This window comes from Azospirillum sp. OGB3, from assembly GCF_014192915.1.
Classification (GTDB): domain Bacteria; phylum Pseudomonadota; class Alphaproteobacteria; order Azospirillales; family Azospirillaceae; genus Azospirillum.
This window is the reverse complement of sequence record NZ_JACHYN010000007.1, coordinates 225,020-279,333: the sequence shown is the minus strand read 5'-3', so window position 1 is coordinate 279,333 and position 54,314 is coordinate 225,020. Positions and strand designations below refer to the sequence as shown.

Below are 54,314 nucleotides of genomic sequence, written 5' to 3'. Positions count from 1 at the left end.
TATCCTGGTCCCTCAAGCAACGTCCCGTTAGGGGCACCCCCGACTGCCTGGGAGCCCGACCGTGCTCATCACGGGCCAGCCCCCTGAGCAATTACAAAAAATGCAAACTCTCCAACGGTATTATTGTCGCCCGCGATGGTGAAGAGGCGCTACGGATGCTGTCTCTTCGCGATCCGGAAACCGGATGGCCAACCCAGCTACCCGCGGTCGTCCTGCTCGAACTCGATCTCCCGAAAATCGATGGGCTGGAGGTGCTGGAACGGGTAAAAAGTAACCCGGCCGTCCGGCACGTTCCGATCGTCATGTTTACGGCGTCATGCGAGGACAACGACATCATGCTCAGCTATGAGTTGGGCGCGAATGCGTTCGTTGTTAAGCCCATGGATTCCGAGGCTTTATCGGAGGCGATCCGTAGTTTGAGCGCGTTCTGGGCCAGCCTGAACCAGTCGCCAGCCAGTTGCTTCCAGGGGTCGGCTGCGCCTTTTCAATGAGTGCTTGCCGCCGGTCGCAGCGGCAATGTCCCATCGCCCGAGCCGGTGGGCGGACCGGTTTCGGGCTGAGGAGTTCGATCAGGGGGTCCTCGGAAAGGGGGGAAACCCGCCGCGGAGGTCCGGGCGGGCTGCGTCTTCGGCGCTGATCGCCGGTGCTGGACTGGTGACCCAAGCGTCCTTAGGTCATGAGCAGGAAGCGTCGAACGTCGTCGCAATCTCCAGCGCTGTGGAGGTTACAGCCACGCCTTTAGCTCCCTTACACGAAAGCAAAGCCTCGACGTAGTCACGGAACGCTGGTTCAGCCTTGCCGACGATCCCATGCCTCATGAAATGGCGTTGGTATTGGTACGTGCTGGTCCACAACGCGGCAATAACTCCCTGTGGATCGACGATGACGGTCAGCGGGAGGTCGGTGACGGATTTCGGCGCCGGAAGGTCGCGGGGTGATGGGGCGCGGCTGTCAAGCACGGCGATGTAGTCCATACGCAGCCCCTTTCGCCGCTGATAGTCCAGGTCGCGTCGGAACGCCCCTTCGAGGTCGGTCTCGCTGGGACGCGGGGAAACGAGCATTACGACAGGCACATCGGGGTGGGCCTTCATGAAACTCTCGACCGAAGGCCGCTCTCCAATGCACGGGATGCACCATTCGGCTCCCCGCTTGAAAAGGAACCACTTGCCACGAAACTCCGCCGTTGAGCGACGCACACCGTCCTCGCCGTGAAATGTGTAGATCGGCAGTGTGTCCCCTGCTGTGAAGCCGTAGGCCGGTTCCCCAGCAGCCGGCGCAGTCAGAGTTGCAATTGAGAGTAGTGCCAGCAGTCCACAAAAGACGTTACGGGAAGCTGTTAAGGTTGGAGGCGTTCTCATTCTCATCTCGCACGAGGTAGGCTCAATTTTCTATCACGCGCCGTGCCGCTGAGCACTATCGCTTGTCGAGCCACCGGGCTGCTGACATGCCGACCCCAGCGCAATAGCCTGCCGACGATCAGCCCGCCTCGAACAGCGCCTTCTCCGCCGCCCGGCGCTTCTTCAGCCCGTCGAGCTGGACCTTCTTGCCGTTGACCGTGGCGTAGACCCACTTCGAGAACTCGGCCGCCGCCCCGGCATAGTCGCCCTGGTTCAGCAGGCGCAGCAGGGTCGAGGACTGCAGCGCACCGGCCCCCAGGTTGAACACAAATGAGGCGAGCGCCCCGCGCTGCCGATCGGGCAGCGGCACCTTGACGAGCTTGTCCACCGCCGCGGCGGCATCGGCCATGTCAGCGCGCAGGAACACCTCGGCCTGGAGGCTGGTGATGGTCTGGCCCATCTTCACCCCGGCGGTGTGGCCGTAGCCGACGGTCGGCACGCCAGCGGGGCAGAGGTAGGCGTCGAGGTACAGGCCCTCGAAGCGCCGGACCAGATCGAGGGCGTCGGGGTGGATTTCGCGCGGGATCGCCGCGCCGGAGGGCGTGGTGGTCATTTCGACATATTCCCATTGTGGTTGTTTAGGGCGGCGGCGTCACATAGGATTCGCCGATCTGCCTTCCAGGGCAGATTTAGCTGAACCTTGGCGGCTCACTGTGGCCGCCATTCTTTTGGTTCCGTCAGCTTTCGCGCCGGCTTGATCATTGCGGCGGTGCTGCCGTAGAGGATCCCCTCCCTCTTGGAGGAGACTCATGCGCTGCCCGCACTGTCACTCGATGGCGACGACCGAGCGTTCGGACCGAACGGCGCATGGCTATCGGCGGCATTGTCACGAGGACGGTGGCAGGCCGTCGGCCACGCCGCTATCCTGATCGAATGTCGCCGCTCTCGTATGCCCGCCACCAGTTCCCGCCCCCGATCATCCAGCACGCGATCTGGCTCTATCTCCGGTTCACGCTGAGCTACCGGGATGTCGAGGATCTGCTGGCCGAACGCGGCGTGTAGGTCTCCTACGAGACGGTGCGCCGCTGGGTCCTGAGGTTCGGACCGGCGATCGCCGGCAACCTGCGGCGCCTGCGGCCGCGACCCAGCCCACGCTGGCATCTGGACGAGATGGTCGTAAAAATCGGCGGCCGGCTGTTGTACCTGTGGCGGGCGGTCGATGATGAAGGCGAGGTCCTGGAGGTGCTCGTCCAGCGCCGGCGCGACAAGGCTGCGGCCCTCAAGCTGATGCGCAAGCTGCTCAAGAAGCACGGCTTCGCACCCACCCAGGTCACCACCGATAAGCTCCGCTCCTACGGGGCCGCCTTCCGCGAGATCGGTCTGACGGCTCGCCATGAACAAGGCCGGCGACGCAACAATCGGGCCGAGGTCTCGCACCAGCCGGTCCGGCGACGCGAAAGGAAGATGCAGCGCTTCAAGTCCCCTGGCTCTGCATAGCGCTTCGTCGCCCTGCATTTCGCCATCTACAACACCTTCAACCTTCAGCGCCACCTGGTCTCCCGTGGCAGCCTGCGTGCTTTCCGGGCGCAGGCGATGGCCGAGTGGCACGCCGCCACCGCCGCGGCGTGAGCCAGTCGGAGATTTGGGCGATCTGCGCGTCGGTTCAGTTCGTGTGACAATGCCCAAGAGCTGCATAGAGCGCGGTCTTTCCGACCTTGATCCGCGCCGCGGCTTCACAAACCGTGAGACCTTGGGCAAGGAGCGCCTTTGCCCGGCGCAGCTTGTCCTCGGTCACCACCGGCGTGCGCCCGCCCTTCCGGCCACGAGCGACAGCAGCGACCAAACCGGCACGGGTCCGCTCCCGGATGAGGTCACGCTCGAATTGGCTGAGAGCACCGAAGATGTGGAACACCAATCGGCCGCCGGGTGTGGTCGTGTCGATCGCTTCGGTCAGCGACCGAAAGCCGACGCCACGGGCCTCCAGCATATTCACCGTTTCGATCAGGTGCGGAAGAGATCGGCCGAGACGGTCCAGCTTCCAGACCACCAGACTGTCGCCGGCCCGCGCGAAGGCGATGGCCGCCGCCAGACCAGGCCGATCAGCCTTGGCTCCGGATGCTTGATCCTGAAAGACCCGCTCGCAGTCTGCCTTAGCCAAGGCGTCGAGTTGCAGCGCCGGATCCTGATCAGCGGTCGAGACTCTGGCATAGCCGATGTTCGCCACCGCCCGATCCGTTTGTCCGGAAACCCGTCCGACAAACTATGTGTCCGGAAAGCCGTCGTCAACGCGGGTTCCCGGACAGTTTGGCGGCTGGCCGTCAAACGGCGGTATGAAGGACAGTCTGAATAGCAACCTTAAAGGCATCCTGCCCATCGATTGGCGGCGTGCCTTCGCCGCCCCCCAAAAGGCAGATGCGGATCGCACAGGCTGCCCTCTGTCACGTGATGCGCTACATCTGGAAGGTCGTTCCCTCTGGTCGTGCTCGATGTCTGCTGAATCCCCATTGTCCAATGATCCTCCACCTCATCCTGGTGCCGTGCTGCGCAACTGGGTTCTGCCCGAACTTCGGTTGACGGTGACCCAGACGGCTCAGGAGTTGGAAATCGCCCGCCAGACGCTCCATCGCGTGTTGGCTGGCAAGGCCGCAGTCACGCCGGAGATGGCGGCCCGACTGGCCCGGCTCTGCGGCATGCCCGCCCACTTCTGGCTCGACCTTCAGCTGGCGCATGATCTCTGGCATGCCCAGCATGCCCTTGCCGATACCCTGGAACGCATCCCAGTACATGCGCTGCCCGATACCCTCAAAACGGACATCCTGACCCGCCATGGCCGTACCTGATGAACTGCCGCGCAAGGCGCGAACCGGCGTCGCCGGGCTTGACGACATCCTCGCCGGCGGGCTCACCCGTGACCGGGTTTTCCTGCTCGAAGGCAGCCCGGGCACCGGCAAGACCACGGTGGCCCTGCAGTTCCTTTTGGAGGGTGCAGCAGCCGGAGAGACGGGGCTCTACATCACCCTGTCGGAAACCGAGGAGGAGCTACGCGACGCCGCGGCAACGCATAACTGGACGCTTGGCGAGGAGATTTCGGTCTTTGAACTGGTTCCGCCGGAAAGCCTGCTCGACGGGGCCCACCAGCAGAGCTTGCTCTATTCCGCGGACCTGGAGCTCGGTGAGACGACCAGGCACCTGTTCGAAGCGATCGAGCGGGTTAAACCGATGCGGATCGTTCTCGACAGCCTGTCGGAAATCCGCCTGCTGGCCCAGGACTCCCTGCGATACCGTCGCCAGATCCTCGCTCTCAAGCACTATTTCGCCCGGCATGGCGCCACCGTGCTGCTACTCGACGACCTCACCACCGATACCATGGACAAGACAGTCCACAGCATCGCGCACGGTGTGATCCGCTTGGAGATGGTATCGCCGGCTTACGGGGCGGAGCGGCGGCGGCTGCGCGTGCTCAAGTACCGCGGCCAAGCCTTCCGTGGCGGCTTTCACGACTTCGCCATCACCACAGGCGGCATCCGGGCGTTTCCCCGGCTCATCGCCGCGGAGCACCGCAAGGGATTCACCGGAGAGCGTTTGGCCAGCGGTATCGACGAACTCGATACGCTGCTCGGTGGCGGGATGGAACGTGGATCGAGTTCCCTGATCATAGGCCCCGCCGGCACCGGAAAGTCGCTGTTCGCCCTTCAGTTCACCGTTGCCGCCGTCGAGCGGGGGGAGCGGGCCGCGCTGTTCGTCTTCGATGAAGAACTCGGTCTGCTGTTCGCCCGGACGAGGGCGATGGGCCTTGATCTCGAAGGCTTGCGCGACCGCGGCAGCCTGCTGATCGAACAGGTGGACGCGGCGGAGATGGCGCCCGGCGAATTCACTCATCGGGTGCGCGCCTGCATCGACCACCATCAGATCCGCACCGTGGTGATCGACAGCCTCAACGGCTATCAGGCGGCGATGCCAGAGGAGCAGCTTCTGGTCCTGCACCTGCATGAATTGCTGCTTTACCTGAACCGGCAAGGCGTCACGACCTTCCTCACCATCGCACAGCACGGCCTGATCGGTGACATGCAGGCGCCAGTCGATGTTACCTACCTTGCCGATACCGTCGTGTTGCTACGCTATTTCGAAGCGCTGGGCCGGGTTCGCCGGGCGATTTCAGTGATCAAGAAACGGGCCGGACCGCATGAAGACACGATCCGCGAATACCGGATCACCGAGCGCGGCATCAGCCTCGGACCGCCGCTGGAGGAATTCCAGGGCGTGTTGCGCGGCGTGCCCGTCTACAGCGGCCAAGGCGGCCCGTTGCTCCAGGACGATCCGGTGTGAGCAGGACAGAGTCCATGGAGCGTGCGCTGATCCTGGCGCCGCGCGGACGGGATGCCGCCGTCGCATCCGCTCTGTTGGGTGAGGTTGGGATCGCCGCTCAATCCTGTCCCGACCTGACGGCATTGTGCCGTGCGCTGGACGACGGGGTGGGGTTGCTCATCCTGGTCGAGGAGGCCGTGCGCACCGCCGACCTCCAGGGACTCGTCGCCTGGATTGGCGCGCAGCCGCCTTGGTCGGACCTCCCGGTGGTGCTGCTCACCATGCGCGGTGACGGCGCAGAGCGCACGCCGGAGGCGGCCCGCCTGACCGAATTGCTTGGCAACGTCACCTTCATCGAGCGGCCCTTCCACCCGACCACGCTGGTCAGCGTGGTGCGCACCTGCTTGCGCGGACGCAGGCGCCAATATGAGGCTCAGGCACATCTGGTCGAGCGCGACCGCCTCCTGGCCGACTTGGCCAGCGAGCGGGCACGCTTTGCCACCCTGATCGAGCACCTGCCGGTCGGCGTTTCGCTGATGGACCGGGATGGCCGGATCATGCTGTGCAATCCGGCCTTCGAAGGGTTCGTGCCGGATGCCGTGATCCCATCCCGGCAACCGGACGAAGACAACGGCTGGATCGGGCAGGACGAAGATGGACGCCGCCTGACCCGGGATCGGTTTCCCGGAGCGCGGGCTTTACGCGGCGAAATGGTTCATGGCGTCGAGTTCACGTATCAGCTGCCCGACGGGTTGATGACCTGGGTTCGGGTCAGCGGCGTGCCGGTGCGCAATGGCATGGGCCAAGTGGTCGGGGCGCTCGCAGTCATCGTCGACATCGGCGCCCAGAAGGCCGCGCAGGAGGCCCTGCAACGTCTCACGACGACGCTTGAGGCCACGGTGCAGGAGCGCACCCGCGAATTGGAGGCGACGCTGGAGCGCTTGCGCGCCGAAATGCGCGACCGCGAACGCGCCGAAGAGCAGTTGCGCCAGACGCAGAAGCTGGAAACCCTCGGCCAGTTGACCGGTGGCGTCGCGCACGATTTCAACAATCTGCTGATGGCGGTGCTCGGCAACCTGGAACTGCTGCGCAAACGCCTTCCCGACGATCCGATGACGGAGCGCCTTTTCGATGGGGCCATGCAGGGGGCACAACGTGGGGCGACGCTGACCCAGCGGCTTCTGGCCTTTGCCCGCCGTCAGGATTTGCAGCCACAGGCAGTCGACCTCGTGGGCCTGCTGGAGGGCATGCGGACCTTGCTGGAGCGCTCTGTAGGACCGCGCGTGGTGGTGCGGATCGAGGCGCCTACGGACCTGCCGCCGGTCCTGATCGATCCCAACCAACTCGAGCTGGCGATCCTGAATCTCGCCGTTAATTCCCGTGACGCCATGCCGGATGGTGGCACGCTGACTGTGTCGCTGGACGAGGCGCCGGTTTCCGTGACCTCCGGACTGACGTCGGGTGTCCACCCCTGTCTTTGCGTGCGGGACACCGGCACGGGCATGGATGCGCAGACCCTTATGCGGGCGATCGAACCGTTCTTCTCGACCAAAGGCATCGGCAAGGGCACCGGGCTCGGCTTGTCGATGGTCCACGGCTTGGCGGTGCAGTCCGGCGGCGCGTTCCAGTTGTCGAGCGTGCCGGGCCAGGGCACGCTCGTGGAACTGTGGTTGCCGAAGGCGACGTCACCGGTCCGAACGGCCGAGCTGCCGCAGGCTCCGACCACCGCCGCGTCCCCTGCCGTGGTCCTCGTGGTCGATGACGATGCGCTGATCGCCATGAGCACCGTGGACATGTTGGCCGATCTTGGACACACGGTCCTCGAAGCGAACTCCGGCAGTGACGCGCTCGACCTTCTGCGCAGCGGGCAGGTGGTTGATCTTCTGATGACGGATTACGCGATGCCTGGAATGACCGGCGTCGAACTTGCCCAGGCGGCCCGTTCCATGGCTCCGAACCTGCCGGTGCTTCTGGCGACGGGCTATGCCGATCTACCGGAAGGCATCGACGCCGATCTGCCCCGCCTTACCAAACCATATACACAGGCCCAGCTCGCAATGGCCACCGCGAAGCTGTTGCCCAAGGCGACGGCGACGTCTGCGCTTACTAAGCAGAATGACGGTTTTCATCCAGCCTCACATGCTGGACGGTACTGATGAAATAAACGTCAAATGTAGATCAGGCGAAGGAGCTATCGACATCCGTGTCCGTCAAAGGGTAGCAATGCGGACAGTCGGGCAGCGTGGCTCCGTGACAAGCGGTCCTGCGTTCGTTCATAACCCTCCCCCGTCATGTGCCAGCCTCGGGGGCTGGCGCCGGCTGGAGAGGGAGATGGCGTGCCGCGACATCGTTTGTTGCCCGACACGGAGTTACGGCAGCTTCTTGGCATTCCCGCGGATCGGGATGCTTTGGCGCGTCGCTTCACGCTCACCCCGTCGGATCAGGATCTCGTTCTGACACGGCGGGGCGCAGCTAACCGGCTGGGCTTTGCCGTGCAGCTGGCGCTGCTTCGGCATTCCGGCCGCGCGCTTGCCCAGATCGAGGAACCGCTCGACGCTCTGGTCGCCTGGATCGCCACCCAGATTCATGTGCCGGCGCACCTGTTCACCGATTATGCGCGCCGACCCCAGACGATGACCGATCATGCCCGGCAACTCGCCGCCATGCTCGGGTTGCGGCCATCGACCAATCTCGATCTTCCCTTCATGATCGAAGCGGCCGCCCAGGCCGCCTGGACCACGAACAGGCCGGAACCGATCGTCACCGCCATCGTCTCCGGCCTCCGCTCCCAAAACTTCATCCTGCCGGCATTGCCGGTGATCGAGCGCACCGGCGCCGCTGGGCGCGCCCGTGCCCGCAAGCGGGCGGTGGATGCTCTGCTTGCCGGCCTCACCGACGAGCAACTGGCCGAACTCGACCGTCTGCCGGTGGTCGATCCTGACCTCGGCGGGGCGCCGAGCCGCTGCGGCGCAAGCGTCTCAAGGACTGATGGGGCAGGGCGCCAGCCCCAGTTCCATGTGTGGGACGTGGGCTTCATGAAAAAGGGCGGACCCGGTTGGATCCACCCCATTCTGCGTCTGTTCTGTCAAGTTCCAGCTTCGCTTGATCTCAGCCTTTCTCAATCATTGAGTGAAACTTCTCAATCATAGAGTTAAAGTTTCTCAATCATAGAGTTCGGTTTCTCAAGCTTTGCGTTAAGGACCACCTTCACAAGATTTGTTTACACGTCGAGGTTGGCAACCTTCAGGGCGTTCTCCTGGATGAACTCGCGGCGCGGCTCGACGATGTCGCCCATCAGGGTGGAGAAGACCTCCTCAGCCTGGTCGGCGTGGTTGACCTTCACCTGCAACAGCGAGCGCTTGGTCGGGTCGAGCGTGGTTTCCCAGAGCTGGTCGGGGTTCATCTCGCCCAGGCCCTTGTAGCGCTGGATCGTCACGCCGCGGCGGCCCAGCTCCATCACCGTGTCGAACAGGGCGACGGGGCCGGTCAGGCTGCGGCTTTCCTTCTGCTTCTCGAAGGCGCGGCCCGGCTCGGCGTAGACGCGTTTGAGGTCCGCCGCGATGGCGTCCAGCTTGCGGGCCTCGGCGCTCTTCAGCAGGTCGGCGTCCAGATGGTGGCGGTGCGTCACGCCGCGGCGCGTCCGCACCAGCGCGTAACCGCCCTGGAGCAGGCTCTCGCCACGCCAGCCGCCTTCCACGTCCAGCGCGTTGAGCCGGGCGGCCACCGCCTCGGCCGCCTGCTGCGCCTGGGCGGTGTCCTGGGACAGCGCGACCGACAGGGCGCCGCTCACCGCCGCCGATTCCACCACCGACAGGTTGCCGGCCTTGCGGGCCAGCGTCTCGATGTGCAGGCGGGCGCCGCGGGCCTGCTCGACCATTTCCCGCAGCGGCTCGCCGTTCAGCAGGGAGCCGTCGGCGGGGCGCACGGACAGGTCGCCCAGCGCCGCCTCGATCAGATACTCCTCCAGCGCCCGGTCGTCCTTCAGGTACCGCTCCTTCGCGTTGCCGCGCTTGATGCGGTAGAGCGGCGGCTGGGCGATGTAGAGATAGCCGCGCTCGATCAGCTCCGGCATCTGCCGGAAGAAGAAGGTCAGCAGAAGCGTGCGGATGTGGCTGCCGTCCACGTCCGCGTCGGTCATGATGATGATCTTGTGATAGCGCGTCTTGTCCGGGTTGAACTCGTCGCGCCCGATGCCGGTGCCCAGCGCCGCGATCAGCGTGCCGATCTCGGCCGAGGACAGCATCTTGTCGAAGCGCGCCCGCTCCACGTTCAGGATCTTGCCGCGCAGCGGCAGGATGGCCTGGAACTGGCGCGACCGGCCCTGCTTGGCCGAGCCACCCGCCGAATCGCCCTCCACGATGAAGAGTTCGGACAGCGCCGGGTCGCGCTCCTGGCAGTCGGCCAGCTTGCCGGGCAGGGACGCGATGTCGAGCGCACCCTTGCGCCGGGTCAGCTCGCGCGCCTTGCGGGCGGCCTCACGGGCGGCGGCGGCCTCGACCACCTTCTGGACGACGCGCTTGGCGTCCGCCGGATGCTCCTCGAAATACTGGGCGAGGCATTCGCCCACCACCGCCTCGACCACCGGGCGGACTTCGGAGGAGACCAGCTTGTCCTTGGTCTGGCTGGAGAATTTCGGATCGGGCACCTTCACCGAGAGCACGCAGGTCAGCCCCTCGCGCGCGTCGTCGCCGGAGAGGTTGACCTTCTCCTTCTTCGCGATGCCCGACTCGTTGGCGTAGTTGTTGATCGCCCGAGTCAGCGCCGCGCGGAAGCCGGCGAGGTGGGTGCCGCCGTCCTTCTGCGGGATGTTGTTGGTGAAGCAGAGGGTCGTCTCGTGGTAGCTGTCGTTCCACTGGAGCGAGCATTCTACGGTGACCACGCCGCCATGCTCGGTCGGGCGTTCCGCCTTGATCGAGATCGCCGGCTTGTGCAGCGGCACCTTGGACCGGTCGAGCCAGTTCACGAAGGCTTCCAGCCCGCCTTCATAGTGCAGGTCCTGGACCTTGGGCTCCACCCCGCGGGCGTCGGTCAGCACCAGCCGCACGCCGGAGTTCAGGAAGGCCAGCTCGCGCAGCCGGTGTTCCAGCGTCGCGAAATCGAACTCGGTGTTGGTGAAGGTATCCTTGGACGGCAGGAAGGTGACTTCGGTGCCGGAGAGCGGCTTCTGCCCGCCGTTGCCGTCGTCGACCATCGGGGCTGCGCCGATGTCGGCCAGCCGCTCGTCGGCGACGCCGTGGCGGAAGCGCATGAACCATTCGCGGCCGTTGCGCCAGATGCGCAACTCCAGCGTCTCCGACAGGGCGTTCACCACCGACACGCCCACGCCGTGCAGGCCGCCCGACACCTTGTAGGAGTTCTGGTTGAACTTGCCGCCGGCGTGGAGCTGGGTCATCACGACCTCCGCCGCCGACACGCCTTCTTCGGAGTGGATGTCGGTGGGGATGCCGCGCCCGTTGTCGCGCACCGTGACCGACCCGTCGGCGTTCAGCTGCACCACGACCGCGTCGCAGTAGCCGGCCAGCGCCTCGTCGATCGCGTTGTCCACGACCTCGTAGACCATGTGGTGCAGTCCGGAGCCGTCATCGGTGTCGCCGATGTACATGCCCGGACGCTTGCGCACGGCGTCCAGCCCGCGCAAGACGGTGATCGATTCCGCGCCGTAATCCTGCTGCGGGAGGTCGTTCTTCAGTGCTTCCTGTGCCATGGCTCGACTATAGCAGACTGCGTTGGGTTTCGGCGGAATACCGTACTTCGGTAGGTGATTTTCTGGGCTTTTGAGCCCATTTTCGAACGCTAGGCCGGGGTCACGGTCGCATCCTCGATGTAGAAGCGTTTGGCCGCTCCGCCGAGCGGTCCGAAGACCGAATCGTCGGTGCCGGTCATCCAGGCCTGGGCGCCCAGCGCCAGGATCTCGTCGAACAGCGCCTCGCGCCGCTGCGGGTCGAGATGGGCGGCCACCTCGTCCAGCAGCAGCAGCGGGGCGGCCCCGCGCTCCGCCGCCAGAAGGCGGGCGTTGGCCAGCATGATGGCGATCAGCAGCGCCTTCTGCTCCCCGGTGGAGCAGAGCGCCGCCGGCATGTCCTTCTGGGCGTGGCGCACCGCGAGGTCGCTCTTGTGTGGTCCCAGCGTGGCGCCGCCGCCGTCCGAATCGGCGCGCCGGCTGTCGCGCAGCGAGCGGCGCAGCGCGTCCTCGGCGGCCAATGCCGGGCCCTCGTCGAGCCAGTGCTCCACCGTGCCCTGGACCGTCAGGTCGGCGCCGGGGAAGGGGCCGACGGCCCGCCCGCAGGCGGCGCGCAGCCGCTGCACCACGTCGCGGCGGGCGGCGGCCACGGCGACTCCGGTGGTCGCCATCTGGTCCTCCAGCCCGCCCAGCCAGCCCTCGTCGCCGTTCCAGCCGCGATGCCCCTCGCGCAGCAGGCGGGCGCGCTCGCGCAGGGCGTGCTCGTAGCGGCTGAGCCGGCCGGCGTGAGCAGGGTCGAAGCCGAAGACGAGGCGGTCGAGGAAGCGGCGGCGCCCGCTGGAGCCTTCCAGGAACAGCCGGTCCATCTGCGGGGTCAGCCAGACGACGGCGACATGCTCGGCAAGCACCGTCTGGCCCTTGGCGGGATGGCCGTCCACCCGGACGACGCGGCGGTCGCGCTCCGCTCCGGACGCTGCCTGCGGGCCGATCTCACGGCCGGTGCCGATCTCCACGGGGCCGGTGGGGGTGTTCAGAACGGCGGCGACCGCCCAGCCGGTGCCCGCGCCATCGCCAGCGCTGCCACCGATCCGCTCGACCTCCGACAGCTTGGCGCCGCGCAGGCCGCGTCCGGGAGCGAGGAAGCTGACGGCTTCGAGCAGGTTGGTCTTGCCGGCGCCGTTCGGCCCGGTCAGCACCACCGGGCGGTGGTCGGGCTCCAAGCGCGCGCTCTCATAACCGCGGAAGCGGGTCAAGGTCAGGCGCGTCACCGCCAAGGCGGCCGGAGTGTCCACAACCGGGGCGGGATGGGGCGAAGTCTGTCTGGCGTCGAGCAAAGCGTCCGATCCGGGATGCGGGGACCGGGCCGCCGCACCCCGTCAAACACGGGGTCCGGAGCGCGCCGGCCCGAAAAGCGCCGATCCGTCCGGACCGGTCACACACGCATCGGCATCAACACGTAAAGGGCCGTGGAGTCGGCGACGTCGCGCACGATGGTCGGCGAGGCGGCGTCGGCCAGCGAGAAGCGCGCGCCCTCGCCCTCGATCTGCTGCGTGATGTCGAGCAGATAGCGAGAGTTGAAGCCGATTTCCAGGGGGCCTTCCTGGTAATTGACTTCCAGCTCCTCGGTGGCGCTGCCGGCCTCGGGGCTGGTCGCCGACAGGGTCAGCGTGCCGCGGGTCAGCGACAGCTTCACCGCCCGGCTCTTCTCGGTGGAGATGGTGGCGACGCGGTCCACGGCGGCGGCGAACAGCTTGGCGTCCACCTCCATCGTCTTGTCGTTGCCGACCGGGATGACCCGCTCGTAATCCGGGAAGGTGCCGTCGATCAGCTTGGAGGTCACGACCACCGAATCGAAGGCGAAGCGGATCTTGTTGTCCGACAGCGACAGCTCGATGCGGTCGGCGGCTTCGTCGATCAGCTTGCGGATCTCGTTCACGGTCTTGCGCGGAACGATGACGCCGGGAATGCCGGCGGCCCCCTCCGGCAGCGGCATCTCGACCCGGGCCAGACGGTGGCCGTCGGTCGCCACGGCGCGCAGCACCGGCAGCTCGGCGCCGCCGGCCTTGGCCTTGGCGGCGTGCAGGTAGATGCCGTTGAGGTAGTAGCGCGTCTCTTCGGTCGAGATGGCGAAGCGGGTGCGGTCGACCAGCGCCCGCAGGTCACCCGCCGTCAGGTCGAAGCGGTGCGGCAGGTCGCCGCCAGAGAGCTGCGGGAAATCGTCGACCGGTAGGCAGGACAGCTTGAACTGCGACCGGCCCGCGCGCAGCGTCAGGATGGTGCCGTCGCCGCCGATGTCCAGCTCCACCTGGCTGCCGTCGGGCAGCTTGCGCACGATGTCGTACAGTGTGTGGGCCGGGGCGGTGGTGCCACCCGCGCGGGTCACCGTGGCCGGGACCGTTTCGACGATCTCCAGATCCATGTCGGTGGCGGCCAGCGACAATTCGCCGTCGCTCGCCCGCAGCAACACGTTGGACAGGATGGGGATGGTGTTCCTGCGCTCCACCACGCTCTGCACATGACCAAGGGACCGGAGAAGGGCGGCGCGTTCGATGATGATGTTCATGCTGGTCGTCGTCTCGGCAGGTCGTGTTTTTTTGCGATTCGCAGGTGTACCCATGCCGGTCCGGCCTCAGGCCAGCGGGCCGGAACGGGGGCGCATGATACCACAACGTCGGTTTTGCCGAACCAAATTCGTTCGGCACGGCCGGGCGGTCGCCGGAAAGGACGATTCCGGCCCATCCGGTGGTCCGTGATGCCCCCGCGGGGTGCTGCCGTAGGGGGATTGCAGGCGGTTGTGCAAGGGCGCCGATTCGCTTCCGCAGCGATTCTAGCGCCCGCCCTCCGCCGCGAATTGCGCGTCCAGGCCGGCGCGGTAGTCGGGGTATGTCAGATCCACGCCGAGCTGGCGCTTGATGCGGTCGTTCTTCACCCGGCGGCAGTCGGCGTAGAAGCTGGCGGCCATCGGCGACAGCCCAGCCTCCGCGAATGGCACCAGGGGGGGCGGTTCGACCCCCAGCAGGCCGCAGGCGTAGCTCACCACCTCGTGGGAGGGGGAGGGCAGGTCGTCGGCGACGTTGTAGACCGCGCCCAGCGTCGGCTTGTCCATCGAGGCGCGCAGCGTCGCCGCGATGTCCTCCACATGGATGCGGCTGAACACCTGCCCGGGCTTGTCCACGCGCCGGGCGGTGCCGTCGCGCACGTTGTCCAGCGCGCTGCGCCCCGGCCCGTAGATGCCGGCCAGCCGGAAAAGATGCATCGGCACGCCGTACTGGCGGTAGAGGTTCAGCCAGCCGCGCTCCGCCTCGACGCGGCGCTCCTGCCGCTCGCCGGTGGGGCGCAGCCACGCCGCCTCGCCCACCCATTCGCCCTTGGTGTCGCCGTAGACTCCGGTCGTGGAAAGATAGCCGGCCCAGTCGAGCGTCCGCAGGTCCGCCAGGTCCATGGCGTGCTGGTCGAGCACCGGGTCGCCCCGCTCGTCGGGCGGCACGCTGACCAGCAGGTGGGTGGTGCCGGCGAGTGCCGCGCAGGCGTCCTCCAGCGGGCGGCCCCGGTCGAACAGGAACGCCTCGATGCCCTGCGCCTCCAGGGCGGCGCGCTTGTCCTCGCCGCGGCAGGTGGCGGCGATCCGCCAACCCTCGGCCTTCAGCCGGTCGGCGAACACGCGGGCGGTGAAGCCCAGGCCGAAGACGAACAGACGGGGTGAGGCCATGTCTTGCGGGGTCCTTGCGTCGGAAGCGGCAATGACGGAGTGTAAGGCCGCCATGAACCGACGCAACGCTTACCTCATCACGGCCGCGCTGGCGCTCTTCTCCGCCAGCCCCGCCTTGGCCGCTCCCGCCGTCGATCACAACCGGGAGTTCCAGGCCTGCCTGACGCTGGCCGAGAAGCGCCCGGCCGAAGCGCTGGAGAGCGCGCAGACCTGGCTGAACCGCGGCGGCGGCGACCATGCCCGGCTGTGCCAGGCGCTGGCGCTGTTCCACAAGGGCGACTTCACCACCGCCGGGGCGCGGCTGGAGGAGCTGGCCCCCGTGCTGGGCAAGGACGACCCGAAGGCCGGGGCCTCGATCCTCGGGCGGGCCGGCTGGGCGTGGCTGCGCGCCGGCGACAACGCGCGGGCGGAGCGGGCCTACAGCCGCGCCCTGGCGCTCCAGCCGGACGACGTGGACCTGCTGATCGACCGCGCCATCGCGCGGGCCGAGACGGAGCGCTTCTGGGACGCCGTGGCCGACCTGGACGCGGCGCTGAAGAAGGACCCGCGGCGGGCCGAGGCCTATCTCTACCGCGCCGCCGCCCACAAGGCCCTGGCCAACGACCGGCAGGCCGTCGCCGACATCGACCGCGCGCTGGAACTGCGCCCCGGCGATCCCGACGCCCTGCTGCTGCGCGCCACCATCAAGGCGCAGGCCGGCAACCTGCCGGGCGCGCGGGAGGATTGGAGCCAGATCGTCCGCAACACGCCGAACAGCGCGGCGGCCAAGACGGCGCAGGCCAACCTCGACCGCTCGGCCAAGGCGCCAGCGCCCGCTCCCGCCCCGGCAGCCAACGCGAAGGGGCCGGCGGCCCCCGCAAAGCCCTAGTCGCAGTAGGGCCGTTACGCTCATTTCACAAGGCTCCTGCGACATTTAGCCGGCTGGACGAGTGCGAACGCTTCGCAGGATCATTCGCGGCGAAGAGGGGCGGCCACGGACGCGCCCCCCACCTCCCGGTGCGATCAGGTGCAGCCATGAGCGGTCATCCCACCCCCGAAACAGGCCAGTCCCCCGGCGGACGGCATTTGGGCGAGTTGAAGAAGGGCGAGCGCGCCCGCGTGACCGGCGTCGATGAGCGCGGGGTCGTCACCACCCTTCCCGAAGGGGAACTGGAGCGGCGCATGATCGAGATGGGGCTGGTCGAAGGCTCCCAGGTCGAGGTCCTGCACGAAGCCTTTCCGGGCCGCGACCCCATCGCCATCCGCGTGAACGAGCACACGCTGGCGCTCCGCCGCGCCGAGGCGCGCGCCGTGCTGGTGGCGCCCGCCGCCTGACGCGCGGCGCCACGAACCGTCTTCAAAGCACCCCCCTGCAAGGACATCCGGCCATGTCGGTCCTGGACTCCGCCCTGCCGCCGCGCATCGCGCTGGTCGGCAACCCGAACTGTGGCAAGACCGCCCTGTTCAACGCGCTCACCGGTTCCCGCCAGAAGGTGGCGAACTACCCCGGCGTCACCGTGGAACGGAAGATCGGGCATTTCGTCAGCCCGCTCGGCCGCCGCGTCCAGGTGATCGACCTGCCGGGCACCTACAGCCTGCGCGCCCGCTCCCCCGACGAGGAGGTGACCCGCGACGTCGTGCTCGGCCGCTTCTCGCACGAGGACAGCCCCGACCTGCTGGTCTGCGTTGCCGACGCCACCAACCTGCGCCTGAACCTGCGGCTGGTGGTCGAGCTGAAGCGGCTGGGCCGTCCGATCATCCTGGCGCTGAACATGATGGACGCGGCGGAGAAGCGCGGCTGCCGCATCGACGCGGCGGCCCTGTCCGCGGCGCTCGGCGTGCCGGTGGTGCCGACCGTCGCCATCCGCCGCGGCGGCGTCCAGCCGCTGCTGGAACAGATCGACGGGGCCATGGCGAGCGATGCGGCGGAAAGCCCGGCGCCCTGCGGCTGGAGCGAGCCCTCCTCGCGCGACCTGCGGGCCTATCACCAGGAGGTCGAGGGGTTGCTGGCCGGCTGCGTGGCCGACGCCGGCCTGCCGCCGCTGGCGACCCGGCGGGTGGACGCCGTTCTGCTGCACCCGGTGTTCGGGCTGGCCTTCCTGTTCCTCGTGCTGTTCCTGATGTTCCAGGCGGTGTTCGCCTGGGCCGAGGCGCCGATGAACCTGATCGACGGCGCGGTCAGCGGCCTCAAGGACTGGGTGGCGGCCACCCTGCCGGACGGCGCGTTGCGCAGCCTGCTGACTGACGGCATCATCGCCGGGGTGGGCAGCGTGGTCATCTTCCTGCCGCAGATCCTCGTGCTGTTCTTCTTCATCCTGGTGCTGGAGGCGACCGGCTATCTCGCCCGCGCCGCCTTCCTGCTGGACCGGCTGATGGGCGGGGTGGGGCTGCACGGGCGGGCCTTCATCCCGCTGCTGTCCAGCTTCGCCTGCGCGGTGCCCGGAGTCATGGCGGCGCGCACCATCGAGAACCGGGCCGACCGGCTGGCGACCATCATGATCGCCCCGCTGATGACCTGCTCGGCCCGGCTGCCGGTCTACACGCTGCTGATCGCGGCCTTCGTGCCGGACCGTCCGCTGCTGGGCGGTCTGGTCGGGCTGCCGGGGCTGGTGATGTTCGCGCTCTACGCCGCCGGCATCCTGTCGGCGCTGGCCGTCGCCTTCGTGCTGAAGAGCACGGTGTTCAAGGGTGCCCGCGAGCCGCTGCTGATGGAGCTTCCGGCCTACCGCCTGCCCAACCCGCGCGACATCGCGCTGGGCCTGTTCGAGCGCGCCAAGGTCTTCCTGGCGCGGGCCGGCACGACGATCTTCGCGCTGATGATCGTCATGTGGTTCCTGGCGAGCTTCCCCGCCGCGCCGGAGGGGGCGACCGAGCCGGCCATCCAGTATTCCATCGCCGGCATGATCGGCCACGCGCTGGAGCCGCTGCTGGCGCCGATCGGCTTCACCTGGCAGATCGCCGTGGCGCTGGTGCCGGGCATCGCGGCGCGTGAGGTGGCGGTCGGCGTGCTTGGCACCATCTACGCGCTGAGCGAGAGCGGCGACGCGTTGCAATCCTCGCTGGCCGGGGCTCTGGCCGCCTCCTGGAGCCTGCCGACCGCCCTGTCGCTGCTCGCCTGGTACGTCTTCGCCCCGCAATGCGTCGCCACCCTGTCGGTGGTGAAGCGGGAGACCAACGGCTGGTTCTGGCCGGCGGTGATGTTCGCCTACATGATCACGCTGGCCTACGGGGCGAGCTTCGTCACCTACCGCGTCGCGTCCGCGCTGCTGTAAGGGAAGGGGAGGGCACGGCCATGTGGCAGGATCTGCTGGTCGCGGTGGTGGTGGCGCTGGCCGCGGCGTGGACGGTGTGGCGCGTGATCCTTCCGGCCGGGCTGCGCGCCCGCCTGCTGGGCCGAGCCGCGCCGAAGGGCGCCGGTTGCGGCGGCGGGTGCAAGGGCTGCGGCCCGGCCGGCGGCGGTTCGGGCTGCCACTGAGCGGGAGCGCCTACAGGGCGGGGACCCGGACGGCGCCCCTCTTGACCGCGTACATCGCCTGATCGGCGTGGACGATGAGCTGCTGGGAATCCCGTCCGTCCTGCGGGTAGACCGCGACGCCGATCGACAGGGCGAGCGGCAGCTGCAGCCCGTCGATCAGGATGGGATCCTCCAGCGCCGCCCGGCACTTGTCGGCGACGGTTTCCGCCCCGGCGCGGGTGACCTCCACGTCCAGGATGATGGCGAACTCGTCGCCGCCGATGCGGGCGATCAGGTCGGACTTGCGCAGCAGGCCGGACAGGCGGCGCGCCACCACGCGCAGCACCTCGTCGCCCCGGCTGTGGCCATGGGTGTCGTTGATCGGCTTGAAACCGTCGAGGTCGATGTAGAGCAGGGCGAACAGGGTGCCGCCGCGTTCCGCCCGATCGATGGCCTGTTGCAGCCGCTGATGGAACATGGCGCGGTTCGGCAGGCCGGTCAGGGCGTCGTGGTGGGCCATATGGGCCATGCGCGCCTCGCTTGCCCGCAAGGCGGCTTCCTGCTCCCGCAGCTTGCCCAGCAGATAGTTGAAGCCCTGCACCAGCTCCCCGACCTCGTCCATGCGGCGGACCGGCAGGGGGGCCAGCTCGACATGCCCATCGGCCATCTGGTGCATCCGCCGCGCCGCCTCGGTCAGCGGGCGGAAGAAGCGGCGCATCCCGATGAACAGAACGGTCACGGCGAAGGCGGCGATCATCAGGCTGTTGGTGGCGATGAAGGTCTGGAGATCGCGCACCCCCTCGAACGCCTCCGCCGTGGGCAGCCGGGCGACCAGGAACCAGCCCGCCGTCGGGACCGCGGCGATGGCGGACAATTCCTCCACCCCCGCCGCGTTGACGGTGATGCCGGTGCCGCGGTAACCGGCCATGGCCCGGTCGTGCAGCGGGTTCACCCCCTCCGGCGGAGTAGCGGTCAGGATCATCCCGTGGTCGCTGGCCGACACAAACAGCCTGTCGCGGGGGGACACCAGAAGGAAGCCGCCGCTGCGCCCGATGCGGTTTCCCTGGACCAGATTGAGAAAGCCGGGCGATGACAGGGCGGTGGCGCCGGCAAGCACCGCGACCGGGCGTCCGGTGGCATCGGTGACCGCCATCGCCATGACCACCATGGGTTCTGCGTCGATGGTGGAGCGGGCGGGTCGCCCGATCACCGGTTCGCGGCCATCCAGCGCGGACCGGAACCAGTCGCGGTCCGAAACGTCGAAATCGGACGAACGCTCCCGTTCCGGATAATCGGCGATCACCCCGCGGCCATCCGGCCGGACGACCATCAGCCCGCGCGAAAACAAGGGCGCGATCTCGTGATGCGTCTTCAGCCAATCCCGCAGGGCTGCGGGATCGCTGAGGCTCGCAAACGGCAGGCTTCCGGTGGCGCGGCGCAGGAGGTCGAGCCGTGCCTTGATCTTCTCGTCGATGTCGTGGGCAACGTAGGAGGCGGTCGATTGCTGTTGGGACGAGGTCAGGTTGTTGAGCTTGTCCTCTAAGAAGGAGGACAGAACCCAGATGCGCGCGCAGGCGCCGATCAAGACCAGCGCTAGTCCAAACAGCATAAGACGCACGATGACGCTGCGGCTCTGCCGGCGCATTTCATCGGCCACCGCGACGAGCATTCGCAAGCTCCGCTCCTCCAAGAAACCGTCCGCACATTTCCCAGATGGATAGGCTTCCTGCCCACCGCCGCTCGAAGATAAACGATGCTGTGCCCATCCGGAAGACGCAAAGGACGCTAAATCTTCGACAAAAGCACCAGAACTGATTGAAAAAACGAAATATTTCCACCGCTGGGCGAACAGTGGCGGCGCCGATTCGCGCGCCTTCCCATTCTCGGTTCCCCACCCGTGATTCAGCGGCCCCGCTCTTCATCGGCTTGCCATACGCACGGGCAGGCCACCGATACCTCCGTATAGTTTCCAGGCCGGACCGCCTTCGGCACTGTTGTGACGCCGACGAGGTTCCGCGCTGCCCATGGAAAGGCCGGTGTCCGCCTTCCCCTCGCGCCGCGGATCTTTCGCGCGCCCGAAAAATGGAGGGGGTTTTGAGCACGATCTCGACCAAGGACGGCACCCGCATCTTCTACAAGGATTGGGGCAGCGGACAGCCGGTGGTCTTCTCACACGGATGGCCGCTCAGCGCCGACGCCTGGGACGGGCAGATGCTGTTCTTCGGCCAGCAGGGCTATCGGGTCATCGCGCACGACCGGCGCAGCCACGGCCGGTCCGACCAGACCTGGAGCGGCAACCACATGGACCAGTACGCCGACGATCTGGCCGAACTGCTCGACGCTCTGGACGTGCGCGACGCGGTGATGATCGGCCATTCCACCGGCGGCGGCGAGGTCGCCCGCTACATCGGGCGCCACGGCACCGGGCGCGTCGCCAAGACCGTGCTGGTCGGAGCGGTGCCGCCGATCATGCTGAAGACCGCCGCCAACCCCGGCGGCCTGCCGATGGAGGTCTTCGACGGCATCCGCAAGGGCACCTACGACGACCGGTCGCAGTTCTTCCTCGACCTGACCATGCCCTTCTACGGCTTCAACCGCGACGGGGCCAAGGTGTCGGAAGGGCTGCGGCAGTTCTTCTGGCTTCAGGGCATGATGGCCGGGATCAAGGGCGCCTACGATTGCATCCAGCAATTCTCGGAAACCGATTTCACCGAGGATGTGAAGAAGATGGCGCTCCCGACGCTGTTCATCCACGGCGACGACGACCAGATCGTGCCGATCGACGCGGCGGCCCGCCGCGCCGTGGAGATCGCGCCGCAGGCGACGCTGACGGTCTATGAGGGGGCGCCGCACGGCCTGACGGCCACCCACCAGGACCGCTTCAATGCCGACGTGCTTGCTTTCATCAAGGGGGCGTGAGCGGGCGCCGGTCAGGCATCGCCGGCGAGGGTCACCTTGTCGGCGATGCGCACCAGATCGGGCAGCGACCGCGCCTGCATCTTGCGCATTACGTTGGCGCGGTGGACCTTCACGGTGATCTCGCTGAGCTGCAGCTCGGCGGCGATCTGCTTGTTGAGTTGTCCGGCGGCGACGAGCCGCATCACCTCCCGTTCGCGCGGGGTCAGGCTGCGGAACCGTTCGCGAAGGTCGCAGAGGACATCCAGGTTGCGGCGGCGGTCGCGGTCGCGTTCGATGCCGGTATGGACGGCGTCGATCAGATCCTGGTCGCGGAAGGGCTTGGCCAGGAACTCGATGGCGCCGGCCTTCATCGCCGTCACCGACATGGGAATGTCGCCGTGGCCGGTGATGAAGACGACCGGCAGATGGATGTCCGTCCCGCTCAGCTCGCGCTGGAATTCCAGCCCGCTCTGGCCCGGCAGCCGCACGTCCAGCACGAGGCAGCCCGGCGCGTCGGGCAGGCGCTGCTGCAGGAACTCCTGCGCCGAGGCGAAGGGCAGGGCGGTCAGCCCGACGGAGCGCAGCAGGCTGACCAGTGACTCCCGGATGGACGGGTCGTCGTCGATGATGGCGACGAAGGGCGTCTCCACGGCCATGGCGGAGCGGTCGGTCATCGCGTCCGCTCCAACGCCGCCCCGGCCTCGGGCCGCTCCGGCTCGTCGTCGGCGGGCAGGGTGAAGCGGAAGACGGCGCCGTGGGGCTGGTTGGCGGCCACCCACAACCGGCCGCCATGGGCCTCCACGATCGACTGGCAGATGGTCAGCCCCATGCCGATTCCATGCTCCTTGGTGGTGAAGAAAGGTTCGAACAGCCGCCCCTCCTGCGCCGGTTGCAGACCGGTGCCGCTGTCCTCCACCGACACGATGACGTCCGTGAGCCCGCGGCGGCGCGAGCGGATGCTCAGCACGCGCGGGCGGTCGGTGACCGCGGCCATGGCGTCGTCGGCGTTGGCGATCAGATTGAGCAGGACCTGTTCGAGCTGCACAGCGCTGCCGTTGACCGGCGGCAGGCGCTGCTGGAGGTCGGTGCGCACGGCGATGCGGTTCAGGCGCCGTTCGCCCTCCGTGCGGTCGAGCGCGCTGCGGATCACACCGTTGATGTCCAGCCGGCTCCGCTGGGGCGGCGCCTTGCGGAAGGAATCGCGGATGCAGGCGATCACACGCGCGGCGCGGTGTCCATCGTCGGAAATCCGCTTCAGCGCCGCCCGCACCTCCACCAGATTGGGCGTCGGGCGGTCCAGCCAGCGCAGCCCGGCACCCGCGTTGGTGACCATGCTCGCCAGCGGCTGGTTGACCTCGTGCGCGATGGAGGCGGAGAGGGCCTCCAGGCTGGCCAGGCGCGCGTCGCGCACCCGCCGTTCCGCTGCCACCGAACGGACCAGCCGCCCGTAGAGCGTCGTCATCTCGGCCAGCAGGACCAGCAGGACGATGCTGGAGGCGGCGAGCCCGAACACCCGCCCTGACCACCAGCCGGCGCTGAAGCGGCCGCCGCTGATGAAGCTCAGCAGGCAGGTCTCGATGGCCCAGGCGGCCAGCACGACCATCAACCAAAGGTCGAGGACCGAGAGCCGCTGCCGTGCGAGGACGGCCAGCGCCGCGGCGCAGAGCGCCAGCGCCGTCACCGGCACGACCCGCCACAGCGGCGTTTCCCGCATGGTGTCGACCATCAGCCGCGGCAGAAGGGCATCCTCGGCCAGCGCCAGGGCCGTGAGGCCCCCGGCCAACGCCATCGCCAGCGCCATGCCGCCGGCGATGGCGGGGAGGGCCGGGCGGTGCGCCTCGCGCGGGCCGGACTCCATGGCCTTGAGCAGCGCGTAGGCAAGGATGAACAGCGGCAGGCCGAGGCGGCGCCCGGCGGCGACAATGGCCGTGCTCTGCAGGCCGGCGCCGAGCAGCCCGGCCGGCGCGAAGACGCCGGGAAAGGTCAGCGCCCAGGGAACGATCAGCAGCGCCGTGACCAGATAGCCGGCGGCCAGCGCCAGCAAGGCCGGTGAGCGTTGCGTGGCGTAGAGCGCGAAAAGCAGGACGGCGGTCATCAGCTCGGTCAGCAGGACCGCGGTGGCGTAGGCGGGCAGCAGGACCGCCGTCCCGTCCGGAGTCAGGCGGGCGAACGGGGCGGCGATCGCCAGCGCGACCAGAAGCCCGGCCACCGTGCCGATGGCCAGCCGCGTCTGCCCGGCCCGGGGGGGCAGGGTCGCGAGAAGAAACCGCTGGTCTCCAGGGTCATCGCCCGTGCGCATCACCGTCGCTCGCTCGCCCGTCGGGTCACGTCCGCCTTCAACCCTGCCCTCAACCCTGTCCTTTACCCCGTCCGGCACCGGCGGCGAGCGGCGCCTTGGCCTGATATACCAAGGTATAGGGCCGGCAAACGCAAGTTCAATGTCGCCGTCCTCCGTCCCTGTCCGATGCTTCGACGCACCGCCGGGTCACAGACACCGTCACGTGTTTCGCCACGGCCATCGCCGCACGGGCATCGCCGCACGGGCATCGTCATTGGCACCGGCGCCAAAAACAACGGGGAACAGAGACATGACCATTACCGCCACCGCGACTCCCGGCAAACTGCTCGTATCGCCGAAGGACCACGCGCTGATCATGATCGATCATCAGTCGCAGATGGCCTTCGCGACCCATTCGATCGACGCCACGACGCTGCGCACCAACACCGCGCTGGTCGCGCACGCCGCCGCCGGCTTCGGCGTCTCGACCATCCTGACCACCGTCGCGGAGAAGAGCTTCTCCGGCCCGATCTTCTCCGAGATCACCGAGGCCTTCCCGGGGGCGGAGGTCACCGACCGCACCTCCATGAACACCTGGGAGGACGCCAACGTCATCAAGCGGGTGAACGGCCTGGGCAAGACCCGGCTGGTCTTCTGCGGCCTGTGGACCTCGGTCTGCATCGTCGGCCCGACCCTGTCGGCGCTGGACCAGGGCTTCGAGGTCTACGTCATCGCCGACGCCTGCGGCGACGTCTCGGTCGAGGCGCACCAGCGCGCCATGGACCGCATGGTCCAGGCCGGCGTCCGCCCGATGACCTCGCTCCAGTACATGTTGGAGCTGCAGCGCGACTGGGCGCGCACCGAGACCTACGAGATGACCACCGGCATCGCCAAGAAGTACGGCGGCGCCTATGGCCTGGGCATCATCTACGCCAAGACGATGTTCGGCGCGTCGGAAGGCGGCCACAGCGCCGCCGCCTGATCCGCAGCGCTTGCTTTGCGGCGCCCGATGCCCCGCGCCGCGGCGGACCGGTCCCGACCCTTCCCGGGGCCGGTCCGCCTCTTTCCGCCCATCCGGACGAAGAACAGGCACGCCATGATGCCCTATCTGCTTTCCCTCGGCGCCGGCATCCTGGTCGGCGTCCTCTACGCGTTTCTCGGCGTCCGCTCCCCCGCACCGCCCACCATCGCCTTGATCGGCCTGCTCGGCATGCTGGTCGGCGAGCAGGCGGTGCCGGTGGTCAAGCGGCTGATCGCCGGGCAGCCGGTCCTCGCCTTCATCCAGAACGACTGCGCCCGCCACATTCTGGGGCCGCAGGCCGGCAGCGCCGCCGCTCCCGATGCCGCGACCCCGCCGGCACCCGCCGCTGACGCGCCCCCGCGGGGCCGGGCATGACCGGGACCGGCCGCCCCGGGATCGGCCGCCGCGGCGCCATCGCCGGAGGCGCCGCCGCCACTCTGCTCGCCTCGCCCCTGCTCACCCGCCTTGGGAATGCCGCCATGCCGTCTTCCGACCTTCTGATCGTCAACGCCCGCATCACGACGCTCGACCGCGCCAACCCGCAGGCCGACGCCGTGGCGATCCGCGACGGGCGCTTCCTCGCCGTGGGGCGGGAGGCCGAGGTGCGCGCCGCCGCCGCCCACGACGCCGCGGTGATCGACGCCAAGGGACGCCGCCTGATCCCCGGCCTGATCGACAGCCACATCCACGTCATCCGCGGCGGCCTGAACTACAACATGGAGCTGCGCTGGGACGGCGTGCCGACCCTGGCCGACGCCATGGCGATGCTGCGCGCCCAGGTGGCCCGCACCCCCGCCCCGCAATGGGTGCGCGTCGTCGGCGGCTTCACCGAGCACCAGTTCGCCGAGAAGCGCCTGCCGACGCTGGAGGAGTTGAACGCCGCCGCCCCCGACACGCCGGTCTTCATCCTGCACCTGTACGACCGCGCGCTGCTGAACGGCGCGGCGCTGCGGGCGGTGGGGTATGGCAAGGACACGCCCAACCCGCCGGGCGGCGAGATCCAGCGCGACGCCGCCGGCAACCCGACCGGCCTGCTGCTCGCCCTGCCCAACGCGATGATCCTCTACTCCACCCTCGCCAAGGGGCCGAAGCTGCCGGAGGAGTATCAGGTCAACTCCACCCGCCATTTCATGCGGGAGCTGAACAGTCTGGGCGTCACCAGCGTGATCGACGCCGGCGGCGGCTTCCAGAACTATCCCGACGACTACGCGATCATCGAGAAGCTGCACGCCGACGGCGAGATGACCCTGCGCATCGCCTACAACCTGTTCACCCAGAAGCCGAAGGAGGAGTTGCAGGACTTCGCCAACTGGTCCGACACGGTGAAGCCGGGCGACGGCGACGACCGTTACCGCCTGAACGGGGCGGGGGAGATGCTGGTCTATTCCGCCGCCGACTTCGAGGACTTCCGCGTCGCCCGACCCGAGATGCCGCCCAATATGGAGACGGACCTGGAGCCGGTGGTCCGCCTGCTGGCCGAGCGGCGCTGGCCGTGGCGGCTGCACGCCACCTACGACGAGACCATCGGCCGGGCGCTCGACGTCTTCGAGAAGGTCAACCGCGACATCCCGTTGCAGGGGCTGAACTGGTTCTTCGACCACGCCGAGACGATCAGCGAGCGCAACATCGACCGCATCGCCGCGCTCGGCGGCGGCATCGCCGTGCAGCACCGCATGGCCTACCAGGGCGAGTACTTCGTGGAGCGCTACGGCGCCAAGGCCGCCGAGGCCACGCCGCCCATCGCGAAGATGATGGCCGCCGGGGTGCCGGTGGGCGCCGGGACGGACGCCACCCGCGTCGCCAGCTACAACCCCTGGGTCTCGCTGTCCTGGCTGGTCACCGGCAAGACGGTGGGCGGGCTGTCGCTCTACCCGATGGCGAACCGGCTGGACCGCGAGACGGCGTTGCGCCTGTGGACGGAGGCCAACACCTGGTTCTCCAACGAGCAGGGCAAGAAGGGCCGGATCGAGGCCGGGCAACTCGCCGACGCGGCGCTGCTCAGCGACGACTACATGGCGGTGCCGGAGGACCGCATCCCACACATCCGCTCGGTCCTGACCCTGCTGGGCGGCGCCGTGGTGCATGGCGAGGGCGATTACGGCACGCTCGCCCCGCCGCTGCCCAAGCCGATGCCCGACTGGTCGCCGGTCGCCACGGTCGGCGGCTATCACCGCGATCCCAAGACGGTGCAGCGGCAGGCGGCGGAGTGCGGTTGCCATTCCGGCTGCGCCGTGCACGGCCACGACCACGCGGCGGCGCTGGGCGCCGACGTGCCCTCGTCCGACGCGCGCAGCTTCTGGGGCGTGTTCGGCTGCGGCTGCTGGGCGGTGTGAGGGGGAGCGGAACGATGGCCGACACTCTTTACACGCGCAAGGGCTCCGCCGGTGCGCCGATCGCCACCCTGCTCGACTGGCCGGGGACCGCCTGGCTCGCCCGCCTCGCGCTGGCGGCGCCCTTCCTGGTCAGCGGGCTGGTCAAGCTGACGGATTTCAACGGTGCGGTGGCCGAGGCGGCGGGGCTGGGGCTCGGCCTGCCGGTCCTCGTCGCGGTGGCGGTGATCGTCACCCAGCTCGGCGGGTCGGCGCTGTTTTTGACACGGCGCTGGTGCTGGCTCGGCGCCGGGCTTCTCGCCGGCTTCACGGTGGTCGCCACGCTGCTCGCCCACGCCTTCTGGACCTATGAGGGGCCGGATCGCGCCCGCCAGACCGCCACCTTCCTGGAGCATCTGGCCATCGTCGGCGGCTTCGCGGCGGCGGCGGTGCTGACCCACCGCGACTCCCACCGCCGGGGAGGGTCCGCATGACCGCCGAGACCGTTCCCACCCCCGGAACCAAGCCGGCCGGGGCCTTCGCGCCGCTGCGCAACCGGCTGTTCGCCGTGCTCTGGGTGGCGGCGGTGCTGGGCAACGTCGGCACCTTCATGCGCGACGTGGCGAGCGCGTGGCTGGTGCTCGACCTGTCGGGATCGCCCTCCACCGTCGCGCTGATCCAGGCGGCGGGCTCGCTGCCCATCTTCCTGCTGGCGATCCCGGCGGGCGTGCTGTCGGACATCATGGACCGGCGGCGGATGCTGATCGTCATCCAGTGCCTGCTCGCCTGCGTCAGCGCCGCGCTGATGATCCAGGCGTGGCTGGGCGTCGCCAGCGTGGCCTCCATCGCCGGGCTGACCTTCCTCGGCGGCGTCGGGGCGGCGCTGATGGCGCCGGTCTGGCAGTCCATCGTGCCGGAGCTGGTGCCGCGCGGCGAGCTGAAGGGCGCGGTGGCGCTGAACAGCCTGGGCATCAACATCGCCCGCGCCATCGGCCCCGCGGCAGGCGGCGCGATCCTGGCCGCCGCCGGGGCCGCCGCCACCTACGCGGTGGACGTCTCCTCCTACATCATCGTCATCGCCGCCCTGCTGTGGTGGCGGCGCACCCCCGATGCCCGCGACGATCTGTCGGAGCAGTTCGGCGGCGCGCTGCGCGCCGGGCTGCGCTACGCCCGCGCCAGCAAGGAGCTGCACCGCGTCTTCCTGCGCGCCGGCCTGTTCTTCGCCTGCGCCAGCGCCCTGTGGGCCTTGCTGCCCATCGTCGCCGGGCCGATGCTGGGCGGCGGGCCGGGCTTCTACGGCCTGCTGCTCGGCGCCGTGGGGGCGGGGGCCATCGGCGGGGCGACCGTCCTGCCGCGCCTGCGCGAGCGTCTGGGCGCGGACGGCCTCATGCTGGCGGCGGCGCTGGTCACCGCCGTCGTCATGGGCATCCTGGCCCTGGCCCCGCCGCGCTGGCTGGCGCTGCCGGTCCTGCTCGGCGCCGGTGCGGCCTGGATCGCCGTGCTGACGACGCTGAGCGCGACGACCCAGGCCATTCTGCCGAACTGGGTGCGCGGGCGCGGGCTGGCGCTGTACCTGACGGTGTTCAACGGCGCCCTGACGGCGGGCAGCCTCGGCTGGGGCGCGCTGGCCGAAGCGATCGGCGTGCCGGCTACCCTGTGGGTCAGCGCCGCCGGGCTGCTCGCCGTCGCGATGCTGTCCCGCGCGGTGCCGCTGCCGGAAGGCGAGGCCGACCTCACCCCGTCCAACCATTGGCCGGAGCCGCTGACCGCCGAGCCGGTGCGCAACGACCGCGGCCCGGTGCTGATCACCATCGAGTACCGGGTGGCCGCCGCCGACCAGCACGCCTTCCACGCCGCGCTGCGCCGCCTGTCGGAGGCGCGGCGGCGGGACGGCGCCTACGCCTGGGGCGTCAGCCAGGATTCCGGCGATCCGGAGCGGGTGCTGGAGTGGTTCTTCGTCGAATCCTGGGCGGAGCACCAGCGCCAGCACCGCCGGGTGTCGCACGCCGACGCGGACGTGCAGAAGGAGGCTCTGGCCTTCCACTGCGGCGACGGGCCGCCGCGGGTGTCGCATTTCCTGGCGCTGGAACACGGCGCAGGAAAGGCGTCGTGAGGCGGTGGCGCGGGGCGCTGGTTGCGGCTCTGCTGCTCCAGTCCGCCCCGCTCCTCGCGGAGACGCCCCCGCCCCTGACCAACAGCCGCTACGACGAGGATTACCGCTATCTCCTCGATCCCGCGGCGGGCAGCGGCGCCTTCTGGGAGCGCTTCAAGGCGATCCCGCTCACCCCCGGCGGCACGGTTTCCCTGTCCACCGGGCTGGAGGCGCGGCTGCGCGGCGAGGCGGTGCGCAACAGCGGCTGGGGGCAGGACGAGCCGAGAAACGACTCCTACGGCCTGTGGCGCCTGCTGCCTTACGCCGACCTGCGCGCCGGCCCGGCCCTGCGCGTCTTCGGGCAACTGATCATGGCCGGCTCGGCTGGCAAGCTCGGGCCGGAGGGGGCGCCGGACGTCGATCGCGCCGACCTGCTGCAGGGCTTCGCCGACCTGTCCGTCCCGCTGGGGGACGCGCAGGGCACGCTGCGGGCGGGGCGCCAGATGCTCGCCTACGGGTCGGAGCGGCTGATCAGCTTGCGCTATGGCGCCAACGTGCCGCGCGCCTTTGACGCGGTGACGGGCATCGCGACCGCCGGTCCCTGGCGGGTGGACGGCTTCCTCGGACGCCCGGTCCGCGCGGCGCCGGACCTGTTCGACGACCGGCGCGACGGCGGGCATTCCACCTGGGGGCTGTACGCCACGCGCGGCGCGGGGTCGGGCCGGGGCACGGGATTGGGCGCCTACTACATCGGCTACGGCAACCGGGCGGCGTCGTTCGAGGGCGGGCAGGGACGGGAGGAGCGGCACACGCTGGGCACCCGCCTGTTCGGAAAGGCCGACGGCTGGGATTGGAACTGGGAGGCCATGCTCCAGACCGGCCGCATCGACGGTGAAACCATCGCCGCCTGGTCGGTCGCCAGCGACACCGGCCACCGCTGGGAAAACGTCCCGCTGCGCCCGCGGCTCGGGCTGAAGGCCAACATCGCCAGCGGCGACCGCGATCCCGGCGACGGGCGGCTCGGCACCTTCAACCCCCTCTTCCCCCGCGCGAAGTATTTCGGGGAATTGACTCCGGTCGGGCCGCTGAACCTGATGAACCTGCATCCCTCCGTGGATGTGGCGCTGTCGGACGACTTCAGCCTCTCCGCCTCGGCCATCGCCTATTGGCGGATGAGTCTGGAGGACGGTGTCTACGACCTGTCCGGGACCCTGCTCCGCTCCGGTGCCGGGTCGCGGTCGCGTTACATCGGCACGCAGGGGGAGCTTGTGCTGTCCTACGCTGCCGGGCGCACGGTCGAGGGGCTGTTGTCCTACTCCCTGTTCCGGCCCGGCTCCTTCCTCCAGGACGCCGGCCCCGCGAAGACGATCCACTTCGTCGGGATGGAGGCGGTGTTCAAGTTCTGATGGGCCATCGGTATGTTTCGGTACGGTACCTGCGCCGATCCCCTCCTTTGACGGCATGGTTGCGAACGTCGTGATGCATGGGGGCGCAGCAGCATGGTCCGCAGCACCGGTCCGGTCCTTCTTCTCCTCGCAACTCTTGCTTCGCCGGTCGGATTGCCGACGTCGGCCATGGCCGCCGAGATGCCGGATCGGACGGCGCAGGGGGCCGACGTGTTCGACCTGTTCGACGAGAATCACGACGGGCGGATTTCGAACGCGGAGTTTCAGAACAACAAGATTCTGGTCTTCTATGTCTGGGACCGGAACCGGGATCTCGTGCTGACGCTTAACGAGACACCGCTGCTGCCCGAGGTTTTCGGCCGCGCGGCCGGGCCGGACGGGCGGATCGACAGCTTGGAGTTCATCACGGTCATCGACGAGGCGTTCCTCATCGCCGACACCAACCGCGATTCCACGCTCGACCGGCAGGAGTTCCTCGCCTTCCGGCAGCGCATCCGTCCCTGAAGCGTGCCGCGGTCGGCGGGGCTTTGCCGTTCGCAGCGACGGTTGCGGTGCGATACGGTAACTTACGCCCGCTCCGTGTTGGGAACGCCGGGCGCCTGCGTAACGTTGCCGTCCGAGCGACCCAACCATCCAAGCGACCCAAACACAGGCGGAGACGATCCATGAAGCGCCGAGTCCGTGCCATCCTTGCGGTGTTCCTGACCGGCGCGGCCCTGGCCGGCTGCGCGCCGGCGTCCGAAACCGCGCCGCCGTCCGCCGCCATGGCCCCGGCGAGCGCCGAGCCCACGCCGCGGCTGTCCATGGTCGAGAATGTCCGCTCCACCGCCAAGGTCCGTGGCGTCGACAAGGCGGCGCGGACGGTCATCCTGCAATTCCAGGACGGGCGGGAGGAGGCGGTGACCGCCGGCGCCGGGGTGCGCAATTTCGACCGCATCAAGGTGGGGGATACCGTGCAGATCGAGTACGCCCGCCTGACCAACATCGTCACCCAGCCGCCGGGTGGCGGACCGGGGGCCGTTCAGCGGAGCAGCACGGATCGCGCCGCGGTCGGCGAGATGCCGCGCGCGTCGGCGATCACCACCACCCAGGTGACGGAGGTCGTCGAGGCCATCGACCTCAACCGGCGGACGGTCACGCTGCGCGGGCCGCAGGGCCGCACGCGCACGGTGCCGGTCCCGTCCGACGTGCAGGGGCTGGAGACGGTGAAGCCCGGCGACGAGGTGGTGATCAGCCGGACGGAGGCCGCCACGGTCACCGTGATGCGATGAAGAGGGGGGAGAAGAAGGCCACCGAGGAGGGAAGGTGGCGCGAGTGACGGGACTTGAACCCGCGGCCTCCGGCGTGACAGGCCGGCGCTCTAACCAACTGAGCTACACCCGCAATATGGCTCCGGATGCTGGACTCGAACCAGCGACACGCGGATTAACAGTCCGCTGCTCTACCGACTGAGCTAATCCGGAACGGAGGCCGGCTTATAAGCCCCTTTCCGGGGGCTGGCAAGGGGAAAACGACCCGACGGCGGTATTTTCTGTCCGGCACCCGCGGCGGCGATGCAGGGCCGTGACAATGGGGCGGAAATGTGGCGAAGGTCTCGCGCGCCGGTTGACAGGAGGCGTGGCTTTCGCTTCCTTCCGGCCCCGGTCCCCGTTCCAATTTCCAGCCGCTGGTCCCCGTTCCCCATGTCCAAGGTCGTTCCCTTCGCCCAGGCGCGCGAAGCCCTTCTCGCCCGCCTTACCGAGCAGCTTCCGCCTTCCACCGAGTGGGCCGGACGGCTGATGCTGATGCCGGACGGCCACCGGGTGGAGCCGATGCCCGCAGCGAATGCTGTCGAGGTGCTGCGCGCTTTCCGCGCCGGGCTGGGCGAGGCCATCGGCGCCGCCCCCTGTTCGGTCGGCGGCATGTGGGTGTCGCGGGAGGACTGCCTGGACTGGGACGGGCTGCTGGCACCGCTGGCGGTGGCCGCCGGCTATGTGGTGGCCGGGGCGACCGGCGGCGCCGGCCTGTCGGTGGAACTGTTCCGCTGCAAGGGCGCGCTGGCCGGCTGGGGCGTGCGCGGCCTGCGCGGAGAACCGGCGGTGGCCCGCTCCGCCGGCTACGCCGTGGTGATGGTCAGCCGCCGTCCGGACGACCAGGAGATCGTGCTGGACCGCGTGATGGACACCTTCGGCTTTGTGATGCGCAGCCAGGGCGAGCCGGTGGTGGAGACCGGCGACTTGAACGCCCGGTTGGCCCGACGGGCCTGCCCGCTGCGGCGATAGGCGCCGGTCAACGGTTCGGCGCGTCGGCCTGGACGATGCGGGCGACGGTTTGCAGCCGCTGCACGTCGCGCACCTCCAGAACAATTCCCAGGTTCAGCGCGGAGAGTGTGTCGGCCAGGGACCGCATGCTGTCCCGCACCCGCTCCAACGCGTCGGGGCCGTGGTCCGATTCGCTGCCGAGGGAACTGACGAAGGCATTGATTTCCAACTGCATTTAGGCCCGGCTCCGCCTGTGTGGTTGGTGCTGTCCCTGAAGGCGTTACTCCGATCCGCGCGGTCCCGTCCATCGCGCTTGCGCCATAGGCCGCTGGGCGAATCCTCCTATCCACCAGGTCGGGCACTAGGCCGACGGGCGGCGGAAGCGCAGCGGCTCGCCGAAGCCGGGGATCGCGAAATGTCCGGGATCGACCGACTGTTCGGCCAGGGCGTGGTGCAGCGCCCGGACGGGGGCGTCGATGCCCTCCGCGGTGAGCTGGAAGGTGCCGAAATGCATGGCGACGCTGTGTCGCGCCCCCAGGTCGCGGTGCGCCCGCACGGCGTCGGCCGGGTTCATGTGCTGAGAAGCCATGAACCAGCGCGGCTCGTAGGCGCCGATCGGCAGCAGGGCGACGTCGATGGCGCCGAACCGCCGTCCGATCTCCCGGAAATGCGGGCAATAGCCGCTGTCGCCCGCGAAATAGACGGCGACCTCCGGCGTTTCCACCACGAAGCCGCCCCACAGCGTCCGGCGCCGGTCGAAGGGGGTGCGGGCGGACCAGTGCTGCGCCGGGACGAAGGTGATGCGGGTGCCGTGCGGGCCGGGCAGGCTGTCCCACCAGTCCAGTTCATGCACCGCGTCGAAGCCGGCGCGGCGCATCATCGGGCCGTTGCCGAGGCCCGTCATCACCTGCGGCACGCCGCGCCGCCGCGCCAGATGGCGGAGCGTCGGGGCGTCGAGATGGTCGTAGTGGTTGTGGCTGAGCAGCACGGCGTCGACAGCCGGCAAATCCTCCATGCGCACCGCGGGCGGGCGCACCCGCTTCGGCCCCAGCCGCCCGAAGGGGCCGGCGTGGTCGGAATAGACGGGGTCGGTCAGGAAGGCCGCCCCGCCGATCTGGATCAGGAAGGTCGCCTGCCCGATGAAGGTGACCGCCACCTCGCCGCGCGCCGGAGTGACGGGACGGAAGGGGCGGGGCGGCTCCGGATCCGGCGGGGTCCAGCGTGGGCCACGCGCCTTGTAGAGCCGCCACAGCTCGCGCGGGCTCCTGTCCGTGTCGGCGTGAGGGTTGAAGAAACGGCGCCCGTCCCAATGGTCGGACGGGACGACGGGAAAGCGGGGCTGGCTGTCGTCGCGCGGCATGACACGAAAAGTGGGGTGGTGCGGCGGCTTTGGCTAGATCGCTGTCTCCCGCGATGCGGCAAGAATCCGGTGTCCGTTGCGTGAACAGTTCAAGCAACGGAATGTCGGATTGATAAAGCATTGAAAGCGTTGCATTTTTCGGGGTCTGCCCTGCAAGAAGCGCGCGTGTGGTATTGGGTATACCAGAGCATATTGGTCTCAACGAACAACGCCCCCGATAACGACTCCCAACGATTGGAGATCATCATGAACAGCTCGACCTACACCCACATCGGCAGCGACCGCGCCCCGTCCTCCGCCCTCCAGGCCGTCCGCGAGTTCCTCGGCGCCTGGCTGCGCGCGACCCCGGCCTACATCGTGTATCGCGCCATCAACGAGCGTTGATTGTCGAACGGGGGCGGCTCATCGGCCGCCCCCGTGCTGTATGAAGAATCCTTCGGGCGTTCGGTTCAGGATGCTGGCGTGAAGTTCCGGTTCCAGACCGGCGCCAGCTTCGGCAGGGCAAGCACCCGCTCCGCCACACCCGACAGCTTCGGGCAGTGTTCCGCGAACCAAGCGCGGCGGGGCCGCCAGTGCACCATCGCCCCGACGTAGATGTCGAGCGCGCTGAAGCGCTCCCCCAGCACCCACGGGCCATCGCCGATCTGCGATTCCAGCCAGAGCCACAGCGTCTTGCGCCGCTCCACCATCGCCGCGCCGAGTGTCTCCGGGGCTTCCGCTACCCAGCGCTCCGGATAATCGCCGTAGGTGAAGGTTGGGTAGACGTTCGCCACCAGCCAGATCAGCAGCCGCAGGAAGGCCGCCCGCTCCGGCGAGTCCGGTGGCGGGGCCAGTCCGGACTCCGGGTGCCGTTCGGCCAGCAGCAGCGCGATGGCCGCGCTTTCCGTCATCACCGTCCCGTCCGGCAGGACCAGGGTCGGGATCTGTCCCAGCGGATTCAGCGCCAGCAGCCGTTGCCGCGCCTCGCCCGGCGTGTCGAAGCCCTCGACGTCCTCGAAGACGAAGGGCGCGCCGCACTGGACCAGCATCGCTTCCACCAGGACGGACCCCCAGCCGGGCGCCCCATAAAGCCTGCAACCCGCTCCGCTCATTCCCGATTCCTCCCATCCTGCGGCGCCTGCTCCGCCGCCAACGCCCAGAAGGCTTCCGCGGCCGGGCTCTGGCGGGCGCGCGGGCGGTAGAGCCGCACCTCCACCGGGATTTCCCAACCCGTCCCGCCGGCCCGCGCCAGCCGTCCCTGCGCCAGGTCTTCGCCGATCAGGCTGTCCGGCAGCCACGCCACGCCGCGCCCGTCGCGGGCCAGCGTGCGCAGCACCGCGGCGAGGTGCGAGGTGAAGACGGTATCGAGCGCCAGAGGTGTTGGAAAGCCGCCGCGCGCCGCCGTGACGATGCGCCCCATGCCGGATTCCGGGCTGTAGGCGAGATGGGGCAGGGCGGCCCCGCCGCCGGACAGGGAATGTCGCGGCGCGCCAGTCCCATCCGGTGCGCAGACCGGCACCAGGCGGTCGCTTCCCACCGCGGCCGAGCGAAAGGCCCCGGCCTCCAGCCGGGACGGGGCCGCCGCATGGGCGTGGCACAGCAGGAACTGCGCCTGCCCCTGGGTCATCACCTGCTCGCAAGCCTGCATGCTGTCGGACAGCAGATGGATGGCGCCCAGCCGCGCCTGCCCCTCCAGCCGGCTCAGCCAGGTCGGGAAGAAGGTCAGCGACAGCGCGTGGGTCGCCGCGAAGCGCAGCGCCGTGGCCGCCGCGCCGCCGGCCAGCCGCGCCTCCTCCCGCCCTTGCAGGAGGCGGCGCACCGTCTCGTCGGCGAAGGGGCGGAAGCGGCACCCGGCCTCGGTCAGCCCGACCGGCTGGGTGCTGCGGTCGAACAGCGGCGTGCCGGTCCAGTCCTCCAGCGCGCGGATGCGTCGGCTGAAGGCCGGCTGGGTCAAGTTGCGCCGCTGCGCCGCGCGGGAGAAGTTGCCGCATTCCGCCAGGGCGAGGAAATCCTCAAGCCAGTTCAGTTCCATCGGTGACTCATCAGCCCATGCCGGACGCGCATCATGCGATTTGAAACTGGCATTGGCCCGGCGGTCCCGTCCATCCCTATCCTGCGGCCCACGGCATCGGAAAAGCCAAAGGGAAGCAGCGCCATGCGCATCGTGGAGATCCGGGAAAAGACCGTCGGCATCAAGTCCGACATCGCCAACGCCTACATCGACTTCAGCCAGATGACCTGCTCCACCGTGGCGGTCATCACCGACGTGGTGCGCGACGGCAAGCCGGTGATCGGCTACGGCTTCAATTCCAACGGACGCTACGGCGCCGGCGGCCTGATGCGGGAGCGCTTCATCCCCCGCCTGACCTCGGCCGCCCCCGACAGCCTGATCGACGAGGCGAACGGCAACCTGGACCCGTTCAGGATCTGGGCGCGGCTGATGACCAACGAGAAGCCGGGCGGCCATGGCGAACGCTCGGTCGCGGTGGGCACCATCGACATGGCGGTGTGGGACGCCGTGGCGAAGATCGCCGGAAAGCCGCTCTACCGCCTGCTCGCCGACCGCTACCGCGGCGGCGTGGCCGACGAGTCGGTCTGGGTCTACGCCGCGGGCGGCTACTACTACCCCGGCAAGGGGGTGGAAGCGCTCCAGGACGAGATGCGCAGCTACCGCGACCGCGGCTACAAGGTCGTGAAGATGAAGATCGGCGCCACCTCGCTGGAGGACGACCTGCGCCGCATCGAGGCGGTGCTGGAGGTGGTCGGCGACGGCCGGAACCTCTGCGTCGACGCCAACGGCCGCTTCGACCTGAAGACCGCCATCGCCTACGCCGAGGCGCTGAAGCCCTACAATCTCTTCTGGTACGAGGAGGCCGGCGACCCGCTCGACTACGCGCTCCAGGCCGAGTTGGCGAACCACTATGACCGCCCCATGGCGACGGGCGAGAACCTGTTCAGCCACCAGGATGCCCGCAACCTGATCCGCCACGGCGGCATGCGCCCGGACCGCGACTGGCTGCAATTCGACTGCGCGCTCAGCTACGGGCTCGTCGAGTACATGCGCACGCTGGACATGCTGGCGGAGAACGGCTGGTCGAGCCGCCGCGTCGTGCCGCACGGCGGCCACCAGATGTCGCTGAACATCGCCGCCGGCCTGCATCTGGGCGGCAACGAGTCCTACCCGGACGTGTTCAAGCCCTTCTGCGGCTTCGCCGACAGCATCGCGGTGGAGGACGGGCGCGTCCGCCTGCCGGACCAGCCGGGCATCGGCTTCGAGGACAAGGCGGAGCTGTTCCGCACCATGCGGGAGGCGCTGGAGACGGCAAACTGAGCCAGTCTCCGTTTTGCGCCGTACCCTGTACGGGCGGCATAAGGCGTTGACTCGCGCCGGATCGTCCTCACATGCTGTTGCGGTGTTCAACAGTTTTGAAAGGAGGTGATCCAATGTCTCATGGAGCCAAGCCGGTAGCCGTTCTGTTCGGTCTCGCCGCCCTCCTGACGGCGGGGGTCGCCAGCGCGGATTGCTCCTCCAGCCACAGCGCCAGCGCCGGCACGCAAAAGCCGGCCAGTGACACGGTCGCCACCGGCGACCGGGCTTCGGGCAGCACCCGCGGCTGATACCAGCAACGCAACACCGGCAGCACCATGCCGAACGGGCCGTTTTCCATCCGGGAAACGGCCCGTTTCTTTTTGGCGCCGGGTGGACGGGCCGAAGGTTCTCGTTCCAGTTTGTCCAGATAGTCCTGTCATCATGCTGTGCCCTTCTGGTCCATGAAAGATTCGTTCACGAATAATGCTGTCTCGGAAGCGGTGAGGTAATGCGGTTTCCGCGGGCGTTCGGCCCCACGAAACCTCAGCGACGTGGAGACCTCATGCAGTACCGACACAGCACCGGAATTGACTTCGGCTCGACCTGTTGCGGCGGCCTTCGGCACGACTCGCGCCGGACCTTTCTGAAAATCGCCACGCTGGGCGCCGGGGCTGCGCTGATGGCGCCCCTGACCTCCGGCGGCGCCCGCGCCGCCCAGCCCGGCGGCGAGGTGGACGCGCTTCTGCTCTCCTGCATGGATTACCGGCTGATCGACGACATCGGCCGCTACATGGACGGGCGCGGGCTGACCAACCGCTACGACCATGTGATCCTGGCCGGCGCGTCGCTGGGCGCCTTGACCGACCAGAAAAAGGCATGGGGCGAGGCCTTCTGGGACCATGTGGCGGTTGCCAAGCAACTGCACCGGATCAGGCGCGTGATGGTCATGGACCATCGCGACTGCGGCGCCTACCGCGTCTTCCTGAAGACGGACGTCGCGGCGGACCCGGAGAGGGAAACCGCCATCCACGCCGAGCAACTCCGCGCGCTGGGCGCCGGGATCAAGGAGCGGCACCCCGACCTTGAGGTGGAGCTGTTGCTGATGGCGCTCGACGGCCGCGTCGAGGTCATCGCCGAATCCGCCTGAGAACCGGTGGAAAATCCCGCGGCGCCGGGGCATCGGTGACCCGTTCCTCCGGCGCCGCTATAATTCGTATGCGAAATAGTCGGTTGAGCGCAGCCCCTCCTTTTGGTAAACGCAAGGTAAGGATGTGGCCGGCGAGGTAGCGGGACACCGCTGCCGCGAATACGACGGCGTGCATCGGACCCGGGGTGCCGTCCCGTCCCTTGGGAAGTGCAGGGTTGTGCCGTTCCCTTCCGCCGTGCTGTTCCCGGGCCGCCGATGAGCATTCTCACACGCCTTGTCCTGCTTGTTCTCCTCGCCAGCCTGCCGGCCATCGGCATCCTGGCCCACAACAGCCTGACCGCCATCGAGGCGGGTGAGCGGCAGGCCGAGGCGGAGGCCCGCCGCCTTCTGACCCTGATCCAGGACGAGCAGCAGAGGGTCGTAGAGGGCATGCGCGGCGTGCTGGTGACGGTGGCCGAGATGGCGCCGCGGCTCGCCGTCGATCCGCAGCAATGCTCCTCCACCCTGAACCGCCTGCGCGGCCGGCTGCCGCGGGTGAAGGGCATCGCCCTGACCGATCTCGACGGCTCGGTCCGCTGCGCCAGCGACGCCAAGCTGAACGGCCTGATGGTGGCGGCCCTGCCGCACATCCGCATGGCGCTCTACGGGCAGGGCTTCGTCGTCGGCGACTACGCGGTGCGGCGGTTGGACGGGCGCCCCGTGCTGCCCTTCGCGGCGCCCTACACCGACGGGGCGGGCCGCATGGCGGGGGTGGTGTCCATCGCGCTCGACGCCGGATGGCTGCGCGAGTATCTGGCGGAAAAGCCGCTGCCGCCGAACGCCATGCTGGTGCTCGCCGACCGCAACGGCACCGTGCTGGGCCGGTTCCCCGGGACCGACGAGCAGCGGGTGGGCAAGCCGCTGCCCGAACCGCTGATGGCCCTGCTGCGCGCGCCGTCCGACGGGGTGGCGGAGGTCGCCGGGCTGGATGGCGAGCCGCGCATCCTCGCCTACGCCCCAGTCGACCAGAAGGTCCGCGAGCTGTTCCTGGCGGTCGGGCTGGACCGGACGGAGGCGCTGCGCCCCGTCACCGCCGCGGCCGAGCGGAGCGCCTACCTGCTGGCGCTGGCGGCGGCGCTGTCCCTCATCGCGGCCTGGATCGGCGCGCGCCTGTTCGTGCTGCGCCCGGTGGCCCGGCTGAAGCGGGTGGTGGAGCGCTGGAGCGCCGGGGACCGCAACGCGCGGATCGGACGGCCGGGCGACCGCTCGGAGATCGGTGCCTTGGGCCGCGCCTTCGACTCCATGGCGCAGGAGCTTCAGGCGCGGGAACTGGCCCGCGACGCCGCCCACGCCGCCGAACACCGCATGGCCGCGATTCTCGCCGCCTCCACCGACTCGGTGGTGGAACTGGACCATGAGGGGCGGGTGACCTTCGCCAACGAGAAGGCGGCGCGCCTGTTCGGCGACGGCGGGGACCTCGTGGGCCATGTCTTCGTGGCCCTGCTGCCACCCGGCGTGGCCGAGCCCTTCACCGCGCGCTTCCGCGACGCTCTGGACCGGGGGGAGCCGGAGGAATTCGAAATCCGGTTGGCCGGCGGCGAGGAACGGGGCGGCGGCGACTGGTACGCCCTGCGCCTGTTCGCCACCGGCGACCGGCTGGCCGTTTACGCCCAGGACGTGACCCGCCGCAAGGAGGACGAACGGGCGATCCGGCGGGCCGTGGAGCGCCACCGCTCCCTGCTGGAAACCGCCGCCGACGCGATCCTGCTGGTCGACGCCAAGGGCACGGTGCACACCTACAACCGCGGCGCGGAGCGCATCTTCGGCCATGGCCCGGCCGACGCGGTGGGGACGGACGTGCGCCGGCTGATCCCCGGCGGCCTCATTTCGGAGCCCCTCAGCTCGGACCGGCTGGCCGACGGCGTCGCCCGCGAGGTCGAAGGGCGCCGCCGCGACGGGCTGGCGGTGCCGCTGGAGCTGTCGCTGTCGGCCTGGAGCGACGGCGGCGACCGCTTCTTCACGGCAATCCTGCGCGACATCACCGAGCGCAAGCGCACCGAATCGGCGCTGCGCCGCGCCAAGGACCAGGCGGAGCGGGCCAACCGCGCGAAGTCGCGCTTCCTCGCCGCGGCCAGCCACGACCTGCGCCAGCCGGTGCAATCGCTGTTCTTCCTCACCTCCGCGCTGGGCGAGCAGACACAGGGCGGTCCGGGCCACGATACGCTGAAGACCATGCAGCAGGCGCTGGAGGCGCTGAAGCGCCTGCTTGACGGCTTGCTCGACATCTCCAAGCTCGACGCCGGGGTGGTCGAGCCGGTGACCGCGACCGTGGCCGTCCAGCCCCTCTTCGAGCGCCTCGCCGCCGAATACGCGGCGGAGGCGGCGCGGCGCGGCCTGACCCTGCGCGTCGTCCCGACCACGCTGCACGCGCGCAGCGACCCCATGCTGCTGGAGCGGGTCGTTCGCAACCTGCTGGACAACGCGCTGCGCTACACCGGGCGGGGCGGGGTGCTGCTGGGCGTGCGGCGGTCGCGCCACCGTTTCCACATCGCCGTGTGCGACAGCGGCACCGGCATCCCGCCGGACCGCCAGGAGGACATCTTTGAGGAGTTCACCCAGCTCGGCAACCCGGAGCGCGACCGCGAGAAGGGGCTGGGTCTCGGACTCGCCATCGTGCGGCGGCTGTGCGCTCTGCTCGGCCATTCCGTGGCGCTGCGGTCGCGTCCGGGCAGGGGGTCGACCTTCCTGGTCACCGTGCCCGCCGCCGATCCGCCCCGTCCCGTGATGACCGTCCCCGCGGTCGGCCGGACGGAGGGCGGCGGGAGCCGGCTCGTCCTGATCATCGACGACGAGGTGATCATCCTGATGGGGCTGCGCGCCATGCTGGAGGGCTGGGGCTACGAGGTCATCGCCGCCACCGCGGGGGACGAGGCGATCCGCCTGCTCGACGGGGCCGGGCGGCGGCCGGACGTCATCCTGGCCGACTACCGGCTGCGCAACGGCAAGACCGGGCCGGAGGCGCTGCGCGCCATCCACGCCCATTGCCGGGCGGCGATCCCCAGCATCATCCTGACCGGCGACACCGCCCCCGAACGCATCGTCGAGGCCCAGCGCAGCGGCTTCGCCATCCTGCACAAGCCGGTGTCGTCCCATCATCTGAAGCAGGTGGTGGCCGAAGCCGGGAAGCGTTGAGGCCACCCCGGCTTCGGCTCGGCTCACCGCACCCGGACCAGCGCGTGGCGCTTGCGGCCGGCGGACAGGCGGACCTGACCCTCGCCGTCCGGGTTTGCACCGTCGAGATCGGCCAGGGTCAGCAGCGCCGCATCGTCGGTGACGGGAGTGCCGTTCACCCGCGCCCCGCCGTCGCGGATCAGCCGCCGCGCCGCCCCCTTGGACTCGGCGAGCCCGGTTGCGGCCAGCAGGTCGGCAAGCCGGACGCCGGCGGCGAGGTCGGCGCGGGTCGCCTCCACCGTCGGCAGGCCATTGCCGGCAGCGGCCTCCTCGAAGACCCGGCGGGCGGTCTCCCCGGCTTCGGCGGCCTCCTCCGCCCCGTGGCAGAGGGCCGTCGCCTCATGGGCGAGGATCTTCTTGGCCTCGTTGATCTCCGATCCCCGGAGCGCCTCCAGCCGGGCGATCTCGTCCAGCGGCAGCTCGGTGAACAGGCGCAGGAAGCGGCCGACGTCGGCGTCCTCAGTGTTGCGCCAGAACTGCCAGAAATCGTGCGGGCTGCGCCGGTCGGCGTTCAGCCACACCGCCCCCGCCGCCGTCTTGCCCATCTTGGCGCCCGACGCGGTGGTCAGCAGCGGCGTGGTCAGGCCGAACAGCTCCGTCCCGTCGACGCGGCGGGCCAGCTCGATCCCGTTGATGATGTTGCCCCACTGGTCCGACCCGCCCATCTGCAGCCGGCAGCCGTGGCGGCGCGACAGCTCCAGGAAATCGAAGGCCTGGAGGATCATGTAGTTGAACTCCAGGAAGGTCAGCGGCTGCTCGCGGTCGAGCCGCAGCTTGACGGAATCGAAGCTTAGCATCCGGTTGACGGTGAAGTGGCGGCCGATGTCGCGCAGCATCGGGATGTAGCGCAGCGCGTCCAGCCAGTCGGCGTTGTCGACCATCACCGCTCCGGTCGCGTCCTCGCCGAAGGACAGGTATTGGGCGAAGGCCCGGCCGATGCCGGCCATGTTGGCGGCGATCTGCGCGTCGTCCAGCATGGGGCGGCTGGTGTCGCGGAAGCTGGGGTCGCCGATGCGCGTGGTGCCGCCGCCGATCAGCACGACGGGCCGGTTGCCGGTCCTCTGGAACCAGCGCAGCACCATGATCGACACGAGATGCCCGACATGCAGGCTGTCCGCCGTGGCGTCGAAGCCGATGTAGGCGCCGACCGGCCCCTGGCGCAGCAGGGCGTCGAGGCCCGACAGGTCGCTGCCCTGGTGCAGGAAGCCGCGCTCGTCGAGCACGCGCAGGAAGTCGGACTGGAAGGGGCTGGAAGCGGTGGGGGGCGCCATGGTGCGGATCTCCGGAAGGGAAGGGCCGCGTCCCGGAGATCATCTGTCGAAGCACATGCCGCCGGTCCGCGGCGGCATGGTTCATATGGTCAAGACTGAACGCGCCGCCCTATGGGAGCAGCGGATAATAGCGGCTGGAATGGTGCGTGCGCGTCGTCATGGCCGGAAAGCTAGGCGCGCGGGGGCGAGGCGTCAAGGGTGGATGACGCGCCGGTGCCGACCCTTTGTCCGATGGCCGGGCATGTGGGGTCTGGCGCTCGCCGCGGCCATGCCGCATAAAGCCCGTCCTCCCCCTTTCGGGAGGAAGGGCTTTTCGTTTGCGGGGACCCGACCATGAGCGCCATTGCCGAAGCCGCGCCGGCCAAGCTGAACCTCTATCTGCATGTGGTTGGCCGCCGGGACGACGGCTATCACGAGCTGGACAGCCTCGTCGCCTTCGCCGAGGTGGCGGACCGGGTGACGGTGCAGCCGGGCGTGGCGCGGATCGCCCTGCGCGGGGCCGACCTGCCGCCGGTCGGGCCGAGGCTGGCCATCTCCGGCCCCTTCGGTCCGGCGCTGATGGGTGAGAATCCGGCGCAAAACCTCGTCATCCGCGCCGCTTACGCGCTGGCCGCCCGGCTGGGGCGCGAGGCCGACGCGATGATCGGGCTGGAGAAAATGCTTCCCATCGCTTCCGGGATCGGCGGGGGCTCGGCGGACGCGGCGGCGACGTTGCGCGCCCTGGCCCGGCTGTGGGGCGTGCCGGTGGCCGACCAGCGCCTCTACGAGGTCGCGGCGTCGCTGGGCGCCGACGTGCCGGTCTGCGTCGCCGGGCGGAGCTGCTATTTCAGCGGCGTGGGGGAGGTGCTGGAGGAGGCGCCTGCCCTGCCGGAGACCTTCGCGGTGCTGGTCAACCCCGGCGTGCCGGTGCCGACCCCCGCCGTGTTCAAGGCGCGCCGGGGGACCTTCTCCGCCCCGGCCCGCTTCACCGAAGCGCCCGCCGACGCCGCGGCGCTGGCCGCGCTGCTCGGCGAACGGCGCAACGACCTGACCGAGCCGGCGCTGACCGTCGCCCCGGTGATCGCCGCGGTGCTGGCGGCGCTGGACGGCACGGAGGGCTGCCTGCTGGCCCGCCTGTCGGGCAGCGGGGCGACCTGCTTCGGACTCTACGCCGATGCGGAACGCGCCGCCGCCGCCGCCCGGTCGATCCAGGCGGCGCAGCCGCGCTGGTGGGCCAAGGCCGCCCGGCTGCTGCCGACCCCGGCGGACGCGCCGCCGCTGCCCACGGGCCTGACGGCGCCATCGGCGGCCGCGACGGCCCCGGCGCCGCCGGTCCCCTTCCCGGACACCGGCGGCTGGGGCGTCGGTTGACCTCCTTAAGGGCTTAGCACCCGCCGCCGCGCGTCATCGCGCCGCCCAGCATGGCGCCGCCCAGCGTGCCGGCGGCGGTCGCCGCCAGCTTGCCGTCGCCGCGCCCGAACTGCGAGCCGACCAACCCGCCGACGGCAGCCCCGCCCAGCACGCCGATCAGATCGCCGTCGAGCGGCCCACACTCCACCACCTGCGGCGCGGCGCGGACCATGCGCGGGCGCTGCTGGACGATCACCGGCGGCGGCTCCTCGATGTAGACGGGGGCCGGGGCGTAATGCACGACCGGCGGCTCCTCGTAGACCACCACCGGCGGGGGGCGGCGGACGATCACCACGCGCCCGTCGCCGTAACCGCCGTCGATGTAGCCATGCTCGTAATAGCGGGCCCGCTCGTGCCGGTCGCGGTCACGCTCGTGGCGGTCGCGCTCGTGATGGCGCTCCTGCTTGGCGCGCCAGCCGTGGGCCGGCGCCCAGTCCGGCGGATCGGCGAGGACTGGGGACGCTCCAGCGCCCAAGGCCGCCACACCGACCAGCAGCGCGATGGCGAGGGATTTGGGGGTGAAGCGGATGTGCGTCATGATGGCTCCAGGATACGTCTCATCCGAATGAACATCCGGGAGCGGAGTCTTCATCCATCCGACCGCCGCGAGAGGCGTGACCTTTTTGGGGTGCGCGAAAGGGGTAGCCCGTCCTTGGCCCGCCCCGACGTGCCCCCTACGCCCACACCGGTTCGGGAAGGCTCTCCGTCAGCAGCGCGGTGACCATCTCCACCCCCGCACTCCGCGCCGCGCCTCCGATCAGCAGCGCCAGCTCCGTCTCCGGTAGGGACGGCAGGCCGTCCGCCACGCCGAGGAAGCGCGCGCCGGGCGGCAGGGCGCTGTGGGGAAGCACACTGACGCCCAGTCCCCCGGACACCGCGGCGCGCACCCCGGCGTGGTTGGGGCTGGAATAGGCCACCCGCCAGCGCCGTCCGGCGCGCTCCAACTCATGCACCGCGCGGTTGCGGTAGACGCAGCCCTGCGGGAACAGCACCAGCGGCAGCGGGTCCTCGCGGTGCAGGTCCTCCGCCGCCGGGCCGACCCAGCAGAGCGGCTCCCGCCACGCGCGCAGCGCGCCGGGGCGGCCGGGTTCCTGCTTGACCAGGGCGATGTCGAGGTCGCCGCACTCCACGTCGGCGCGCAGCCGCACCGACAGGTCGCAGCGCACGTCCAGCCGCAGCCGCCGGTTCGCCCGCGCGAAGTCGGCGAGCAGGCGGGGCAGCCGCTCCACCGCGTAATCCTCCGGCACGCCGAGCCGCACCACCTCCGCCGCCGGGCGCCCGGACAGCACGGCGTTCGCCTCGTCGTTCAACGCCAGCAGCCGGCGGGCGTAGCCGAGCAGCCGCTCGCCGTCGTCGGTCAGCGCGACGGCGCGGCTGTTGCGGTCGAGAAGCGGCAGGCCGACCTGTTCCTCCAGCCGGCGGATCTGCTGGCTGACCGTCGATTGCGTCTTGTGCACCCGCTCGCCGGCCCGCGTGAAGCCGCCGGCGTCCACCACCGAGACGAAGGTGCGCAGCAGGCCGAGATCCATCTCGCGCATCGAACCAACCATTCAGGTTTCGAATGCGATGGATGATATCATCGAATTTCCAAATGGAAAGGCCCCGCGCCATCCTCTCTCCAACGCACAGCTTTCCGCATGGGAGAGGATCGGCCATGACGACCGCCGCCACGCACCCCTTACCCCTGACCGGCCCGCGGGCGGCGCCGCTTGCGCTGGTCGTGCCCTTCTGCCTCGCCTGGAGTTCGGCCTTCGCCGCCGGGAAGATCGGACTGGCCGACTGCCCGCCGCTGCTGCTGCTGGCTTTCCGCTTCCTGATCGCCGGGTCGCTGCTTGCCGCCGTCGCGGCGTGGCGGGGCGAGTACCGGGGGATGGCCGGGCGGACCCTCGGCCTGCTGGCGCTGCTCGGCCTGCTCAACCACGCGCTCTATCTGGGGCTGAGCTACAGCGGCATGACCCACGTGTCCTCCGGCCTGACGGCGCTGATCGTCAGTGCCAACCCGGTGCTGACCGCGGCCCTGGCTGCCCTGCTGCTGGGCGAGGCGATGACCCGGCGCAAGGCGCTGGGGCTGGCGCTGGGGGTGGCTGGGGTGGCGCTGGTGGTGCGCGGGCGGCTGGGCAGCGGGACGGACGCGCCGCTGGGCATCGCGCTCGCGGTCGGCGCTCTGGTGGCGCTGTCGGCGGGGACGCTGCTCTTCAAGCGGCTGGCGCCGCGGACCGGGCTGCTCGCCGGGACCGGGGTGCAGGTGCTGGCGGCGGGGCTGGCGCTGTTGCCCCTGGGGCTGCTGCTGGAGGACGCCGGGTCGATCCGACTGACCGCCGGCTTCGCCGGGTCGCTGGTCTATCAGGCGTTGGTGGTGTCGATCGGCGGCTACCTGCTGTGGTTCCGCCTGTTGCAGCGGACGAGCGCCACGGAGGCCAGCGCCTATCACTTCCTGATGCCGCCGCTCGGCATGCTGTTCGGCTGGGCGCTGCTGGGCGAGGCGGTGCAGCCCTGGGACCTGCTGGGCATCCTGCCGGTGGCGCTGGGCATCCGTTTGGTGACGCGGGGATAAGGGCCGCTTCCTGGCAAAAGGGATACGCCTTTCGCGGGGGATCAGGTTGCGCCCTGCGATTGTTACGTTTTCATGACGCCCCACTCTCCATCGTCCTGTTGTTGAGGCCCACACGCCGGGAGGCCCGCCATCACGACCGCTGCCGGCTCAATTGCCGCTGTCTCGCCCACCCTGGTCCTGATCGACATCCTCGGCGCCGTGGCGCTGCTGCTGTGGGCGCTGCGGCTGGTGCGGACGGGCGTCTTCCGGTGGGGCGGCGCGGCGGTCCGCCGCTGGGTCGGCTACGGCACGCGCAACCGTCTGGCCGCCTTCCTGGCCGGGGTCGCCGCCACCATCGCGGTGCAGAGCAGCACGGCGACCGCGCTGATGACCGCCTCGATGGCCGGGCAGGGCTTCATGACCACCCCCATGGCGCTGGCGGTGATGCTGGGCGCCGACGTCGGGACCAGCCTCGTCGCCCGGCTGCTCGCCGTCGACCTGCACTGGCTGTCGCCCAGCCTGCTGTTGATCGGCGGGGCTCTGCACGCGCTGGGCGGCGAGCATCGCGGACGGCGGGCGCTGGCCCGCATCCTGGTCGGCATCGGGCTGATGCTGCTCGCCCTGAAGCTGCTCGGCGCCGCCACCCTGCCGGTCCGGGAATCGGTTCTGGTCCAGGCGATGCTGGAGGCGCTGGGCGGCGAGCCGTTCTTCGCCCTGATCGTCGCGGCGGCGCTGACCGCGGCGGTGCATTCCAGCCTCGCCACGGTGATGCTGGCGGGGTCCCTGGCCAGCGCCGGGGTGATCGGGACGGAGACGGCGGTGGCCCTGGTGCTGGGCGCCAACCTGGGTGGCGCCGTCCCGGCGGTGCTGGCCACCTCGGCGGACGGGGCGGTGGCGCGGCGGGTGCCGCTGGGCAACCTGCTGGTCCGGGTGACCGGGTCGCTGCTGGCCCTGCCGCTGGTGCCGATGGCGGCGGCCTTCCTCGCCGACATGGCCCCGCTGACGGCGGTGGTCAGCGCGCATGTCGCCTTCAACGCGGCGCTGGCGCTGCTCTTCCTGCCGCTGGTGACGCCGCTCGCCCGGCTGACCGAAGGGCTGCTGCCCCAACCGGAAGACGCGGGCGAGGACGCGGCGACGCCCCGGCATCTCGACGAGTCGGCGCTGGAGACGCCCTCCGTCGCCATCGCCGGTGCGGTGCGCGAGACCTTGCGGCTGGGCGATCTGGTGGAGGACATGCTGCGCCGCAGCCTGACCGCCCTTCGCCAGAACGACGAGCGCCCGATCGCCGAGGTCAGCCGCGCCGACGACCGGGTGGACCGGCTGCACACCGCGCTCAAGCTCTACCTCGCCAAGCTCGGGCGCCGCCATCTCGATGCCGAGGAGACGCGGCGGGTCGACGACCTGATGGCCTTCGCCATCAACCTGGAGCACATCGGCGACATCATCGACAAGAGCCTGATGGAACTCGCCGCCAAGCGCATCCGCCACCACCTGCATTTCGCCCCGGAGGATTTCCGGGAGGTGGAGGAACTGCACCGCCGCACGGTGGAGAACCTGCGCACGGCGCTCGGCATCCTGATCGGCGAGGACCGGCGGCTGGCCCGGCAGCTCATCGCCGGCAAGGACGCGGTGCGGGCGCTGGAGCGCACCGCCACCGCCCGCCATCTCGACCGCGTGCGCCGAGGCGACGCCGCCAGCATCGAGACCAGCGCCCTGGTGCTCGACATCCTGCGTGACCTGAAGCGCATCAACGCCCATGTCGCCGCGGTCGCCCTGCCGATCCTTGATCAGGTGGGCGAACTCCGCGAAAGCCGACTGAAGGTGGTCGGGCTGCCCCGGCTGGAAAGCCGCGACGTGTAGGGGAGGGGGGAGCGCCGCGTTACCGCGGCATCTCCCCGGTCAGGGTGGCGCTCAAGCCCTGCAGCAGGCCGTACCGGCAGCCCTCGCCGAAGGTGGCGCGCAGCCGGGCCGGGTCGCCGATGGACACGCGGATGTCGCCCGCCCGCGCCGGCTGGTGCAGGCGGCGCACCCGGCTGGCACACAGTTCCTGCAGCACCTCCAGCAGCATCAGGAGCGAGGTCGGGCGGCCGGTGCACAGGTTGAAGACCTCGGCCCCCTCGGGACGGCGCTCCATCGCCTTGACCTCCATCGCCTTGACGAGGAAGCGCACGACGTCGCCGACGAACACGAAGTCGCGCACCTGCTCGCCGTCGCCGAAGATCGTCACGTCCTCGCCCTGCGCCACCCGGCGGGCGAAGATCGAGATCACCCCGGAATAGGGCGAGGACGGGTCCTGCCGCGGCCCGTAGACGTTGAAGAAGCGGAAGCCTGTCGTCGGCACCCCGTGGATGGCCCAGGCGACGTTGGCGTGCAGCTCGCAGCCCAGCTTGTCCACGCCATAGGCGGACAGCGGGCGCGTCGCGGCGTCCTCGCGCAGCGGGGTGGCCGTGTTGTCGCCGTAGACCGCGGCGGAGGAGGCGTAGACCACCGGCACCGGGTTGCCGTTTCGGGCGCTGCGCGCCGCCTCGAAGACGGTGACGGTGCCCGACAGGTTGGTGCGGTGGGTTTCCGCCCACAATTCACGCGAGCGCTGGACGGAGGCGACGGCGGCGAGATGGAACACGCCGTCCACCCCCTGGATGGCCTGATGGACGGCGTCCGGATCGGCGACGTCGCCGACCACCAGCTTGGCCAGCAGCGGCTTGTTCTCCAGCCGGCCGGTGCTCATGTCGTCCAGGATGGTGACCCGGTGCCCGTCGCCGATCAGCCGGTCGGCTAGATGCGATCCGATGAATCCGCAGCCGCCGGTCACGAGATAATGGGCCATGCGCCGTCCTTTCCACCATCGCCTTGCATGGTGTCATAGTGGCGAGGCGGGGCGGGGCGGACCAGCCCATCTTAGGGGTAGCGAAGGGCGCATGGGGTGCGCCGTTCCTGGCCGTTCGGGGTGGCGCATCCCGAATCGGTGCCGTTTCGGAGGCTTTTTCCGGCACCCCCGCGGCGGGCAGGCGGAACCGAAGGTTCAACAGCCTTATCCACCATCTTATGCACTTTTTTGTGGATAACTTCGGTCAAGGGGACCGCTGCCCGCCGGGGAGCGGAAGGGACGCCGCCGTGTGCCCGGAGCAACAGCGAAGACATGGCTCGGCGGCCAATCGGTCCCTTTCCGTCGCTCCTTTTCAGCCGGCTTCCGGCTCGCCCGCCGTGGACAGCAGGCGGGCCACGGCCTTGCGCAGTTCCTCGTTCAGGAAGGGCTTGTAGAGCACGGCGTCCGCCGCGAACATCTCGGCCATCTTCAGGGCGTAACCGGCGGGAAGATTCGGCGCCCCGCCCGACATGGCGAGCACGCGGGCGCCCGGATTGCAGGTGCGCGCGGCCTTGATGACCTCCACCCCGTCGGCCTCGGGCATCAGCACGTCGGTGACGATCAGGTCGAAGACCGCGCCGCCGGCCAGCAGGGTGATGGCGACGCGGCCGTTTTCCGCCTCCACGACCTCGTGGCCCGCCTGTTCGATCACTTCGGTGACCGCCAGCCGCACGGCGGCGGAATCCTCAACGACCAGCACCTTCGCCATGAACCAGCATCCCATGTGTCGTTTGGCCCGGTCCGCCGGTGGGGGCGGTGGGCAGGTCGATGATGAAGGACGTCCCGCGTCCGGGGGTGCTTTCGACCAGAATGTCGCCACCCCCGTTTCTTACGATACCATACACGACCGAAAGCCCAAGCCCAGTCCCCTTGCCCACCGGCTTGGTGGTGAAGAAGGGGTCGAACACGCGTTGCCGCGTCGCCTCGTCCATTCCGGTCCCGCTGTCGGTGACGGTCAGCCGCACATAGTCCCCTTCGCCAAGCTGGCGGCGGGACGTGTCCCGCTCCTTCAGGGTCAGGGAGCGGGCTCCGATGATCAGCGTGCCGCCCTGCGGCATGGCATCGCGGGCGTTCTGAATCAGGTTCAGGAGTACCTGGGTCAGTTCGGTCGCGGTGATCGTCACCGCGCTCAATCCGGCCTCCAGCTGAGACCGCGTCTCTATGGACACCGGCATCGAAGGGGCGGCGAGCTCAAGGGCGGAGCGCACCGCCTCCTCCAGGTTGCCCGGCGGTGATTCGGCCACCTCGACACGGGCGAACTGGAGGACGTCGCGCATGATCGTACGGGCTTTCACGCCGCTGTCATGGATGGTGTTCAGATAGGCGTGCAGCTTGCGATCCTCTCCGGCGCGCGCGCGCGCCAGATCGGACAGGCTGATGACCGGTTGCAGCAGGTTGTTGATTTCATGGGCAAGGCCGCCGACGAGGCTGCCAAGCGCCGCCATGGTCTGCTTCTGCCGCGCCGCCTCCGCCGACTGGCGCCGCGCGCTGATGTCGCTGGTCGTCCCGCGATAGCCGAGGAAGGTGCCGTTGCCGTCGTAGCGCGGCGTGCCGCTGACCATCACCCAGCGCGCGGCTCCCCCCGGCGAGGCGAGCGGGAAGGAGAGGCGGCGGAAGGGCTCCCGCCGGTGCAGCGCCTCGATCAGGGCGGGGAAATCCTCCTCCGGACGGTTGCGGTCCAGAAGATCGGCGTGGGTGAAGCCCAAAAGCTCCGCCCCGCCGCGCCCGGTGGATTCCTGGGCCCGCGGCGACAGGGCGGTGAAGCGCCCGCGCTCGTCGGTTTCCCAGAACCAGTCGTTGGAGCATTCCAGAAGCGCCCGCCAGCGTGCCTCGCTCTCGCGCAGCTCGGCGGTGCGGGTGGCGATCAACGATTCCAGCCCGCTCAGATGGTCGCGCAGGGCCTCCTCGCTGCGGCGCATCCGGTAGAAGGCGAGGTCGTAGGGATTGCGCAGCGCGGTGACGATGATCGCCCGGTAAAGCAGGTAGAAGGACAGGATCTTGATGAAGTGCCCCAGCGCGTTCGCCACCCCGTGCGGATGGTTGTAGAGCGTGAAGATCAGCTCCTGCGGGGCCAGCAGCGCGATGCCGGCGAAGGTCAGGCCGAACACCCTGGGCTCGAACTGCTTGCGCTTGCCGCAGAGCAGCAGGCAGGCGACGACCGCCGCGGCGCTGAACGCGTATTCGGCCCCGATCTTGAAGGGGGTCAGCCCGACACCCGGAACGAAGGCGTCCGGCATGGTGTCGAAGGTGAAGATCGACAGAAAGGCGCAGGCCACCGCGGCGACCTGGATCAACAGCACGTCGCCCGCGCGCAGCCGTGTCTCGGTCAGCAGGGGAGCAGCCAGGAAAACCGCCGCCTGAAGGGCGCGGGCGGCGATCCAGAGCTGGGTGGATTGATTGACGCTGGCCTCGCCGATGACGTTCATGCCGGGAAAGGCGATGGCGTGGAGCAGGTCCAGCAGCGCGATGCCGGGCATGGACAGACCGACGAAGGCGAGGAAAGGCGACTGGTTGGTATCGCGTGTGTTCCAGGCGATCGTGAAGATCGTCATGGAGATGGCGACGGCGAACATCTCCACGCAGAGATGGAACAGCAGGTAGTTGTGACGGACCAGCACGGTTAGGACCGCCATGAGGATCAGCAGGGCGGCCGAGCCGGACAGGAAGGAACGGTCCCGGAGCCAGCGGGCAAGCGTCGGTCGGATGGCGGACGGTTGGGTCCCGCTCATGAACGGTCGGCTCCGCGGTGGACGGGAGGGGCGGCCCACGCATGACCCGGTCAGCCGACCGTGCGACGCCGCTGGACCGATCAACACACCAAATCCCGGCGCGGCGCAAGCCGGACGTTGAGCCTTTTCAAGGAACGCGGCAATACCTCACAGGAGAGCGGCGGCCACCGTCCTGTGCGTGGGGCATGCGCGGTTCAGCGGGAACAGCGCCGGGAACTCAGCCTTCCTTGGCGGGCTGGGCCGGAGGCAGATCGAAGGGTGTGCTGACGAAGGGGTCGCCGCGGCCATGGCCGGCCCGGTCGTGACCTTTCTCGGTCGCCGCCTTGCGGTAATAGCCGACGATGAACACACGGACCGCGTTCGCCAGCGACACGGCGGTCCCGCGCGACCGGCGGGATTGCGAATCAAGGCGGTCCTTCAGGTCGCTGCACAGCTCATCCACGGTCAGGTCTTCCCGGTGGCAGATGTCGTCCAGCGCTTCCCAATAGGACGGCTCCAACCGAAGCTGCGTCGGGCGTCCGAACAGTTTGACGGTACGCGCCACCAGCGGGATGGCGTTCAGCGGCGATGGCGCGTTGGACGCCTGTGAATCCTGACCCGACATAGCCCTGTATTCCTTGACTGTCAGCCGCGTTTGATGAGGTGCAATCAATATAGCGTGATTGAAAAAATTTGCGATGATAAAACTCAGCGGAGGTGTTGGCCGGGGTTACGGCACGTTGCCCGACTCTCCCGCCATGTCCTTAAGCATGTATAGATTGGTGATGACGATAAAACCTTTGTTATAGGTAATCGCTCCGGCGCTGCGCAATGCACGCAGGCTTTTGTTCACCATCTCACGCGTGACGCCCAGCATGGACGCCAGGGCCTCCTGCGACACCGGCTGGTTGATGCGCAGCCCGGTGGGCGTCTTCTGTCCGTAAGTGTCCGCCAGAAGAAGGATACGCCGGGCCAGCCGGCGCGGCACGTCGTGGAAAACCGCATCTTCGATGTTTTCCGACACCCAGCGCAGCCGTTCGCACAGCACGCCCATCATTCGGATGCATAGGGACGGATGCCGTTCCAGGAAGGAGATGAATTCCGGGCGGTCGATGCGGAACAGCTCCGCCGGGCGCAGCGCAGTGGCTCCGGCGGTGCGGTCCTTGCCGTCGATCAGCGCGATTTCCCCCAGCACGTCGCCGGGGTTCAGAATGTTGAGCAGCATCGTCTTGCCGTCCTCCGACGAGGTCGAGACGGCGATCTGCCCCTTCATGATGGCGTACAGGCAATCGCCGGGGTCGCCCTTGCTGAAGACCGTCTGGTTCTCGTGGAAGCGCGACACCCGGCCCAGCGCGACCAGCTCCTGCATCCGGGCGTCGTCGAGAACGCCCAACATTCGGTTGCGCCGCAGGATGCCGGCGACGTCCTTCAGTAAGGCCATGGCGCTTGCGATCCCGGTTGAGTTCCGTCGGACCGTTGATGGCACCCGGCGAACGTTCAGTCCAGCGGATTCCCCGTCTGGCAACGCCCGCCGTCCCGCAGGGCGCGGTCCCACAGGGCGGTGTGCTCGAAATGGAACCGCGCCTCGGGCGCGCGGGCGCCGGCGGCGGCCCAGCGGCGCATGGTCTGGAGCAGGTCCAGCGCGTCCTCCCGCTTCTGGTCGCACCGTCCGTTGGGCAGCCAGTGGCGGAGATCGGCGAGTTCCTCCTCCGGCAGCCCCTCGGCGGCGCCGAGGCGGAGCATCCGGCCATAGCCGCGCTCGCGATAGGGCAGGGCCTTGGCGATGGCCTCCAGCCGCCGCGCCGTGGCGGCGGGAAGGACTCCCTCCTGCGC

The 54,314-nt window shown here is 69.4% G+C and carries 50 protein-coding genes, 2 tRNA genes and 1 pseudogene (1 of these 53 cut by a window edge); 28 read left to right on the top strand and 25 right to left on the bottom strand.

Features of this window, described 5'->3' with window-relative positions:
- Positions 1 to 47 precede the first annotated feature (47 nt).
- Positions 48 to 491, top strand: a complete 444-nt coding sequence (locus FHW79_RS16905) for a response regulator (RefSeq protein WP_183180030.1) — start codon at positions 48 to 50, stop codon at positions 489 to 491.
- 183 nt (positions 492 to 674) lie between these two features.
- On the opposite strand, the gene FHW79_RS16900 is transcribed toward FHW79_RS16905, so the two are convergent.
- A complete protein-coding gene (locus FHW79_RS16900; RefSeq protein WP_247884429.1) occupies positions 675 to 974 on the bottom strand; it encodes a hypothetical protein in 300 nt (99 codons plus the stop codon).
- A 502-nt stretch (positions 975 to 1,476) separates the two neighbouring features.
- Positions 1,477 to 1,950, bottom strand: coding sequence for a lysozyme (locus FHW79_RS16895; protein WP_183180010.1), 474 nt, complete (start codon positions 1,948 to 1,950; stop codon positions 1,477 to 1,479).
- Between the two features lie 320 nt (positions 1,951 to 2,270).
- On the opposite strand from FHW79_RS16895, the pseudogene FHW79_RS16890 reads away from it, so the two are divergent.
- A pseudogene (locus tag FHW79_RS16890) lies at positions 2,271 to 2,966 on the top strand (IS6 family transposase).
- A gap of 34 nt (positions 2,967 to 3,000) precedes the next feature.
- Here the strand turns inward: FHW79_RS16890 and FHW79_RS16885 are convergent.
- A complete protein-coding gene (locus FHW79_RS16885) occupies positions 3,001 to 3,561 on the bottom strand; it encodes a recombinase family protein (protein WP_183180009.1) in 561 nt (186 codons plus the stop codon).
- On the opposite strand from FHW79_RS16885, the gene FHW79_RS32755 reads away from it, so the two are divergent.
- The 4 genes from FHW79_RS32755 (at position 3,551) to FHW79_RS16865 (ending at position 8,791) form a co-directional block, all read left to right on the top strand.
- Positions 3,551 to 4,177 carry a HigA family addiction module antitoxin gene (locus tag FHW79_RS32755; RefSeq protein ID WP_247884428.1) on the top strand — a complete coding sequence of 209 codons (627 nt, stop codon included), beginning with the start codon at positions 3,551 to 3,553 and terminating at the stop codon, positions 4,175 to 4,177. The genes FHW79_RS16885 and FHW79_RS32755 overlap by 11 nt on opposite strands.
- Positions 4,164 to 5,663: an ATPase domain-containing protein gene (locus tag FHW79_RS16875; protein ID WP_149651773.1), complete on the top strand. Its 1,500-nt coding sequence runs from the start codon at positions 4,164 to 4,166 to the stop codon at positions 5,661 to 5,663. Before FHW79_RS32755 ends, FHW79_RS16875 begins: the two co-directional genes overlap by 14 nt.
- A 14-nt stretch (positions 5,664 to 5,677) precedes the next feature.
- Positions 5,678 to 7,798, top strand: a complete 2,121-nt coding sequence (locus FHW79_RS16870) for an ATP-binding protein (protein WP_211108324.1) — start codon at positions 5,678 to 5,680, stop codon at positions 7,796 to 7,798.
- Between the two features lie 198 nt (positions 7,799 to 7,996).
- Positions 7,997 to 8,791 carry a DUF4158 domain-containing protein gene (locus FHW79_RS16865; protein WP_183180007.1) on the top strand — a complete coding sequence of 265 codons (795 nt, stop codon included), beginning with the start codon at positions 7,997 to 7,999 and terminating at the stop codon, positions 8,789 to 8,791.
- Between the two features lie 71 nt (positions 8,792 to 8,862).
- Here the strand turns inward: FHW79_RS16865 and gyrB are convergent, their stop codons facing one another.
- The 4 genes from gyrB to FHW79_RS16845 form a co-directional block, all read right to left on the bottom strand.
- Positions 8,863 to 11,346 carry a DNA topoisomerase (ATP-hydrolyzing) subunit B gene (gyrB, locus tag FHW79_RS16860; protein ID WP_183180005.1) on the bottom strand — a complete coding sequence of 828 codons (2,484 nt, stop codon included), beginning with the start codon at positions 11,344 to 11,346 and terminating at the stop codon, positions 8,863 to 8,865.
- Between the two features lie 89 nt (positions 11,347 to 11,435).
- Complete coding sequence (gene recF / locus FHW79_RS16855; RefSeq protein ID WP_211108323.1) at positions 11,436 to 12,656, bottom strand: DNA replication/repair protein RecF; 1,221 nt, start codon at positions 12,654 to 12,656, stop codon at positions 11,436 to 11,438.
- A 98-nt stretch (positions 12,657 to 12,754) separates the two neighbouring features.
- On the bottom strand, positions 12,755 to 13,885 hold the full coding sequence (dnaN, locus tag FHW79_RS16850; RefSeq protein ID WP_014197767.1) for a DNA polymerase III subunit beta: 1,131 nt from the start codon (positions 13,883 to 13,885) through the stop codon (positions 12,755 to 12,757).
- Positions 13,886 to 14,149: 264 nt separating this feature from the next.
- On the bottom strand, positions 14,150 to 15,031 hold the full coding sequence (locus tag FHW79_RS16845) for an SDR family oxidoreductase (RefSeq protein ID WP_183180004.1): 882 nt from the start codon (positions 15,029 to 15,031) through the stop codon (positions 14,150 to 14,152).
- 52 nt (positions 15,032 to 15,083) lie between these two features.
- On the opposite strand from FHW79_RS16845, the gene FHW79_RS16840 reads away from it, so the two are divergent.
- The 4 genes from FHW79_RS16840 (at position 15,084) to FHW79_RS16825 (ending at position 18,485) form a co-directional block, all read left to right on the top strand.
- Positions 15,084 to 15,899 carry a tetratricopeptide repeat protein gene (locus FHW79_RS16840; protein WP_247884427.1) on the top strand — a complete coding sequence of 272 codons (816 nt, stop codon included), beginning with the start codon at positions 15,084 to 15,086 and terminating at the stop codon, positions 15,897 to 15,899.
- A gap of 146 nt (positions 15,900 to 16,045) precedes the next feature.
- The gene (locus FHW79_RS16835; protein WP_174445529.1) at positions 16,046 to 16,345 is read left to right on the top strand and encodes a FeoA family protein; all 300 of its coding nucleotides are present in this window, start codon (positions 16,046 to 16,048) and stop codon (positions 16,343 to 16,345) included.
- Positions 16,346 to 16,398: 53 nt separating this feature from the next.
- The gene (locus tag FHW79_RS16830; protein ID WP_183180001.1) at positions 16,399 to 18,282 is read left to right on the top strand and encodes a ferrous iron transporter B; all 1,884 of its coding nucleotides are present in this window, start codon (positions 16,399 to 16,401) and stop codon (positions 18,280 to 18,282) included.
- Positions 18,283 to 18,302: 20 nt separating this feature from the next.
- Complete coding sequence (locus FHW79_RS16825) at positions 18,303 to 18,485, top strand: hypothetical protein (protein ID WP_183180000.1); 183 nt, start codon at positions 18,303 to 18,305, stop codon at positions 18,483 to 18,485.
- Between the two features lie 10 nt (positions 18,486 to 18,495).
- Here the strand turns inward: FHW79_RS16825 and FHW79_RS16820 are convergent, their stop codons facing one another.
- On the bottom strand, positions 18,496 to 20,133 hold the full coding sequence (locus tag FHW79_RS16820; RefSeq protein WP_183179998.1) for a GGDEF domain-containing protein: 1,638 nt from the start codon (positions 20,131 to 20,133) through the stop codon (positions 18,496 to 18,498).
- A 425-nt stretch (positions 20,134 to 20,558) separates the two neighbouring features.
- Between FHW79_RS16820 and FHW79_RS16815 the strand changes: the two genes are divergently transcribed.
- On the top strand, positions 20,559 to 21,383 hold the full coding sequence (locus tag FHW79_RS16815) for an alpha/beta hydrolase (RefSeq protein WP_183179997.1): 825 nt from the start codon (positions 20,559 to 20,561) through the stop codon (positions 21,381 to 21,383).
- Positions 21,384 to 21,394: 11 nt separating this feature from the next.
- Here the strand turns inward: FHW79_RS16815 and FHW79_RS16810 are convergent, their stop codons facing one another.
- Together FHW79_RS16810 and FHW79_RS16805 are read right to left on the bottom strand one after the other, a co-directional pair.
- Positions 21,395 to 22,036: a response regulator transcription factor gene (locus FHW79_RS16810; protein WP_183179995.1), complete on the bottom strand. Its 642-nt coding sequence runs from the start codon at positions 22,034 to 22,036 to the stop codon at positions 21,395 to 21,397.
- Positions 22,033 to 23,661: an MASE4 domain-containing protein gene (locus FHW79_RS16805; protein ID WP_183179994.1), complete on the bottom strand. Its 1,629-nt coding sequence runs from the start codon at positions 23,659 to 23,661 to the stop codon at positions 22,033 to 22,035. Before FHW79_RS16805 ends, FHW79_RS16810 begins: the two co-directional genes overlap by 4 nt.
- A 289-nt stretch (positions 23,662 to 23,950) precedes the next feature.
- Between FHW79_RS16805 and FHW79_RS16800 the strand changes: the two genes are divergently transcribed.
- The 8 genes from FHW79_RS16800 to FHW79_RS16765 all read left to right on the top strand — a co-directional run bounded on the left by FHW79_RS16800 (position 23,951) and on the right by FHW79_RS16765 (position 31,739).
- Positions 23,951 to 24,622, top strand: coding sequence for a hydrolase (locus FHW79_RS16800; protein WP_014197758.1), 672 nt, complete (start codon positions 23,951 to 23,953; stop codon positions 24,620 to 24,622).
- Between the two features lie 114 nt (positions 24,623 to 24,736).
- Positions 24,737 to 25,036, top strand: coding sequence for a XapX domain-containing protein (locus FHW79_RS16795; protein WP_183179992.1), 300 nt, complete (start codon positions 24,737 to 24,739; stop codon positions 25,034 to 25,036).
- The gene (locus tag FHW79_RS16790) at positions 25,033 to 26,994 is read left to right on the top strand and encodes an amidohydrolase (protein ID WP_183179991.1); all 1,962 of its coding nucleotides are present in this window, start codon (positions 25,033 to 25,035) and stop codon (positions 26,992 to 26,994) included. The genes FHW79_RS16795 and FHW79_RS16790 overlap by 4 nt, the downstream gene beginning before the upstream one ends.
- A gap of 14 nt (positions 26,995 to 27,008) precedes the next feature.
- Entirely contained in the window at positions 27,009 to 27,464 is a 456-nt protein-coding gene (locus FHW79_RS16785) for a DoxX family protein (protein WP_183179989.1), read from the top strand.
- Entirely contained in the window at positions 27,461 to 29,083 is a 1,623-nt protein-coding gene (locus FHW79_RS16780) for an MFS transporter (RefSeq protein WP_183179987.1), read from the top strand. The genes FHW79_RS16785 and FHW79_RS16780 overlap by 4 nt, the downstream gene beginning before the upstream one ends.
- Positions 29,080 to 30,468 carry an alginate export family protein gene (locus tag FHW79_RS16775; protein WP_183179985.1) on the top strand — a complete coding sequence of 463 codons (1,389 nt, stop codon included), beginning with the start codon at positions 29,080 to 29,082 and terminating at the stop codon, positions 30,466 to 30,468. The genes FHW79_RS16780 and FHW79_RS16775 overlap by 4 nt, the downstream gene beginning before the upstream one ends.
- 168 nt (positions 30,469 to 30,636) lie before the next feature.
- Positions 30,637 to 30,972 carry a hypothetical protein gene (locus FHW79_RS16770; RefSeq protein WP_183179983.1) on the top strand — a complete coding sequence of 112 codons (336 nt, stop codon included), beginning with the start codon at positions 30,637 to 30,639 and terminating at the stop codon, positions 30,970 to 30,972.
- A gap of 161 nt (positions 30,973 to 31,133) precedes the next feature.
- Positions 31,134 to 31,739 carry a hypothetical protein gene (locus FHW79_RS16765; protein WP_183179981.1) on the top strand — a complete coding sequence of 202 codons (606 nt, stop codon included), beginning with the start codon at positions 31,134 to 31,136 and terminating at the stop codon, positions 31,737 to 31,739.
- Between the two features lie 35 nt (positions 31,740 to 31,774).
- On the opposite strand, the gene FHW79_RS16760 is transcribed toward FHW79_RS16765, so the two are convergent.
- A tRNA-Asp gene (locus FHW79_RS16760) sits at positions 31,775 to 31,851 on the bottom strand.
- 4 nt (positions 31,852 to 31,855) lie between these two features.
- Positions 31,856 to 31,931: transfer RNA gene (locus FHW79_RS16755), tRNA-Asn, on the bottom strand.
- A 219-nt stretch (positions 31,932 to 32,150) separates the two neighbouring features.
- Between FHW79_RS16755 and FHW79_RS16750 the strand changes: the two genes are divergently transcribed.
- Positions 32,151 to 32,729 carry a hypothetical protein gene (locus FHW79_RS16750; RefSeq protein WP_183179980.1) on the top strand — a complete coding sequence of 193 codons (579 nt, stop codon included), beginning with the start codon at positions 32,151 to 32,153 and terminating at the stop codon, positions 32,727 to 32,729.
- Positions 32,730 to 32,736: 7 nt separating this feature from the next.
- Here the strand turns inward: FHW79_RS16750 and FHW79_RS16745 are convergent, their stop codons facing one another.
- Positions 32,737 to 32,943 carry a hypothetical protein gene (locus FHW79_RS16745; protein ID WP_183179978.1) on the bottom strand — a complete coding sequence of 69 codons (207 nt, stop codon included), beginning with the start codon at positions 32,941 to 32,943 and terminating at the stop codon, positions 32,737 to 32,739.
- 126 nt (positions 32,944 to 33,069) lie between these two features.
- A complete protein-coding gene (locus FHW79_RS16740; protein ID WP_183179977.1) occupies positions 33,070 to 34,068 on the bottom strand; it encodes an MBL fold metallo-hydrolase in 999 nt (332 codons plus the stop codon).
- A gap of 246 nt (positions 34,069 to 34,314) precedes the next feature.
- On the opposite strand from FHW79_RS16740, the gene FHW79_RS16735 reads away from it, so the two are divergent.
- Positions 34,315 to 34,452 (top strand): hypothetical protein, encoded by a 138-nt coding sequence (locus FHW79_RS16735; protein ID WP_183179976.1) that lies wholly within the window; start codon positions 34,315 to 34,317, stop codon positions 34,450 to 34,452.
- 65 nt (positions 34,453 to 34,517) lie between these two features.
- Here the strand turns inward: FHW79_RS16735 and FHW79_RS16730 are convergent, their stop codons facing one another.
- Entirely contained in the window at positions 34,518 to 35,159 is a 642-nt protein-coding gene (locus tag FHW79_RS16730) for a glutathione S-transferase family protein (protein WP_183179974.1), read from the bottom strand.
- Positions 35,156 to 36,079 carry a LysR family transcriptional regulator gene (locus FHW79_RS16725; RefSeq protein ID WP_183179972.1) on the bottom strand — a complete coding sequence of 308 codons (924 nt, stop codon included), beginning with the start codon at positions 36,077 to 36,079 and terminating at the stop codon, positions 35,156 to 35,158. Before FHW79_RS16725 ends, FHW79_RS16730 begins: the two co-directional genes overlap by 4 nt.
- A 123-nt stretch (positions 36,080 to 36,202) precedes the next feature.
- On the opposite strand from FHW79_RS16725, the gene FHW79_RS16720 reads away from it, so the two are divergent.
- The 4 genes from FHW79_RS16720 (at position 36,203) to FHW79_RS16705 (ending at position 41,675) form a co-directional block, all read left to right on the top strand.
- The gene (locus tag FHW79_RS16720) at positions 36,203 to 37,378 is read left to right on the top strand and encodes a mandelate racemase/muconate lactonizing enzyme family protein (RefSeq protein WP_183179971.1); all 1,176 of its coding nucleotides are present in this window, start codon (positions 36,203 to 36,205) and stop codon (positions 37,376 to 37,378) included.
- 113 nt (positions 37,379 to 37,491) lie between these two features.
- Positions 37,492 to 37,665, top strand: a complete 174-nt coding sequence (locus FHW79_RS16715) for a hypothetical protein (RefSeq protein WP_155903579.1) — start codon at positions 37,492 to 37,494, stop codon at positions 37,663 to 37,665.
- Between the two features lie 254 nt (positions 37,666 to 37,919).
- A complete protein-coding gene (locus FHW79_RS16710) occupies positions 37,920 to 38,504 on the top strand; it encodes a carbonic anhydrase (RefSeq protein WP_183179969.1) in 585 nt (194 codons plus the stop codon).
- Between the two features lie 255 nt (positions 38,505 to 38,759).
- A complete protein-coding gene (locus FHW79_RS16705; protein ID WP_183179968.1) occupies positions 38,760 to 41,675 on the top strand; it encodes a PAS domain S-box protein in 2,916 nt (971 codons plus the stop codon).
- A gap of 23 nt (positions 41,676 to 41,698) precedes the next feature.
- On the opposite strand, the gene tyrS is transcribed toward FHW79_RS16705, so the two are convergent.
- Positions 41,699 to 42,985: a tyrosine--tRNA ligase gene (gene tyrS / locus FHW79_RS16700; RefSeq protein WP_183179966.1), complete on the bottom strand. Its 1,287-nt coding sequence runs from the start codon at positions 42,983 to 42,985 to the stop codon at positions 41,699 to 41,701.
- Between the two features lie 333 nt (positions 42,986 to 43,318).
- On the opposite strand from tyrS, the gene FHW79_RS16695 reads away from it, so the two are divergent.
- Entirely contained in the window at positions 43,319 to 44,335 is a 1,017-nt protein-coding gene (locus FHW79_RS16695; protein ID WP_183179965.1) for a 4-(cytidine 5'-diphospho)-2-C-methyl-D-erythritol kinase, read from the top strand.
- Positions 44,336 to 44,348: 13 nt separating this feature from the next.
- Here FHW79_RS16695 and FHW79_RS16690 read toward each other — a convergent pair whose 3' ends face one another.
- Positions 44,349 to 44,912 (bottom strand): glycine zipper 2TM domain-containing protein, encoded by a 564-nt coding sequence (locus FHW79_RS16690; RefSeq protein ID WP_183179963.1) that lies wholly within the window; start codon positions 44,910 to 44,912, stop codon positions 44,349 to 44,351.
- A gap of 136 nt (positions 44,913 to 45,048) precedes the next feature.
- The gene (locus tag FHW79_RS16685; protein WP_183179962.1) at positions 45,049 to 45,924 is read right to left on the bottom strand and encodes a LysR substrate-binding domain-containing protein; all 876 of its coding nucleotides are present in this window, start codon (positions 45,922 to 45,924) and stop codon (positions 45,049 to 45,051) included.
- 104 nt (positions 45,925 to 46,028) lie between these two features.
- Here FHW79_RS16685 and FHW79_RS16680 point away from each other — a divergent pair, with 104 nt between their 5' ends.
- Both FHW79_RS16680 and FHW79_RS16675 read left to right on the top strand, forming a co-directional pair.
- Complete coding sequence (locus FHW79_RS16680) at positions 46,029 to 46,928, top strand: DMT family transporter (RefSeq protein ID WP_211108322.1); 900 nt, start codon at positions 46,029 to 46,031, stop codon at positions 46,926 to 46,928.
- A gap of 129 nt (positions 46,929 to 47,057) precedes the next feature.
- Positions 47,058 to 48,767 carry a Na/Pi cotransporter family protein gene (locus FHW79_RS16675; protein WP_348984185.1) on the top strand — a complete coding sequence of 570 codons (1,710 nt, stop codon included), beginning with the start codon at positions 47,058 to 47,060 and terminating at the stop codon, positions 48,765 to 48,767.
- 19 nt (positions 48,768 to 48,786) lie between these two features.
- On the opposite strand, the gene FHW79_RS16670 is transcribed toward FHW79_RS16675, so the two are convergent.
- The 6 genes from FHW79_RS16670 to FHW79_RS16645 all read right to left on the bottom strand — a co-directional run.
- Complete coding sequence (locus FHW79_RS16670; protein WP_183179960.1) at positions 48,787 to 49,734, bottom strand: NAD-dependent epimerase/dehydratase family protein; 948 nt, start codon at positions 49,732 to 49,734, stop codon at positions 48,787 to 48,789.
- Positions 49,735 to 50,086: 352 nt separating this feature from the next.
- Positions 50,087 to 50,482: a response regulator gene (locus FHW79_RS16665; protein ID WP_247884426.1), complete on the bottom strand. Its 396-nt coding sequence runs from the start codon at positions 50,480 to 50,482 to the stop codon at positions 50,087 to 50,089.
- The gene (locus FHW79_RS16660) at positions 50,460 to 52,502 is read right to left on the bottom strand and encodes an MASE3 domain-containing protein (protein WP_183179958.1); all 2,043 of its coding nucleotides are present in this window, start codon (positions 52,500 to 52,502) and stop codon (positions 50,460 to 50,462) included. The genes FHW79_RS16665 and FHW79_RS16660 overlap by 23 nt, the downstream gene beginning before the upstream one ends.
- 217 nt (positions 52,503 to 52,719) lie before the next feature.
- Positions 52,720 to 53,106, bottom strand: coding sequence for a ribbon-helix-helix domain-containing protein (locus FHW79_RS16655; protein WP_183179957.1), 387 nt, complete (start codon positions 53,104 to 53,106; stop codon positions 52,720 to 52,722).
- 105 nt (positions 53,107 to 53,211) lie between these two features.
- Positions 53,212 to 53,922, bottom strand: coding sequence for a Crp/Fnr family transcriptional regulator (locus FHW79_RS16650; protein WP_183179956.1), 711 nt, complete (start codon positions 53,920 to 53,922; stop codon positions 53,212 to 53,214).
- A gap of 56 nt (positions 53,923 to 53,978) precedes the next feature.
- Positions 53,979 to 54,314, bottom strand: partial view of a TfuA-like protein gene (locus tag FHW79_RS16645; protein ID WP_183179955.1) — the end only. Its footprint extends 432 nt past the window's final position; 336 of the gene's 768 nt are visible here — the last part of the coding sequence; its start codon lies off the right edge, out of view; the stop codon is at positions 53,979 to 53,981.

What these genes read in the sequence shown, in the direction of transcription:
- FHW79_RS16900 (WP_247884429.1), bottom strand. Translation starts at nt 974, where the DNA reads ATGGACTACATCGCCGTGCTTGACAGCCGCGCCCCATCACCCCGCGAC.
- FHW79_RS16895 (WP_183180010.1), bottom strand. Translation starts at nt 1,950, where the DNA reads ATGACCACCACGCCCTCCGGCGCGGCGATCCCGCGCGAAATCCACCCC.
- FHW79_RS32755 (WP_247884428.1), top strand. Translation starts at nt 3,551, where the DNA reads ATGTTCGCCACCGCCCGATCCGTTTGTCCGGAAACCCGTCCGACAAAC.
- FHW79_RS16875 (WP_149651773.1), top strand. Translation starts at nt 4,164, where the DNA reads ATGGCCGTACCTGATGAACTGCCGCGCAAGGCGCGAACCGGCGTCGCC.
- FHW79_RS16870 (WP_211108324.1), top strand. Translation starts at nt 5,678, where the DNA reads ATGGAGCGTGCGCTGATCCTGGCGCCGCGCGGACGGGATGCCGCCGTC.
- gyrB (WP_183180005.1), bottom strand. Translation starts at nt 11,346, where the DNA reads ATGGCACAGGAAGCACTGAAGAACGACCTCCCGCAGCAGGATTACGGC.
- dnaN (WP_014197767.1), bottom strand. Translation starts at nt 13,885, where the DNA reads ATGAACATCATCATCGAACGCGCCGCCCTTCTCCGGTCCCTTGGTCAT.
- FHW79_RS16845 (WP_183180004.1), bottom strand. Translation starts at nt 15,031, where the DNA reads ATGGCCTCACCCCGTCTGTTCGTCTTCGGCCTGGGCTTCACCGCCCGC.
- FHW79_RS16840 (WP_247884427.1), top strand. Translation starts at nt 15,084, where the DNA reads ATGAACCGACGCAACGCTTACCTCATCACGGCCGCGCTGGCGCTCTTC.
- FHW79_RS16835 (WP_174445529.1), top strand. Translation starts at nt 16,046, where the DNA reads ATGAGCGGTCATCCCACCCCCGAAACAGGCCAGTCCCCCGGCGGACGG.
- FHW79_RS16830 (WP_183180001.1), top strand. Translation starts at nt 16,399, where the DNA reads ATGTCGGTCCTGGACTCCGCCCTGCCGCCGCGCATCGCGCTGGTCGGC.
- FHW79_RS16825 (WP_183180000.1), top strand. Translation starts at nt 18,303, where the DNA reads ATGTGGCAGGATCTGCTGGTCGCGGTGGTGGTGGCGCTGGCCGCGGCG.
- FHW79_RS16820 (WP_183179998.1), bottom strand. Translation starts at nt 20,133, where the DNA reads ATGCTCGTCGCGGTGGCCGATGAAATGCGCCGGCAGAGCCGCAGCGTC.
- FHW79_RS16810 (WP_183179995.1), bottom strand. Translation starts at nt 22,036, where the DNA reads ATGACCGACCGCTCCGCCATGGCCGTGGAGACGCCCTTCGTCGCCATC.
- FHW79_RS16805 (WP_183179994.1), bottom strand. Translation starts at nt 23,661, where the DNA reads ATGCGCACGGGCGATGACCCTGGAGACCAGCGGTTTCTTCTCGCGACC.
- FHW79_RS16800 (WP_014197758.1), top strand. Translation starts at nt 23,951, where the DNA reads ATGACCATTACCGCCACCGCGACTCCCGGCAAACTGCTCGTATCGCCG.
- FHW79_RS16795 (WP_183179992.1), top strand. Translation starts at nt 24,737, where the DNA reads ATGATGCCCTATCTGCTTTCCCTCGGCGCCGGCATCCTGGTCGGCGTC.
- FHW79_RS16790 (WP_183179991.1), top strand. Translation starts at nt 25,033, where the DNA reads ATGACCGGGACCGGCCGCCCCGGGATCGGCCGCCGCGGCGCCATCGCC.
- FHW79_RS16785 (WP_183179989.1), top strand. Translation starts at nt 27,009, where the DNA reads ATGGCCGACACTCTTTACACGCGCAAGGGCTCCGCCGGTGCGCCGATC.
- FHW79_RS16780 (WP_183179987.1), top strand. Translation starts at nt 27,461, where the DNA reads ATGACCGCCGAGACCGTTCCCACCCCCGGAACCAAGCCGGCCGGGGCC.
- FHW79_RS16770 (WP_183179983.1), top strand. Translation starts at nt 30,637, where the DNA reads ATGGCCGCCGAGATGCCGGATCGGACGGCGCAGGGGGCCGACGTGTTC.
- FHW79_RS16765 (WP_183179981.1), top strand. Translation starts at nt 31,134, where the DNA reads ATGAAGCGCCGAGTCCGTGCCATCCTTGCGGTGTTCCTGACCGGCGCG.
- FHW79_RS16750 (WP_183179980.1), top strand. Translation starts at nt 32,151, where the DNA reads ATGTCCAAGGTCGTTCCCTTCGCCCAGGCGCGCGAAGCCCTTCTCGCC.
- FHW79_RS16745 (WP_183179978.1), bottom strand. Translation starts at nt 32,943, where the DNA reads ATGCAGTTGGAAATCAATGCCTTCGTCAGTTCCCTCGGCAGCGAATCG.
- FHW79_RS16740 (WP_183179977.1), bottom strand. Translation starts at nt 34,068, where the DNA reads ATGCCGCGCGACGACAGCCAGCCCCGCTTTCCCGTCGTCCCGTCCGAC.
- FHW79_RS16735 (WP_183179976.1), top strand. Translation starts at nt 34,315, where the DNA reads ATGAACAGCTCGACCTACACCCACATCGGCAGCGACCGCGCCCCGTCC.
- FHW79_RS16730 (WP_183179974.1), bottom strand. Translation starts at nt 35,159, where the DNA reads ATGAGCGGAGCGGGTTGCAGGCTTTATGGGGCGCCCGGCTGGGGGTCC.
- FHW79_RS16725 (WP_183179972.1), bottom strand. Translation starts at nt 36,079, where the DNA reads ATGGAACTGAACTGGCTTGAGGATTTCCTCGCCCTGGCGGAATGCGGC.
- FHW79_RS16720 (WP_183179971.1), top strand. Translation starts at nt 36,203, where the DNA reads ATGCGCATCGTGGAGATCCGGGAAAAGACCGTCGGCATCAAGTCCGAC.
- FHW79_RS16715 (WP_155903579.1), top strand. Translation starts at nt 37,492, where the DNA reads ATGTCTCATGGAGCCAAGCCGGTAGCCGTTCTGTTCGGTCTCGCCGCC.
- FHW79_RS16710 (WP_183179969.1), top strand. Translation starts at nt 37,920, where the DNA reads ATGCAGTACCGACACAGCACCGGAATTGACTTCGGCTCGACCTGTTGC.
- FHW79_RS16705 (WP_183179968.1), top strand. Translation starts at nt 38,760, where the DNA reads ATGAGCATTCTCACACGCCTTGTCCTGCTTGTTCTCCTCGCCAGCCTG.
- tyrS (WP_183179966.1), bottom strand. Translation starts at nt 42,985, where the DNA reads ATGGCGCCCCCCACCGCTTCCAGCCCCTTCCAGTCCGACTTCCTGCGC.
- FHW79_RS16695 (WP_183179965.1), top strand. Translation starts at nt 43,319, where the DNA reads ATGAGCGCCATTGCCGAAGCCGCGCCGGCCAAGCTGAACCTCTATCTG.
- FHW79_RS16690 (WP_183179963.1), bottom strand. Translation starts at nt 44,912, where the DNA reads ATGACGCACATCCGCTTCACCCCCAAATCCCTCGCCATCGCGCTGCTG.
- FHW79_RS16685 (WP_183179962.1), bottom strand. Translation starts at nt 45,924, where the DNA reads ATGGTTGGTTCGATGCGCGAGATGGATCTCGGCCTGCTGCGCACCTTC.
- FHW79_RS16680 (WP_211108322.1), top strand. Translation starts at nt 46,029, where the DNA reads ATGACGACCGCCGCCACGCACCCCTTACCCCTGACCGGCCCGCGGGCG.
- FHW79_RS16670 (WP_183179960.1), bottom strand. Translation starts at nt 49,734, where the DNA reads ATGGCCCATTATCTCGTGACCGGCGGCTGCGGATTCATCGGATCGCAT.
- FHW79_RS16665 (WP_247884426.1), bottom strand. Translation starts at nt 50,482, where the DNA reads ATGGCGAAGGTGCTGGTCGTTGAGGATTCCGCCGCCGTGCGGCTGGCG.
- FHW79_RS16660 (WP_183179958.1), bottom strand. Translation starts at nt 52,502, where the DNA reads ATGAGCGGGACCCAACCGTCCGCCATCCGACCGACGCTTGCCCGCTGG.
- FHW79_RS16655 (WP_183179957.1), bottom strand. Translation starts at nt 53,106, where the DNA reads ATGTCGGGTCAGGATTCACAGGCGTCCAACGCGCCATCGCCGCTGAAC.
- FHW79_RS16650 (WP_183179956.1), bottom strand. Translation starts at nt 53,922, where the DNA reads ATGGCCTTACTGAAGGACGTCGCCGGCATCCTGCGGCGCAACCGAATG.